The sequence below is a fragment of the Spiroplasma citri genome, from assembly GCF_001886855.1.
Classification (GTDB): Bacteria; Bacillota_I; Bacilli_A; order Mycoplasmatales; family Mycoplasmataceae; genus Spiroplasma; species Spiroplasma citri.
Map to the genome: position 1 here is coordinate 1 of NZ_CP013197.1, position 57,671 is coordinate 57,671.

Here is a 57,671-nt window from a genome sequence, read left to right on the forward strand (position 1 = left end):
TTTTCCACATCTTTTATTTATAATTAATAACGATAAAAACTATTGGAGATGAAATTAATGAACACAAAAGAATTATGAATTGAAGTTAAAGAAATATTATCTCGTGATGAATCAGTTTCCCCAGAAATTTATAACTACTATATTAGTGACACAAACTTATATACTGTATCTGATAATAACTGCTTAATTACAACAAAATCAGAAATTGCAATTGGTGTTTTTGAAGCAGGATTAAATGAAAAAATTAAAAATATCTTAAAAAAACTAACTGGAATCCAATATAATATTTCATTTGAATTAGAAAAAAATATCAATAAGCAAGCATCTGTAATTAGTAAAATTGACACATTAACAGAAAACAATAACCTTGCTTACTATGAAAATTATACTTTTGAAAATTTTGTTCGTGGTGATTCTAATCACGAAGCAATGCAAGCAGCTTTAGCAGTTGCTTTAGATCTTGGAAAAAAATGAAATCCATTATTCATATATGGAGACTCTGGACTAGGAAAAACACATCTATTACATGCAATTGAAAATAAGGTAAATGAAATTTATAAAACAAATAACCGAGTAAAATATTTAAAAGCTGATGAGTTTGGAAAAATTGCTATGGATATTTTAAACCAAGGCCATGAAATTATTGAAGCTTTTAAAACATCTTATGACATTTACGATTGTTTATTAATTGATGATATACAATTATTAGCAAAACGAAATAAAACAAATGAATTATTTTTTCATATTTTTAACTCATATATTGAAAAAAATAAACAAATTGTAATTACTTCTGATAAATATCCTGATGATCTAGGCGGTTTTGAAGCTAGAATTATTTCTCGTTTTTCATATGGTTTAAGTATTGGCTTAGATTCACCAGATTTTGAAACAGCACTTAAAATATTAGAACAAAAACTAAAACATCAAAATAACTTAGGATTATTTTCAGAAGAATCACTAGAATTTATTGCTTTAAATTTTAACAGTGATGTTAGAAAGTTAGAAGGAGCAATTAAACGATTATTATTTTTAGCTGTTATGAACAAAAAACCAAATGAAATTATTACATTAGCTGATGTTGAAAAGGCATTTAAAAATGCCCCCCTGCAAAATAATGAAAAAATTACCCCTAAAAAAATTAAACAAATTGTTGCTGACAGTTACAATATTACTATCAAAGCAATGATGAGTAAATCACGAGTTAGTAATGTTATGCAAGCACGACAATTAGCAATGTATTTTTGTAGAACATTACTAGATGAACCATTTACAAGGATTGGAACAGAGTTCGGTGGCAAAGACCACACAACTGTGATGAATAGTGTTAAAAAAGTTGAAGCACACATTAGTACAAACAAAGAATTTAAACATTTAGTAAATGCAATTCGTAGAAAAATTGAAGGAAGATAGCACATTATTTTCCACGATTGTTTTTTAATAAAAAATAATATTATTCAAAACTTTATCAAGTTTTCCACATTTTCTACAATATAATACTAATAAATAAAAAACAATATTTTAACAATGGTATATAATTATTTATATATTACAGAATATACTAAAGTAAGGAGTAAAAAAAATGATTGTAAACATTAAAAGAGATAAGATATTAGATGAATTATTGAAAGTAAGTCGGATAATTTCTCAAAAGACTTTAATTCCTTCATTATTGGGAATTTTAATTGAAGTTAAAAAAGACAAAATTACTTTTACTACTTCTGATGGTGATACATCAATTAAATCAGAAATTATGGGCAATGATTTAAACATTACTCGAATTGGAAGTGTCTTAATTAAAAATAAATTTATTGTTGAAGTTATTCGTAAAATTGAAGATGAATTTATTACATTAGAAGTAGTTGAGGGCAATTTAATTAAAATTAAAGCAAATAATTTTGATTCAGTTTTAAATACATTAAACTCAGCAGATTATCCACATTTATCATTTGAGACAGAGGGTAAAGAAATAATTTTTACAAGTACAGTATTAAAAGAAATTATTTCACAAACAAGTTTTGCAATTGGAGAAAAAGAAAAGAGAATAGTTTTTAATGGTTTAAATATTAAAACAGATCAAAATAATAAAGAATTAATAATTACTGCAACTGATTCATTTCGATTATCATGTAAAAAGATTGACTATAGTAATAATTATAATTTTGATGTTATTATTCCTGGAAAATTTATTAATGAAATTGGGCGTTTAATTTCAGAAAATGATCAAGAAATTAAAATGAAAATTACTGATAAGTCAGTTAGCGTTATTATTAATAATACAATTGTTCAAACAAAAATTATTGAAGGAAAATATCCTGATACAAGTAAAGTTATTGCAACTTCCTTTAATACTTCATTAACAATAAATAATCGTGAACTAATTAAAATTATTGAGCGAGCTAGTGTTTTATCAAATGAGACGATGACAACAATTGTTACATTAAAAATAAAAGAACAAAAAGTTTTAGTTACTTCATTTACACAAGAAATTGGTAACACGGAAGAAGAAATTAGAGACTTTAAAGTTGAAGGAACAGACCAAATAATTGCTTTTAATTCAAAATATATTTTGGATGCTTTAAAAGCCTTTAAAACAAAAGAAATTACAATTAAAATGATTGATGAAACAAAACCATTAATTATTACTGCTAATGATGATCAAACATTACAACAATTAGTTTTACCAATACGGTCATATTAAAAACTCATTACTGAGTTTTTTTATTTTATAACTTTTTTATAGGGTTAAATTAGACACTAAAAATATAAAAATATTTTTTAAAGGAAGAATATTTAAAAATATATTTGATAATTTAGCCCTAAATTAGGTAATAATGGTAAAATAAAAGAAAGCGGAAATGGAGAGAATTATTTATGGGTGATAATTATAATTCAGAATCAATTCAAATTTTAGAAGGTTTAGAAGCAATTCGAAAACGACCAGGGATGTATATTGGTGCGACAAATGCAAGAGGTTTACATCATTTAGTTTGAGAAATTGTTGATAACTCAATTGATGAAGTTTTAGCTAATTTTGCTAATAAAATTAAAATTATTCTTAATAAGGATGAATCAATTACAGTTATTGATAATGGACGTGGAATTCCAATTGAAATTCACCCAAAAACAAAAGTTTCAACATTAGAAACTGTTTTTACTATTTTACATGCAGGAGGAAAATTTGATTCAAATACATATAAAATTTCTGGAGGTTTACATGGTGTAGGAGCTAGTGTTGTTAATGCTTTAAGTAAATATTTAAAAGTTGAAGTTAGAAAAAATAATAAAAAATATGTAATGGAATTTCATAATGGTGGTCAAATTTTGACACCAATTAAAGAAGTTGGTTCAACTTCAGAAACTGGAACAACAGTAACTTTTTTACCAGATGAAAAGATTTTTAAAGAAACAACAATTTTTAGTTTTTCAACAATTCAAAATCGAATTAAACAATTAGTTTTTTTAAATAAAGGCTTAGAAATATCATTAGTTGATTTACGAGAAGAAGATGAAGAAAAAACTGTTCTTTATCAATTTAATAATGGAATTAAAGATTATGTTTTAGAACTAAATAAAACAATTGGGACACCATTAAACGATGTTTTTTATGTGGAAGGAATAGAAGATAATATTGTTGTTGAATTTGGTTTGCAATATAATGATAATTATTCAGAAAATATTTTTTCTTTTTGTAATAACATTAATACCCATGAAGGTGGAACTCACGAAGAAGGTGCTAGATTAGCCATTGTTCGTGAAATAAATAATTATTTTAAAAATATTAATAAAAATAATAAAGGTAACGAAGATAAATTTACTTGAGATGATATTAAAGAAGGAATGACAATAATAATTTCTATTCGTCATCCTGAACCACAATATGAAGGTCAAACTAAAACAAAATTAGGAAATAGTGAAGTTAAAAAAATTGTTTCCAATATTGTTGGAAAAGGATTAAGTAGTTATTTGTTAGAAAATCCAGAAGATGCAAAAAAAATTATTGAAAAAATAAGTTTATCGTTAAAAGCAAGAATTGTTGCACAGCGTGCAAAAGAAATAACACGTCGTAAGATAGTTATGGATAGTTTTTCATTACCAGGTAAATTATCAGATTGTGAAACAAAAGATGCTAAGATAGCTGAACTTTATATTGTCGAAGGAGATTCTGCTGGTGGAAGTGCTAAATCGGGCCGAAATCGAAAATTTCAAGCAATTTTACCGTTACGAGGAAAAATTTTAAATGTGGAAAAAGCAAAACAAATAAAAATATTTGAAAATAATGAAATTAATTCAATTATTACCGCATTAGGAGCAGGTATTAAAGATAATTTTAATGATAAAAAATTACGTTATCAAAAGGTAATCATTATGACTGATGCTGATGTTGATGGCGCACATATACGAATTTTACTATTAACATTTTTTTATCGTTATATGAAAGATTTAATTGAAAATGGCAATATTTATATTGCTCAACCACCATTATATAAAGTAGAAAATAGTAATCAGATTCGATATGTTTATAGTGATAATGAATTAGAACTTTATAAAGAAGAATTATTAAAACAAAATAAAAATTATACAATTCAACGTTATAAAGGTTTAGGAGAAATGAATCCAGAACAATTATGAGAAACAACAATGGATCCAGAACGGCGTTTATTACTGAAAGTTTCTGTTAATAATGCATTTGAAGCAAATTTAATTTGTAATGAATTAATGGGTGAAAATGTTGAACCACGGAAAAAATTTATTCGTGAAAATGCAAAATATGTTAAAAATTTAGATGTCTAGAAGAGAGGTATAATGATGAAATCAGAAAATGATGGATATGATTATGATGGTAAAATTCGTGATATTGATATTGCTGATGAAATGAAAAATGGTTTTTTAGATTATGCAATGTCAGTTATTGTTTCACGTGCAATTCCTGATGTTCGTGATGGATTAAAACCAGTTCATCGACGCATTATTTATGCAATGTGAGATTTAAAAATGACTTACGAAAAACAACACAAGAAATCAGCACGAATTGTTGGTGAAGTAATTGGGAAATATCATCCCCATGGTGATACTGCTGTTTATGAAGCAATGGTTCGGATGGCACAAGATTTTTCTTATCGTTATCCTTTAATTGATGGTCATGGAAATTTTGGTTCAATGGATGGTGACCCTCCAGCGGCAATGCGATACACGGAAGCAAAAATGAGTAAAATTGCTGGTGAAATAATCAAAGATATTGAAAAAGAAACAACAATTTTTATTGATAATTATGATGGTAGTGAAGAAGAACCGACTTTTTTACCAGGATATTTTCCAAATTTATTAGTTAATGGTGCTAGTGGAATTGCTGTTGGAATGGCAACTAATATTCCACCCCATAATTTGAATGAAGTAATTGATGGAGTTATTGCGGTAACAAAAAATCCTGAAATAACGACCGTTGAATTAATGAAAATTATTAAAGGACCTGATTTTCCAACTGGGGCATTAATTACGGCTGGAAACGGTTTAATTAAAGCTTATGAAACAGGTAATGGGGCAATTACAATTCGTTCAAAGATTGATATTGAAGAAAATAATAATAAAAGACGAATTATTGTGTCAGAGATCCCATATCAAATTAATAAAGCAAAATTGTTGGAACGAATTGCAGAATTAGTTCGCGATAAAATTATTAATGGAATTAGTGACCTTCGTGATGAATCAAACATGGAGGGGGTTCGTGTTGTTTTAGAATTAAAACGTGATGCTCAAGAAAATGTTATTTTAAATAAATTATATAAATTAACGCCACTCCAAACTAATTTTTCGTTAAATATTTTAGCATTGTACAAAAACCAACCAAGAGTAATGGGATTAAAACAAATTTTAAAATATTTTATTGAACATCAAATTGATATTATTATTAAACGTAGTCAATTTGAATTAAAGAAAAATCGTAATCGTTTAATCATTTTAGAAGGATTAAAAATTGCTCTTGATAATATTGATGAAGTAATTGCAATTATTAAACAATCACAAACAACGCAAATTGCATCAGATGCCTTGATTAATAAATTTAATTTAGTAGGTGAACAAGCACGGGCAATTTTAGAAATGCGCTTACAAAGATTAACCGGATTAGAAATTGAAAAAATTAACAATGAAATTAAGGATATTAAAGTGGCAATAACCGAATTAGAAGAAATTATTAATAATAGTGAAAAACAAATTGACATTATGATTACGGAATTAACAGAAATTAAGAAAAAATATGGTGATGAGCGTCGAAGTCAAATTATTAAAGAAGAGCTAACAGAAATTGATCCAGAAGAATTAATTCGCCGGGAAGACACTTTAATTATGTTAACACAAGATGGTTATGTTAAACGAGTATCTGATGATACTTTTAAATTACAAAATCGTGGTGGGAAAGGGATTATTGGTTTAGCAAATATTGAAGATAGTTTAAAAAAAATTATTAGTGCTAATAGTATTGACTCATTATTAATTTTTTCAAATTTTGGGAAAGTGTATAAATTACGAGCTTATAATATTGAAACATATTCACGGCATGCACGGGGATTACCAATTATTAATTTAATTGCAATTGATAAAACAGAAAGTATTCAAACAATTATTGCTGTAGATGAATCAATTTCAACAGAGGATAATTTATTTTTCGTAACAAAAAAAGGTCTTATTAAAAAAACAAAAATAAGTGAATTTAATCAAATTCGCCAAACAGGGAAAGTAGCAATTGAATTAAAAGATAATGATGAATTAGTAAGTGTGATTATTACAAAAGGATATGATGATGTTATTATTGGAAATAATATTGGAAAAGTAATTCGATTTAATGAAAAGGAAATTAGACCAATGACGCGACAATCAGTTGGGGTTAAAGGAATTGCTAATGATGCTACTGGAGAAACAATTGGGGTGAGTTCAGGGCGGTCTGCGAAATATGTTTTATCAGTAACTGAAAATGGTTATGCAAAAAAAACAATAATTAAAGATTATCGTTTAACAGGACGAAATACTAAGGGTGTTAAGTCAATTAACTTAACAGATAAAACAGGATATTTAAAATTTGTCCAAACTGTAGATGGTGATGAAGACATTTTAGTAGGAACAAAAAAAGGAAATATTATTCGTGTTTCTCTAGAACAAATTCCATTATTTGGACGAACAACATCAGGTGTTAAAATTATGCGATTAGAACAAGATGATAAATTAGAAGTTATTGAAATTTTAAAAAAGAAAATTAACATTGAAGGAGAAAGATAAAAATGTTAGAACAAAAAGGAATTGTTGAAAATTTTGACGAAGTAATAAAAAAATTAAACCGCCGTCATGATGATTTTTCATATTTACAAGATATTAAAAAATTATCAGTTCAACGTCGCGAATTAATTGGTAAATCAGAAAAATTAAAAGAAAAACGAAATCTTGAATCAAAAAAAGTTGGAACCTTAATAGCAGAAAAAAAAGACCAAGAAGTACAAAAAAATAAAAAATTAATTAATACAATTAAACAAGAAATAGAAATAATTGATGGACAACTAGATGAAGTTGAAGAAAAAATTAAAGCAATTTTAGAAGCTACGCCTAATATTCCAGATGATTCAGTTCCTAGTGGGGAAGATAAAAATGATAATGTTGAGATTCGTAAATGAGGTAAAATCTCAAATCATCAGAAAGTAAAAGAACATTGAGAAGTAGCAACAAAATTAGACTTAATTGATTTTGATCGGGGAACTAAAATATCAGGTTCACGTTTTGTAGTATATAAGGGAATGGGAGCCAAATTGGAACGTGCTTTAATGAACTTTATGTTAGATGAACATGCAAAACGAGGATATATTGAGATTGAACCACCAATTTTAGTACAACCACAAATTATGTATGGTACGGGAAACTTGCCAAAATTTAAAGAGGATTTATATTATATTGAAAAAGATAATTTATATTTAATTCCAACTTCAGAAGTACCAGTAACTAACTTATACCGTGAAGAAATTTTGGAAAAAGATCAGTTGCCAATTTATCATACTGCTTATACACCATGTTTTCGTCAAGAATCTGGTTCTGCTGGGCGTGATACAAAAGGAATTATTCGTTTGCACCAATTTAAGAAGGTTGAAATGGTTAAATTTACTACAGAAGAAGCTTCATTTGAGGAATTAGAAAAAATGGTATTAGATGCAGAAAATATTCTCCAATTATTGGAAATTCCATACCGTGTAATTTTATTATGCTCAGGTGATATGGGATTTTCTTCAACAAAAACATATGATGTCGAAGTATGAATGCCTGGTCAAAATAAATATCGTGAAATTTCATCTTGTTCAAATTGTCTTGATTTTCAAGCACGCCGGATGAAATTACGTTATCGTGATGATAATGAAATCAAATATGTTCATACTTTAAATGGTTCAGGTTTAGCAATTGATCGTTTAATTGCTGCCATTTTAGAAAATTATCAAAATGAAGATGGAACTATTACAATTCCAAAAAAATTACAACCTTATTTTCAAAACCAAACTGTTATTGTATAAAATGTTTCACGTGAAACATTGCGGATTTTAATAAAAAGGATATGCAAAATAAAATTCTATGCTATAATTATTTATGTCATTACAATAGTTACATTTGAAATTGGTCAGGACTGGAAGGTAGCAGCCATAAGACTAAGGACTATGTGTAATGACATTTTTTATGATAAAGGTGAATTTATGAAAGATACTACATTAATTTTCAATAAATTATATAAGTTATCACAACGAGCATATAAGAAAAAACATGTTCCAATTTCTGCATTAGTTGTTGACCGAAATGGTAAAATTATTGCCATTGGATATAATAAAACAACAAAAAATTCAGTAACAACGCACGCTGAGATTTTTGCTTTAAATCAAGCATGTCGAAAAAAAAGAACAAATAAAATTAGTGATTGTTCAATATGAGTTACTGTTGAACCATGTATGATGTGCCTAGGAGCAATAATTAATTCAGGAATTAAAGTTATTAATTATTATTTATCAAATGAAAAATATGGTTTTTTAAAGTCTAATCATACTTTTGATGTCTCAAAATTAAAAGTTCAACATATTAGGAAATATGAAGAAAATATGATTTTAAAAGATTTAATGAAGAAATTTTTTGAACAATTAAGATAGAATATTTGTAATTAAAAGAGTAAAATAAGATTATTATAATAACAATAATAGGCGGAGGCATAAAAATGGATTATATTTCTTTATATCGTAAATATCGACCAAATAATTTTGATAAAATTGTTGGGCAAATTGAAATTAGAAAAGCTTTGAAAAATGCAATTATAAATAATACATTTTCACATGCTTATTTATTTTCAGGACCACGAGGGACAGGGAAAACTTCGATTGCAAAAATATTTGCAAAAGCAATTAATTGTATTAATTTAGATAATGGAAATCCGTGTAATGAATGTGCCAGCTGTAAGGAAATAAACCGTGCCGGAGCAGTTGATGTGTTTGAAATTGATGCTGCTTCAAACAATGGTGTTGATGAAATTAGAGAAATTAGAAATAATGTCCAATTACTTCCTACAATGACAAAATATAAAGTTTATATTATTGATGAAATTCATATGTTAACTAATTCGGCTTTTAATGCGTTATTAAAAACATTAGAAGAACCACCACAACATGTTGTTTTTATTTTAGCAACAACCGAAAGTCATAAGATTCCCGCAACAATTATTTCACGTTGTCAACAATATAATTTTCGTAAAATATCAAAAGTTGAATTAGAAAATAATATTATTAATATTTTACAAAAAGAAGAAATTAAATATGATTTAACTGCAATTAAAGAAATTGCCCTTTTAGCTGATGGTAGTGCTCGCGATTCGCTAAGTATTCTAGAACAAGTAATTATGTTTTCTGATCGTAATGTTACCTTGGAAAATGTGAATATTATTTTTGCAACAGTTTCAAAAACCATTAAATTAAAATTGTTAAAAGATATTTTAGAATATAAAACAACTGAAGTTTTAATCGCTAGTAAAAAAATTTACCAAGCGGGTTCTGATTTTGAAGTTTTAACATTAAATTTGTTAGATATTTTAAAAGAAATTTTTGAGTTTAAACAAACTAATAATTTAATTTTTTTAAGTTTATTATCAGAAGAGCAAGCAAAAGGATTTGCTGAACAATTAAGTTCAAAAGAATTAATTATGTTACTTGATTTATTTACTGAAGCAGCAAGTAAAATGCGAAATAGTAAAACACAAGAAATGTATTTTGAATTAATTTTATTAAAAGCTTTAGCAATCTTTGAAAATAATATTAAAAATTTAGAAGCTTTAAAATTAAGTGATTTAATGATTTTAACGTATGAAGAGGGAAAAGAAATTAATCAGCATAAAACAGAACAAATTTCTATAAATAAAAAAATAATAGAAAATAATTCTGAAAAAAGTCAAGTTCAAATTTTAAAAGATGATCTTATTGTAGAGAAAAAATTAAAAACCAATGATGAAGTAATTCATTTAAAAGAGCCAAAATTACCTAATAACCAACCATTATTTCATAATTTTTCATTATTTGATGATGAAGAACCTAATATTACTTCTTTTAATAACATAGAATCACAGCAAGATAAAATCATAGTAGATGAAAATGATATTCAAACTAATTTTAAACAAACAAAGGAAAAAGAAAGTTTTGAAACAATTGGATCAGAACAAGTTTCTTATGGAAAAGAATTAGAAGGAATAACTGACTTGCAAAAATATCGTGATGATATGAAAAATAAAATTAATATTTATGAATTTTCTAATATTAATTATTCTAATAATCAAATTTTTAATATTTTAATTAAAGCTAGTAAAGAAGAACGAGAAAAATTTGAAAGTAAATTTATGGAATTAATTAACGAAAAAAGTAAAGTAGTTCAATTAGATAAACTAATTAGTTTCTATGATGTTAAATATGCGGCTGCATCAGAACAAGGGCTCATTATTGTAACTAATACAAAACCAGAAGCAAATTGAATTAGTTTTGAAATGTGTGATTGAGAATTTCGTAATAAGATTTTCCAAGCATTTGATTTTGATTTTATTATTATTGCCTTAAGTGAAAATGAGTGAAATAATGTTCGCAATGATTATGTTAAAATTAGACAAGCAAATAAATTACCGCAACCAACATTAATTGATGTTGAAGAGTTTTACCAAAATTTATTAGTTAAACAAATTGATAACTATGAGGAACATAAAGATGTTCTTGAAACTGGTAAACAAATTTTTGATAACATTAAGATAGTTGAATAATTGATTGGAGATTTAAAATGAATTATTAAGAATTAATTATGGAATTAAAAACTATTTTAGGTGTTGGTAAAAAAACTGCTGAAAGAATTTTTAATAAATTAATTATTAAACCATCATTATTACAAACATTAGAACATGTTTTTAATGAAATAAAAAATAATTATCATCAATGTCCAATTTGTTCAACATTAATGCAAAACAATGTTTGTTTGTTTTGCCATAATGATTTACGTGATCAAACAAAACTTTGTGTTGTTAGCAATTTCTTTGATATTATAAAAATTGAAGCAACAAAAGTTTTTAATGGAGTTTATCATGTTTTAAATGGTGAAATTAATGTAAAAAATGGTATTACACCAGATAAAATGACTTTTCCTGTGTTAGAATCCCGAATGAATGATAAAATTATAAAAGAAGTTATTATTGCTGTTGGTGCTACTTTTGAAGGAGAAGTAACAGCTCAATACTTAAAAACATTTTTGCAATCTTTTGATATAAAAATATCACGTTTAGCACAAGGGATACCCAATTGGTGGTTCTTTAGATTATTATTGATGAGGTAACGTTAAAACAAGCTTTAGAGGGGCGTAAAGATGTTTAGGAACAGGGAGTGTAATGATGCTATTTATAACATTAGAAGGAATTGATGGTTCTGGGAAAACAACGATTTCAAAATTATTAAAAGAAAAATTACGGTCAGAGGGATACCAGGTTGTTTTAACAAGAGAACCAGGGGGCAATGAAATTGCTGAACAAATTAGAAATGTTATTTTAAGTAAACATAATTTGGGAATGGACCCATGAACAGAAGCTTTATTATATATTGCTGCTCGTAGGCAACATGTCGTTGAAGATATTTTGCCTGCATTAAAACGAGGAGAAATTGTAATTTGTGATCGTTTTATGGATTCCACTTCAGCATATCAGGGATATGCTCGTGGGTTAGGAATTTGAACATTAGATGAAGTACAATCAATTGTTTTAGGTACAACAAAACCAGATTTAACTCTTTTTTTTGATATTGAACCAACAATGGCGAGTGAAAGAATGAAAGTTCGAAATGAGGTTGAAATGAACCGTCTTGATTTAGAAAAAAATTCGTTTCACAAAAAAGTATACGAAGGATATCAAGTTTTAATTAGTGAGAATGCAGAGCGCATTAAAGTTATTGATGCTAGCAAGCCAGTTAATGAAGTATTAGAGCAAGTATATTATTATGTTGATGAAATTATTCAAAAAATAAAGGACAAAGAAAATGGATAATTTATTTACAAAACATGATGTTGAGAAAATGACATTATTTAAAAATTTAATTTTAAAAAATAATTTATCAAATCAACTTTTGATTTCTTGCAATAATAAAGTTAAGTTAGAAACATTTGCAACAGAAATTATTAAATTTTTATTATGTTTAAAAAAACAAGAAGCAGATTGTGAATGCGATATTTGTCAACGCATTAATAATAAAACTTATTATGATTTAAAAATTAAAGGTGATTTTGAAACAACAATCAAAAAAGAAGCAATTCAAAAAATTATTCAAACCTTTAATTATTCTGCTTTAGAACAAACAGGAATAAAAGTATATGTTATTAATGGTATTGATTTATTAACTTTAGAAGCTGCTAATTCATTATTAAAATTTTTAGAAGAACCTAGTCAAAATACATATGCTTTTTTATTAACAACTAATAAAACAAATGTCATTGATACTATTAAATCACGTTGTTTAAATATTATTTTAGAAAATACAACTGATTTATTAGAAATTGATGATTTTAAAAATGAATTTATTTGTACTTTTTTTAGCAATTTTATAAGTAACCCAACAAATAACTTTATTCATATTCGCCAGTTAAACAATTATGATAGTGTTGAATGCCGCCATTTTTTTTTAGCAATTGCTAATGTTTTAAAAAACAAAGAATGAGAAAAATATCAAATTACAGATCAAAATTTAATTCAAAAATTAAATCATAAAAATAGTAGGTTAATTGAAATTTGTTATACTATTGCAAATTTATTACTAGAAAATTTAAATAAAGAATTAATTTTAGAAAAGGGATTAATTGATTGGTATAACGAGGTGTAAAGTGAAAGTTTTAAATGATTTATTAGATTATGAAGGAATTAAAATTAACCAACGAACTGATATGTTTAATTTTTCATTGGATACAGTGTTATTGGCTCGTTTTGCAACATTAAATACAAGAATAAAAAATATTTTAGATATTGGTACTAATAACGCAACAATTCCGTTAATTTTATCAACTTTAACTTCAGCAATAATTACTGGAATTGAATTGCAAAAAGAAGCCGTGCAATTAGCAGAAGAAAATATTTTATTAAATCATAAAACTGAGCAAATTAAAATTATCCATGATGATATTAATGAGTATGTTAAAACTAATGCTAATTTTAAATATGATTTAATTATATGTAATCCGCCTTTTTTTAAAGTTGATGGAGCAAAATTAAATGAAAAAAATAAATTATTAATTCCAGCACGTCATGAAACAAATGTTACATTAGAAGAGATTATTTTTGCTGCTAAGAAATTAGTTGCAAATCGTGGTTATTTTGCGATTATTCATCGTACAACAAGATTATTAGAAATTACTTCATTGTTAATTAAATATGGTTTTAATATTAAGCGACTACAATTTATTCATCCTTTTTTAGAAAGTGAAGCAAATAATGTTTTAATTGAAGCTCGATTTCAAAGTGGTGAAGGTCTTATTATTGAAAAACCAATTATTGTTCATAATAAGAATTATCATTATACAGAAGAGGTTTTAAAATTATTTCGAAAATAGGTGATTAAAATGGAAACTAAACTTTTAAAACAGAATACAAAATATGTTATTGGTGTGTCTGGTGGTCCGGATAGTATGTTTTTACTTGATAATATTTATAATTCAGAATTAGATATTAATAATTTTATTGTGTGCTTGGTAAATTATCAGAAGCGAAAAGATAGTGACTATGATGAAGAAATTGTTGTTGAATATTGTCAAAAACGAAATATTAAAATATGTGTAAAAAAAGTAACCGCAAGTGACTATGAACAATATCAGGTTAATTCCCATAATTTTCAAGCAGTTGCTCGTGAGTTACGATATGATTTTTTTTTACAAATTAGTGAAAAATATCATTGCCAGGGAGTTTTAATTGCCCATAATTTAACTGATCATATTGAAACATATATTTTGCAAAAGCAACGAAATGGAATTGTTGAATATTATGGTCTAAATAAAACTAGTTATTATTATTCTCAATTGTTGGACAAAAAACTAAAAATATTTCGAATTATGTTAAAAATATCAAGAGAAGAAATTATTGAATATTTATTTCATAAGCAAATTAATTATGCGATTGATTCAACTAATATTTTAGCAATTTATAATCGAAATATTATTCGTAATGAAATTCAGCATATTAATTTACAAGATATGTTATTAGAAATTGAACAAAGAAATAAAGAAAATGAACAATTAAAATTAATTGCAAAAAATTATTTGATTGAAAATTTTGGACAAATTAATGTTACTAGTTTTAATGCTCTTAATAATATTCAGTTGCAAAAAATTATTATTTTTAATTATTTTAAAACTAATAAAGTTGTTCATTTAATTAGTAATAAAAAAAGAAAGTTTTTAGATGAAATAATTAAGGAATTAAGAAGTTTAAAACCAAATATTATTCTTAAAATTAATTCAAGATATTCTTTAATTAAATCATATGATAATGTTGACATTGTTAATAACGAGCTTTTAGAATTAACAACAATTCAAATTACACCAACAACTGTGTTACCAATAAGATGAAAAGAAAATATTATTAATTGGGGAACTAAAAATAAGTACGATTTTAAAATAACAGCAGCACAATGACCAATCATAATTACTAATGATTTATCTTTGTTAAGAAATGTAATGGTTAATAAGGTACGTTTAAATCGTTGATTTATTAAAAATAAAGTACCACTTTTAGCACGAAAAAGTTATTTTGTGTTAGATAAAAATAATAATTTTATTTATGGAAACAATTTAGTTGATTTAAAAATTAATAAATTTATTAATAATACTTTAGCGGAAAAATACATTTTTTTTTTTTTTATGATAAAATAGTCTAGAATTGGGTCATTTTTTTAAATGACCGAAAAAGATTAACTTTAAAAGTCTTAATAGAGGGGAAATAGTTATGAATAAAAAAAGAATGTGATTTGCAATTATAAGTTCGTTAATTTTTATTGGTTTGATTATTTTAACAATTGTATTATGAACAAAATCAGATATTACAAAAATTAGCGAAGGAGATATGCAAAAAATTGGTAATACTCAAAAGTATAACGAAAAAAATATTGATGAAATTACTATTAAGGCTAATGTTGGTAAAAATACTGTAGTTATGGAAGGAATCATTAGATATTCTGAAGATGGTGATATCAAAACTGTTCGTTATAGTTCGGAATGAAACCGTGAAGGGTTTAGAGTTTATACTTATAAGGATGGAATAGTAACTAATACATGAGATGAAAATTTCAAAAATAAATTAAAAGGTGGTTTTGTTTCACTTGACCGTGAATTTGTTCCAATGTGACAAGCAATGTTAATACAATTAGTACCATGATTATTAATAATGGGAATTGCTGTCTTTATGATTGTTCGATTATCAAAAATGTCTGGTGGAATGTCGGGGGCTAATCCCTTTTCAATGGGGAAAAATAAAGCACGTCAAATTCAATCAACTGTTAAATTTTCTGATGTCGCAGGAATCAATGAGGAAAAAACAGAGTTAGTTGAGTTAGTTGATTATTTAAAAAATCCACAGAAATATTCAAGTATGGGTGCTCGTGCTCCAAAAGGAGTCCTAATGGAAGGACCACCAGGGACAGGAAAAACTTTATTAGCAAAAGCTGTTGCTGGAGAAGCCGGTGTACCATTCTTCTCAATTTCAGGTTCTGAATTTGAAGAAATGTTTGTTGGAGTTGGTGCTTCAAGAATTCGTGAAATGTTTATTGCTGCTAAAAAAGCGGCACCATGTATCATTTTTATTGATGAAATTGATGCTGTTGGTCGAAAAAGAACTGTTTCAATTGGAAGTGGTGCTAATGAACAAACATTGAACCAATTATTAGTTGAAATGGATGGTTTTGGAACTAATACGGGAGTTATTGTTATGGCAGCAACAAACCGAGTTGATGTATTAGACTCTGCTTTATTAAGACCAGGACGTTTTGACCGTCAAATTCAAATTTCATTACCAGATATTAATGAACGAGAAGCAATTTTAAAATTACATGCCCGAAATAAAGCAGTTTCAACAGAAGTTGATTTTAGACGAATCGCAGAAAGAACGCCAGGATTTTCTGGAGCCCAATTAGAGAATGTTTTAAATGAAGCAGCAATTTTATGTGTTCGTAAGAATTTAAAAATTATTACTGTTAATATTATTGATGAAGCGATTGATCGTGTTGTTGGTGGACCAGCAAAAGAATCACGCAAATATTCAGTAATGGATAAAGATATTGTTTCTTATCATGAAGCGGGTCATGCTTTAATTGGTTTACGTTTAGAGTCAGCGAGCAAAGTTCAAAAAGTTACTATTATTCCGCGAGGACAAGCAGGGGGTTATACAATTATGACTCCAAAAGAAGAAACAATGTTTCATAGTAAAGAAAACTTATATGCGACAATTACTGGTTATTTAGGTGGCCGTGCATCAGAAGAAATTATTTTTGGAAAAACAAAAATAACAACAGGAGCACATGATGATTTAGAAAAAGCAACTAATATTGCTCGTCATATGGTTACTGAATATGGAATGAGTTCTTTAGGATTAGTACAATTTGAATCACCAAAAGATGAATATACTGGAACAAGAAAACGCTATTCAGAGGATATTGCAGCTAAAATTGATACTGAAGTTCGCAAAATTTTAGATGATTGTTATGTAACAGCAAAAGCATTAATTGCTGAAAATCTTAGTTTATTAGATTTAATTGCTGAAAGTTTAAAAATATTAGAAACAATTACCGCAGAACAAATTGAATATATTGATAAATATCATAAATTACCTGATGAAGTGATTCGTGAAAAAGAACGTGCAGCAAAGCATAAAGAAAAAAAAGCAAAAGGTGAAATTTTAGAAGTTAAACCAAAAGAACGAAAAAAAGATCACCCAGAAGATGAAAAAAATAATGATCCAAATAAGAAGTAGACTAATTAAGTCTACTTTTTGTTTTACTTTTAACGATGATTATACTATAATTTCAAAGGAAAGAAATTTATAAAGGAGTTTAAAGGAATGGATAAAGTAACGAAAGCAATTAGTAATGTTCATAATGTTAAAATGACAGTTGTTGATGCAACTAAATCATTAAATGATATTATTAAATTACATGCGACTAATCCGCTTGCAACAATTGTGTTATCAAGAGTTGTTTTAGCTACTATTTTAATTGGTAGTGATATGAAAAATGCAACTGATAAAATGACAAGTATTATTAATGGAAATGGTCCAATTGGAACTATTATGGCAGAATATAGCGGTCATAAAGTACGGGGTTTTTGTGCTAATCCACAATTTGATGTTGACCAAATTAATCGTAAACATAATGTTATTTCACAAGTAGTTGGTACAAATGGTTATTTACGAGTGATGAAAGATTTAGGAATGAAAGAAAGTTTCTCAGGTCAAATTGAGTTAATTTCTGGTGAAATCAATTTAGATTTTACTTATTATTTAGCACAAAGTGAACAAATTAAATCAGTTATTGCATGTTCAATTAAAATGAATGAAGATAATACAATTGCAAAAGCAGTTGGTTTTTTCGCTCAATTGTTACCAGAACATAAAGAGGAAGATATTGACTATTTAGAAGAAAAAATTGAAAATTTAGAAAATATTAGTCATAAATTAATTGCTGAAGATAACTTAATTAATATTTTTAAACTCATTGATCAAAATGCTAAAGTGTTAGAAGCTGATGAAGTTAAATTTGAATGTAGTTGCTCATATGAAAAGGCTTTAGAATCAACAAAATTATTAGGCGATGAGCAGCTTAATGAAATTTTAACAAATAATGGTGAAATTGAAATTGCATGTGATTTTTGTCGCAAAAAATATCATATTAGAGCGAGTGATTTAAAAAGTTTACTTAAAGAATAAACACAAGATATCTTAAATAAGTTGATAAAATTATAATAATTTTGTTATGATATTATTATGATAAAAAATAATTGTAAAATGTGTTTTAATATTCAAAGGGGAGGCACAACACAAGATGGCTGAAATTAAAGATGTACCTAATACAGACCAAACAAAACCACATGGGAAAGAAGCTAAAGCAAAAAAACCAAATGACAAGGAAGCAAAAGAAAAAGTTGATTATACTGCCGTTAAAGAATTTAAACAAAAGTTAAAAGAACAAAAGAAACAAACTAAGTTATATTCAAAACGAATTTTAAAAGGGGAAATTATCTCGACAACAAACAGTAAAGCAGATACAAGTAAATATGTAATTGAATTAGTTAATGCTAAAAAATCGTATATTACCGGGGAAGTTGAAACACCAGTTTTAAAAGGAATTGATTTAAAGTTAGAAAAAGGAGACTTTATTGTTATTTTAGGTCCTTCTGGATCAGGAAAAACAACGTTACTAAACATTATTTCAGGTTTAGATAAAGTTTCAAGTGGGGATGTTTTTGTTATTGGTTATAACTTATCGTTATTAAAAGATGTTGATTTAACAAAATTTAGACGAGATAATGTTGGCTTTATCTTCCAACAATATAATTTATTAACTAATTTAACTGCTAAAGAAAATGCTGAAGTTGGGGAAAATTTAAGTAAAAATAAAAATAAAGATATGACAATTAAGGACATTTTTGAAACAATTGGAATGGAAGAACAAATGAATAAATATCCTCACCAAATGTCAGGGGGACAGCAACAACGGGTTTCAATTGCTAGAGCATTAGCAAAAAATCCAGACATCTTATTTGGTGATGAACCAACAGGAGCTTTAGATGAAGAAATGGGTCGAAAAGTACTTGAAATTTTAGTTGATGTTAATAAGAAATATAAAACAACGGTTATTATTGTTACGCATAACCCAAATATTGCCGATATTGCTAATACAGTTATTCATGTTCGTAATGGATTAATTGACCAAATCAAGAAAAATGCACATCCAAAGAAACCAAGTGAAATTGATTGATCTTAATCTGTAAAACACATATTAGTGTTTTACATTTTTTTATTAAGATTAAAAATATTTTTAAAAATAATAAAATAATTTTAGAATACTTTAATGAATTATTAAAATTTGTTACAATTAAATAGAAGTTAGTATTCAACTATTTACTTACAAGTAACAATTTATTAAGGAATATTTTTTGTAAGGAGGAAATTGAAATGCCAGATTGTGATTTTTCTTGCCATGCATGCCAATGCCAATGCTCATGTGCAGGTATAAACAGTGAACACAAATGTTTTGAATGTGATTGTAACTCACCGCATGGTCGAAAATAATATTTTGTTTCTCGTTCTCGAGAAACTTTTTATTTTTCAAAATATATTATATTTATTATAAAAAAGAGGAATTAAACTTAAAAATAGTTTTTTTATTGGATTTATTGTTATTTTTGATTAAGATTTATCTAATGACTGTTAATTAAAGAAAGAATTAGAAAAATGAGAATTGGAAATATTGAAATCAAAGGGCAAGTTTTTTAGCACCAATGGCGGGAATTACGAATGAAGCATTCCGAATTATTTGCCATGAATTAGGAGCAGGATTAGTTTATGCTGAAATGGTTAGTGATAAAGCAATTTTGCAAAAAATTAACGAACTTTACAAATAATTAAAGTAAATAAATTAGAACATCCAATTTCAATGCAAATTTTTGGAACAGATATTGAAACCTTTGTTGCAGCGGAAAAATATGTTGACCAACATAGTGATTGTGATATTATTGATATTAATATGGGTTATTCTGCACCAAAAATTGCAATTAAGTCACAAGCGGGGTCATATTTATTAAAACATCCCCAACGCGTTTATGAAGTTGTTAAAGCAGTTGTTGAAAATGTTACTAAACCGGTAACTGTTAAAATTCGAATTGGTTGAGATGAAGAAAATATTAATTGTGTTGAAATTGCAAAATATTGTGAGCAAGCAGGTGCACAAGCAATTGCAGTTCACGTTCGAACACGAAATCAATTTTATTCTGGAAAAGCTGATTGAAATTGAATTAGGAAAGTAAAAGAAAATGTTGCAATTCCAGTAATTGGGAATGGTGATGTTTTTACTTGCGAAGATGCAGAACGAATGTTAAAAGAGACTGGTTATGATGCAATTATGTTAGCACGAGGAGCACAAGGTAATCCATGAGTATTTAAACAAATTCAACATTTTTTAGATACTGGTGAAAAAATTGAGCAATCACCATTAGATGAATGACAGAATATTATTTTCCGTCATGCAGAATTATTATTAAATTTAAAGGGAGAACGAATTTCAGCTAGTGAAATGTGGAAAAATTTAGCATTTTATTTTAAAGGAAAACCAGAAGCTACTAGTTATAAAATTTGGGCAACGCAAATAAATACAATATTTGAGTTAAAAACGCTTGTTAATGAATATATTGCCTATTATAATAGTAATATTAGTGTTGCTAAATAGTAAAAAGGAGAATTAAAATGGAGAAACGTAATTTTACAGAGCAAGAGCAAATTAGACGTGATAAGTTAAAAAAGTTGGTTAATGATGGACATAATCCTTTTATAATTGCCAAGTTTGACCGAACACATACGAGTAAAGTACTTAATGAACAATTTAATCATTTATCAAAAGAGATATTAGCCACAAGTAGTGATAATATGACAGTTAAAATTGCGGGTCGAATTAAAACATTTCGAGAAGTAGGAAAAGCTAGTTTTGCAACAGTACAAGATCAAAATGGAATTTTTCAAATTTATGTTCGAAATGATGAAGTTGGTGATGAAAAATATCAAGAATTTATTAATTTTGATTTGGGAGATATTATTGGGGTTACTGGAATAATGATGAAAACAAACACTGGAGAGTTAACAGTGCGAGTTAAAGAATTTGTTTTATTAGCAAAAGCATTACGTGCATTGCCTGATAAATATCGTGGAATGACTGATATTGAAGAAAAATATCGTCGTCGTTATGTTGATTTAATTACATCAACAGAAACAAAAGATATTTTTATTAAGCGTAGTAAGATTATTGCTTTAATGCGAGATTTTTTTAATAGTAAAGGATATTTAGAAGTTGAGACACCTGTTTTACAGCCTATTCATGGTGGCGCAGCGGCAAAACCATTTGTAACTCATCATAATACATTAGATATGGATTTTTATTTACGAGTAGCAACAGAATTACCCCTAAAACGGTTAATTGTTGGTGGTTTTGAAGGAGTTTACGAAATGGGGCGATTATTTAGAAATGAAGGAATGGACACACGCCATAATCCAGAGTTTACAACAGTTGAAATTTATGTTGCATATCAAGATATGAATTTTATGATGCAATTAACAGAGGATACTATTTGCTACATTGCGAAAAACATTTTAAATAAAAATGAAACAGAATATGATGGAGTAATGATTTCATTTCAACAGCCATGAAAACGTTGACATATGGTTGATGCAATTAAAGAGTTAGTAGGAATTGATTTTTGAAAACCAATGACTTTTGCTGAAGCAAAGAAAATTTCAAAAGAAAAAAAAGTACCAATTGAAAAATTTCATACTTCTGTTGGACATATTATTAATTTATTTTTTGAAGAATTTGTGGAAGATAAATTAATTCAACCAACATTTATTTATGGTCATCCTGTTGAAGTTTCTCCCTTGGCAAAAACAAATGCAGAAGACCCAAGATTTACTGATCGATTTGAATTATTTATTAAAGGGCGCGAATATGCAAATGCTTATTCAGAATTAAATAATCCAGTTGAACAATATGATCGTTTTGTTAGTCAATTAGCAGAACGGGATAATGGGAATGATGAAGCACAAGAATTAGATATTGATTTTATTGAAGCATTGGAATATGGAATGCCACCAACAGGTGGATTAGGAATTGGAATTGATCGCTTAGTTATGTTATTAACAGGGCAAGATTCGATTAAAGATGTATTATTATTCCCCCACATGCGGTCAAGAGGAAAATAGGTGATTGTATGGAATTTGGTATTGAAATTGGTTATACTTCAATTTTAACATTACGTGAAACAGTAGAAGCAATTAGTCTAATTAAACGTGAATTAGTTCGTCGTTTTATTATTCAATTTAATTTATTAAAAGTTGATGCACCTTTAATTACTACAGAAGAAAAAGGACTTAACGATGATTTTCAAATGACAGAACGACCAATTGATTTTGATATTTTACCAACTAATTTAACTGGTGAAATATTTCAGTCACATAATAAATGACGACGAAATGCAATTAAACAATATGAATTGTTAGAAAACGAAGGAATTTTAACAACAGCAATGGTTTTACGTCGTGACATTAAGCAATCAAATAGCCAAGCAGTAAGTTTTAGCGAAATTGGATTTGATTTATTATTGGAAGAAAAAGACATTACATTATTAAAAATTAAAGAAACAATTGATAAAGCAACGAATATTATTAGTGATGTAGAAGATATTTTATTATTAAAATTTCCGCAATTAAATAAAAAATTTAAGAAAAAATTAAATTGAACAAGTCAAATTGAATTGCAAAAAGCAATGCGATTATTAAGTTATCAGGAACGCTTGAATCGATATACAAGAGAAAATGGTGCTACAATTTTATATGGTTTAAAAAATAGTATTACTAATAATACAATTGAAATTAGTGAATCGCAAGATGTTTTTAATTGGGAACTCTATGCGAAAATTTTTGTTTATGATTTTGTGTTAGAAAAAGCTATTTGTATTGGTTATTGTGCTGCTACTGTTAATCGTGATGTTTTAAAAAACCAATTGGCAGTAACAAAAGAAACAAGTAAATTAAGAACAGAATATGATGCAAAAGTAGCAACAAATGACTTGCCAGTTACACTTTCGTTTGGACTTTTTAAGTCACAATTAGATTTATTCTTGTTAGAAAAACAACATATTGGTGAAGTTATTGCTTCGGTTTGAAGTGATGATTTTTTAGAATATGCTAAGAAAAATGGAATTGAAATTTTATAAATGAAAAATTATACGGTAATTATTGTTGCAGCGGGAAAGTCATCACGTTTTAATCAAAAGGATAATAAGTTGTTATATCAACTTAATAATAAACAAACTATTATTGAGCAAACATTAATGTTATTTTTAAACGATCCACTTTGTACTGAAATTATTGTTGGTGTTAGCGAAGAAACTTTAACTTTTTTATTGAAAAAAAATTATCAAGCAAAGAATGTGCAATTTATTATGGGCGGAGCAGAACGAGTTGATACAATTTATCAATGTTTAATTAATCATAAAATTAGTAATGATATTATAATGATTCATGATGGTGTCCGTTGTTTTACGAGCTTAACTTTTATTAATCAATTAAATCAAGTTTTTCAGTCACAAAATTATGAAGTGTTAGTTCCAATTTTGCCAATTACAGAAACCCTTAAAAAGGTTAAAAATAATTTTGTTGAAAAAACATTACCACGAGAAGAATATTTTACAACTCAAACTCCACAAATTTTTAAGGCAGAATTATTATATCAAGTTTATGAAGCATATTTCCAGACAAAAAATAAAACAATAATTTATGATGATAGTTATTTAGTAGAGTTGTTTTCACCAAAAACAAAAATTCATACAATTTATGGTGAAAAACAAAACATTAAATTAACTTATGCTGATGATTTAAAATTATTAAAATTAATAAAATAAATCTTACAATTGAAGGAAATATAAGGTATAATGATTGGCGAGTTAATAATGCTTGAATTATAATTATTAGCTCCTTGTCTGAATAGGACCTAGACCAAAAGGAGGAAAATAAAATGCGTAAATATGAAATTATGTATATATTAAACCCCGAAGCAACTAATTTAGATGAATTAGAAAGTAAATTACACCAAATTTTAGAAGCTAATGGGGGAAAAATAGAAGAACACGGTAAATGAGGAATTAAGGACTTAGTATATCCAATTAAAAAGAAAACAAAAGGATATTATGGAGTATTAATTGTTAATACAACATCAGTAAATATTGATGAATTTGTTCGAATTAGTCATATTGAACAAGATGTATTACGAATTCTAGTAATTAATACAGAAAAAGAAAAAGGATATATTCAATCAACTGTTTATGCAAAAACAGAAGTTAAGAATGATAAACCAGACCGTGATCGTAAACCAGGGAATAGAAAACCTGATTATAAACGTCATGAACAACGTTCAGAAGGTGAAGAAACAAAACCAGAAAATGCACCAACTGAAACAAAAGAATAAGAAAAATTAGGAGCGTGCAAGAGTTATGTTAAATCGAGTTTCATTAGTAGGGAGACTAACCCGTGATTTAGAATTAAAAAATTCTGTTAATAGTAAACCATTTGTTGCTTTCACATTAGCAGTAAATAATAATTTTAATAACCAAGCTTCGTTTATTCCATGTTTTGCTTGGAATAAAACGGCAGAAAATATGGCCCGTTATTTAAAAAAAGGATCATTAATTGCATTAGATGGACGTTTGCAAACGAGAACCGATAATGTTAATGGTCAAGTTACAACAATTGTTCAAGTAATTGCTGATATAGTTTCTTTTTTAGATTCAAAAGGGACTGGTGCTAACATTGGTATTCCATCAATGCCAATTGCTAATGATTTTAATAACACAACTTTTGAACAATCAGAACCACAAGATGATAATAATATTACTTTTGATGGCGATGATGCAATTTTATGAGACTAAAAAGAAAGGAAAGTAAAAATGAATCCAAAATTTAAACGTTTTAAAAAACAATGTTATTTTACAAAAAATAAAATAACATACATTGATTATAAAGATGTTGAATTATTAAAAAAATTTATTTCTGGTAATGGTCAAATTTTACCAAAACGAGTGACAGGAACAACTGCTAAAAACCAAAGAATGTTAGCAACAGCAATTAAAAGAGCTCGTCAAATGGCTTTATTACCATTTGTTATTGATTAAAAAAATACTTACTTTTGTGAGTATTTTTTCTTTTTTCGTGTAGAATTAATATGATATATATAGGCACTAAAAAAAGTTAAGGGATGACACTATGAAACAAAGTCCAAGATTTATTAATGTTTTCAGAACAGAGGCAAAAGAAAAAATAGCAAAAAATCGACTACAAATAATTAAGTATATGCTAATTTGCTTTGCCCCTTTTTGTATGGTTTTATTTGTTGCTGGGCTTTTTGAAATCCATTAACAAAAATTGGCAATATCCCGATGGCAATTGTTGATAATGATAGACCACCTTGTATTGCCTATGTTGTTCAGAACATTAGCAGTTTGTCAAGAAAAAGCCCAAGAATGATTTGAAAATAATAAAAAATTGATAAATCTCTTTATAAACTGCAATATCGTTATGATAGTATGGTGAATTTATCTGTTACAAATAATAAGTTTTATAATGCTAATACAAAAGCATTAGAATTAGAACAAAACGGTATGACTATTAAATTAAACTATTTGCATGGTAATGAAACTATACTTTTAAACCAGTTGACAAATATTGAGCTCAATTACAAGTTAATAGTGGTTTTACAGAGAATATTTTTAAATTAATGCGTGCAATTGGTAATCATAGCCCAAGAGAAGTTATTAAAAGTTTAGAATATTTAATGGAAAATATTCATCAGTTTTGATCAACATATAAACAAAATTTTTTAGCTGGACAAGTGTTATATACTTTTACTCAAATTAAAACTGCTTTGGTTTATTCTGCCTTTCCAGAAACATTAGGCACTCCAATGTTTTAAGCTTTTGTGCAATGAGATGAATCAACGAATACATATTATTTAACTGGCCGTGATTTTAGCAATTATTTAGAAAAAATTTTATTAATTATTGGTCCTAATACTCCCATTGGAAAAATAATCTTAGACTATGTTGAGAAAAATCATTCACAATATTATGAAATTATTAAAAAAACATTAGAATGAATTGAAAGCGAAGGAAAACAATTTATTTATGGTTTTGTTCGGGAGATTTTTCCTAATTTGTATGAACATGTAACTTGACCAAGATATAGTGCAAAAGCTCAGCAAGTAATTCGTGATTGAGCAAATTTAAATTCATCAATTTTTCAAATTCCAGTTCATATTCAAGGTTATCAATATGGTGAATATGGAATTGGCTTAGGTGAATTATTTATGTTAATTGGTATTTGAGTTGGTGCTTTAACACAAAAATTTGTGTATGACCGTACTTGTAGAACAAAACGAGCCCGTTGATATCAGCACTATTTTTCAAAATTATTATTAATGTTAATTACAACAGTACTTCAAATCACAATTCTTGCGCTTTCATTAGCGGCATTAGGTTATAGTTGTTGGGGAATTAGTTTTGGTTTATTGTATGTTTGATTATTATTTTGTAGTATTATTTTTACTATCATTGAACATGCAATATGATTTGCTACTGCTGATGGGGGTGTTGGAAAATATTTAATTGTTATTTATTTAATTTTAAATTTAACAGCAGGTTGAGGGACTTTCCCAGCCTTTATGCAAGCAACGTTCTTCCATTTTATTTCATTTATTACACCGTTTAAATATGCAATTCATGGAATGGGTAATATTATTTATGGAATTGGAACAGGTGAAGGTTCTTTAGCACAATATCAAACTGAAAGCTTTACAAACTGTTTTATTAGAAAAAAATATTCCAATTCAGAGAAATATTAATCAAACTTTAAGAAAATTATCAGATCAAGAAGTTGAAGGAATAAAAAAACAGATTTTAATTGATCAACAAAATATTTTTGAAAAGCAGCAACTTAAAAAGATTGACAAAATGCAAACAAAATTTGAAGCAACAAAAGATCCAAAATATTTATATCAAATTAAAAAAATTAAAGCAAAAACCTTTACTGTTGAAATAGAAGAAACACATGGAGATAGTATTATGTAAAGATAATTAAGGAGAACAGTTATGGATACCAAAAAAAATTACCAACTTTTAAAGAAATTTTTAAAAAAGAATGGCATCAACAAACAGCTAAAGATAAAACTCGCATTATAAAATTTATTGCAATTTGTATTGTGCCATTTTTGTATGGTTTCTTTTGTGTTTGGGCTTTTTGAAATCCATTTCTTAAAACTGACCAAATTCCAATGGCAATTGTTAATCGTGATGCTAATTTATGTGTGATTTATAAACCTAAAAATGATAAGGATCAATCAATTGCTAATGCAACAGAAGTTCGTTATTTAACAACAAAAGATGAGGCGACTTGTTTAGCAACGTTAAATAAAATGAGATTGCCCGCTATACAAGTATTAGTGATAATGGGATTGTGGGACCACATTATTATTATGATAAGAAAAATAATAATGTTCAAATTAACATTAGTAGTATTACTTTAAAATTAAATTATTTGAAAAATGAAGCAACTGATTTTAATTCGATTGATAAATATTGAGTACAATTACAAATTCCAGAACATTATTCAAGTTATTTAATTAGTATTTTACGCAACATTGGTAGCGGTGTTTTAGATGCTGATCAGTTTTTGACAGATATTACTTGAATAATAAATAATCCAATTAACCTTTGGGCTACTTATAAACAAAATTTTTTAATTGGTTATTTTGCAACAACATTTACAAATTTGCGAGAAAGTTTTGTTCGCGAAGCAGTTCCGCAATTAATTTTACCGATGCTTTATACAATTTTAGCTAACCCGGATGGTTCAGTTGATCGTTCTGTTTATCAAGAATATATTCAAAAAATTAATACAAAAAATTTAATAGATGAAACAAATAAATTAGTAACAGAAGGGAAAATAACTACAGAACAAGGAAAAATTATTAATTTCTTATTAAAGGTTTATGGAATTGTAAAGGGAAAAATGCTTTCATTTATTTGTGGTGCAGAAAATGTTGTTAGCAAAGAAAAATATTTTGCGAATAGTGATGAGTTAGGGAAACATTTAAAAGATATTGGTAGCATAATTGATATTCCATATAATGTGCAAGGTCATGAATATAAACAGCATGGAATTGGTTTGGGTGAATTATTTATGTTAATTGGTATTTGAGTTGGTGCTTTAACACAAAAATTTGTGTATGACCGTAAAGGAAGAACTAAAAATACTTTGTTTTATCAACACTATTTTAGTAAATTGTTATTAATGTTATTAACATCTTGGATTCAAGTGACATTAATGATGCTTTCCTTATTAATCTTAGGGGTTCGGTCAAATTGGGCCAGTTTATGTTTGACTATGGTTATGACTCTTATTTTTAGGCTCAATTTTCAATATTATTATTTGTTCAATTTGATTAGCAGTTCCTGATGAAATGTTGACGTGTTTTATTGCTGTTGTTTATTTAATTATTAATTTATCAGCAGGTTGAGGGACTTTCCCTTCCTTTATGCAAGGAAAATTCTTTGATATTTTATCCTATATAACACCATTCCGTTATGGATTACATAATATTGGTACAATAATATATGGTTTATCATCTCCAACAATTGTAGGAATTAGTGAATATCAAACTGAAATTATTAAAAATATGGTAATTTTATTTATTTGAGTTATTATTTTTGCTATACTAGGATTAGTAGGAACCTATTATCGTTTTTTAAAAATAAAATATGGAACATTCAAGATAAAAGTAATTTATCAAGCAATGAATAAAATTGATAGTATTAAAGATTATAAAAAAAATACTAGTACATTAAATTACTTGACAAAAGAAGAACAAACTTTAATAAAAAAAGAGGTTTTTGCACAATTAGCAACAAAACAACAGAAGAAGAAAATAAAAAAACAACATAAATAATTAATTTTATTTTTAAAATATTAAATATTGTATTTTTTCTTATTGATGATAGTTTTAAATGTATTATTAAACTATCAATTTCTTCTAAGAAAGGATATTCCAAATGTATTTCAATTTATTATTTAGTTCAGACAATAATAATCCATTGCATGATTTTTTATCAATTTCAACTTGACAATCACTTGTTAGCATCCTTATTTTCTTTGGAATAATGGTTTTATTATGATTTTGAATTAAAAAAACAAAAATGCGATTTATTTTTCGCGTTTTATTAGGATTAGCAATTGGTTTAATTTTTGGAATTACTATTCAAGCAATTAATGGTTTCCCATATAATACAACTGAACCATCAGGATCAATGATTAATCCAGTGATTCCAGATCCAAATGATTCGGGAAAAACTATTCCAAATAATATTTATGTTTTATGGGTACATGAGTTTTCAATTTGAGTTAATTTATTTAGAATGACTTTCTTAAATGCAATTTTATTGATGACTGCTCCTGTTGTATTTTTAGCAATTGCAAGAGCTGTTTCAAAACCAGGAAAAGATGTATCTTCGCGAAGAGGAACTATTATTACAATTACTATTTTATTATTAAATGTTGCAGCAATGTTTATTATTTCATTATTTATTGGGATTGCATTTAATATTGGTAATGGCTTTACAATTTCAGGAAGCGGAAGTTATGATAAGGATGCATCAAATCCATTGCCAGAAATTATTTGGAATTATGTGCCTTCTAATTTTGTCCAGCCATTTCTTTTAGAAACAATTCTTCCTGTAATGGTAATTGCTGGTTTAATTGGGTTAGCTGTTAAGAAATTAACTAAGCGACATCCAGAAGATATGCAAAATATTCGTGATGGTTTTGACCGTTGATGAACAATTATTATGTCATGTTTAATGTTTATTATTAAATTAATGCCATATTCTGTAATGTCAATGATTACTTATGCTATTATTTCGCGACCAATTGGATACTTAGCACAGATTGGAATTGTTGTTGGAATTGGGTACTTATGTTTAATAATTACTTTAATTTGGCATTCATTGTTATTAACATTGTCAGGAGTAAATCCATTTAAATGATGGAAGTTTGCTATCAAGCCGGTAATTCAAGGGTTTACAACTCAATCTTCTAATGCAACATTACCCTTAACAATGAAAGTTTTAAAAGATGATATGAAAGTAAAAGAAAATCTTGTCGGGATATCCGCTCCTTTAACCACGACGATGGGTTTAACTGGTTGTGCAGGTGTACAAGCAGGGATTATTGTTTCTTTTATTTCAACAGCTGGTTTATATGACTTAACTGTTGCTAATTTCTTTATTGTTTTATTGGTAGTAGTTGTAGCTTCGTTAGGAATTGCTGGTGTGCCAGGAACAGCTAGTGTTGTTACTGCTTGTGTTTTAGAAGGAATTGGTTTAGTAACTTTATATGTGCCAGTTTATGCAATTATTGGGGCCCTAGATGGCATATTTGATATGGGACGAACAAGCGTCAATATTGTTGGTGGGCTACAAGCAACAACAATTGCGGCTCGGTTAACTAATTCATTAGAAAATGAAGACTTAATTCTTTTTAAATGATCAAGATTGCGAAGAAAACGAAATCGGGAAAAAAGAAAAAAACAAGAATAAAGGCGGAGTCTTTTATTTTTATTTTAGTAATCTAAGGTTATAATATTATTATAGAAGAACGTTAGTTGAAAAATATGAAAGTAATAGTAATAGGTGGTTCAACAGCTGGAATGACAGCAGCAAGTAAATTAAAACGGATGTTAAAAAATGATGTTGAAATTATTGCTTACCAAAAGTTTCAATGCCCATCATTAGGAGCTTGTGGAATCCCTTATTATGTTGGAAAACATTTTGACAATGCTGAAAGAATGATTGAACGAACTGTTGAAGAATTTCAAAATAATGGGACTCTTGTTAAAACTAGTTGCGAAGTAACACGCGTTGATTTTAAAACAAAAAATATTTATGGAATTAACTATAATACAAACCAAGAATTTATTGATAATTATGACAAATTAATTATTAGTGTTGGAGCAACACCACGTCGTCTAAATTTAGCAGGAGAAAATGCTACAAATGTTTTTACAGGAACAACATTGAAGCAGCAGTTGAATTATGTTCGCGTTTAAAAAAAGTAAAAAATGTTACTATTATTGGTGGAGGATTTATTGGACTAGAATTTTGTGAAAGTTTTGGCTTGGCAAGAAAAAGAATTACATTAATTGAAGCTGATAAATGAATTTCACGAAAGTTACTTGATGAAGATATGGCACAATTATTAGTCAATGATTTAGAAAAAAATGAATTAAAGTTAAAACAAATACCAAAGTAACGGAGTTTGTTGTTGAAAATAATAAGGTAACAAAAATTAAATTATCACCACAAGAACAAATTGTAGCAGATTTAGTATTAGTTGCAATTGGATTTGTGCCGGCAACTAAGTTTTTGAAAACAACAGATTTAAAAATGAATCTGGAGCAATTTTAAGGTAGTAAGAAAAAAGTTGAGGTTTTATAAAAAATATAAATAAAGTAATTAAATACAAATTAAAGTAATCGCTTATCAGAGCGATTTTTTTAATTGCATTATTCATCAGATAGTACCTTTAAAATTAAAAATTAACCTATTTTCTCCATTAATTAGTTAATTTTTATAATTTCCTTTCTATGATTTATTATATTTTTTCGGTTTAACAGCTAATAATATCATTTTTAAATAAAAGGTACTATCTGATGAATAATGCAATACTAAAATTTAATATTTTGATGCTTAAAGATGGATAACTCATCTATGACACGAAGCCTTAAAGAAAGTGTGAAAGCGATTGGATTTAAGCATATTTATTTCTTTAATTCTCGGCGGGGTTAGTCGTCCGCGAAATGTCAGAGCGTGTGTTTTTGGCTTGTTTCATAAAAAGAGTGCTGTTAAACCGAAAAAAACAATATCGGACACTAAAAAAACAAGAGGGAGGAGCTCCAAAAGGTTATTTTCTTTATATAAAGTTGTGTAGGGATGGATGAAGCGTAATTAATAACTGGGTAAATTATTTTTTGTTTATTTCCGTGGGGGGTAAACTCTATCAAAATATCCTATCCGCCCCCGCTCACCCCCGAAGTGAAGCGGGCGGCGAAATAATTAAATACTAAAATAAATTATCTACTAAATATCAAAATATTAACCAATAAAGGAATATTATGTTTTTTTACAGAAAGGAAATTATAAAATGAAAACAATACAAGATTTAATTAAAGATTTAACAGGAGTTACTGTTGAACAAGATAAAATCAGTAAATATTTAGCAAGTAAAACATTAGATTTAGAAGAGACTAATTTAAAAATTGCTAATTTAAAAATTGCTGATTTATGATGTGCTGATTTACAATCTGCTAATTTACGAAGTGCTAATTTATGATGTGCTGATTTAAGACGCTCTAATTTAGAATATGCTAATTTACGAAGTGCTAATTTAGAAAATGCTTGTTTAGTAGGTACTAATTTAAAAAATGCTTGTTTATTAGGTGCTAGAATTACAAAAGAACAATTAGACCAATTAACTGTTATTGGGGAGGATAAATAATGGGAGTTTTTACATGTTATGGTTGTTTTGATAAACATGATATTTATTCTGAATGACATATTATTACTGAAAAATCAACCAATAAAGGTGCTGTAGTATGTCATCCGTGCTTTGATTTTAAATATTCAAAAGACCCTGAATGAAAAGAAAAAGATAATAATGTCAAATATAAAGATGATGCACTTAAAACAGAAAATAATGCACTTAAAAAAGAACTTGCTGAATTAAAACAACAAATATTATATAAAGAAGATTTTGATGCTCAATATTATTGTAGTTATCACGGACATTGAGACCAATGTATAGTTGAAGATGAAGAAGAACCAACAGAAGAACAATTATCAAAGTATATTCTAATTTTAAAAGATAATTCTAAATATGACAAATTACCTAGTAAGGAGGATTAATTAAATAATGAAAAAGTTAAATAAAAAAATTATCAACAAAATAAATGAATTAATGCTTAGAAGTTATCCAGTTTCAAAAGATGATACTACAGATGAACATTGAGCATTAGGTAAAACTAATTAATGAAAGGATTATTTATAATGTCAGAATATAAAAGTAAATATATTAATAAAACTTGAAATGAAATAACAACATCTTTTGATTGAGTTAATTGTCAACCTATTGATTGTCGTATTTCACATCATAAAAAACATTATGATTTGCAATGTTTAGAATGAGCAAAAATGTACTTAAATTTATTTAAAGACAAGTGAAATCTTATTGCTTCTTATATGGAACATTACAAAATTAACGATATTTTAGATTTAGCATCAGATGGATGAAAAATATTACAATTTGAGAAAAAAATAAATCAAGTAAATTAAAATATATTATTGCAATTGATCCTGCTGGAATTGGACAAACTGGTATTATTATTTATAATTTTTTGAAAAAGAAAATAATTAATAATATTACTTTTAGTTCTAATTCTGAAGAAGAAGCAATAAATAATATGTATTTAATATTAAATGATTTTAAAAATAAAATTTGTTCTTATTTAAGCAAAGTTATTGTAATAATTGAAGATTACCAACTTCATAAAGGTTTAAAAATAAAAAACCCATTATCTACTCCTAAATTTATTGGTGGTTTAAAAGTTTTATGTAAATATTTATTTAATTTAAATTATGTTTTACAATCGCCAGTTGTTAAGAAAAATTATATTTATAAAGGAAATATTAAAATGACAGAGCATGAATTAGATGCTTGGAAACATTTACAATATTTTTTATTAAAAGGAGTTGATAAAAATGGCACAAACAAAAAGTAATTTATCTAAAAAATCAATAACTAATAAACCTAAAATAAAAAATAAAAAAGTTAATAAGTTAGAATTAACTGTTAAATTACATGAAAATCCTATTAAAACTAAAATTAAAGCACTTGTTGCTGGTGGCGTTGAAGTTGATGTTTGTTCTGCTAAATGTCAGTGAGACGGATTAAATTATTCAACATTATCAATATATAACCCATCTGTTTTAACTGAATTTTTGAAATTAAAAAAAGAAGATGAAATAAAAATTAAAGGCTCAGTATTTAATCAGTTAAATATAAAAACTAAACGCTATTTTTTTTCTTTTCGAGTAGATAGTTTTGAAATTATACAAAAAGCGATTAGAAAAAGAACAAATACAAATATTAAAAAATAGGAGGAAAAACAATGGCATTAAAAAATGTAAAATATGTTCTTATCAATGAAGAAAATGAACCAATTAAAAATGAAGATGGTAGTTTAGATATTAAAACTGCTGAAATTATTTTAGAAAATACTGCTGAAGTTGAAGAATTTAATGCAAGTAATTTAGAAAATAGTAATCAACAAATCAATGAATTACAAACAAAAAATACTGAATTAACTTCTCAAATTGAACAACAAACTCTTCAATTAAAACAAATTGAAGTAATTGACTTTATTAATTCTTTAACTGATAATGAAGAATTTAAAAATGTTTTATTAAAATCTTATGATATTAATAATGATATTGAAATCATCAAAACACAATTGCAAAGTGTTTATGATGAATTAATTAAGGTACAAACAGTTAATGCTGGTGGAGTACCAAAAACAGAAGAAAAACAAAACAATATTTTAGATACAGACAATGTATTTAATAAATAGAAAGAAGGAATAAAATTATGGCACAAAATCCACAAAGAATTTTTGGTGATATTGTAAACCAAGCAACAGTTAATGATAAAGAAACATTTGAACAATGATATTTGCAAACTTATCAACAAAAATTAAGCTGGGAAGCATTATTTGCTTGACTAGATGCAAAAAAATTTGGTTATCAATATAAAATAAAGAAAAATATTAAATATAATGAAGGTTTAGGAAAAGATGGACAAGTATTTAATACAGATGATAATTTACTAAAATATTCAGCAGTAGAATTTGAGGATGCAACTGTTGTATTAGATACAATTTTAACTTTTGCTCGTAAATTAGACCCCATAGAAAGTGATTTTAACCCTAATTTATGGGCGGCTGATATTGAACAAGCAATGGATACCGAAGTTGCGTATAAACGCAATAAAATTTTAGAAATTATTAATAAAGGAGAAGTTACAACTATTCAAGGAAATAAAGCAGATGATACAAATGCTTTACAAATCCACGATGAAATTATGGATAAAATATATGAAAATGGCTTTACTCCATCAGAAACAGTTGTCTTGGGTTCAGCAGATTTTATCCGTGGAATTCGTAATAAATTACAGCTACAACTTGGAGCAAATGACCAAATTAACAGTGTAATTGAAACAAGCGGAGCAATGAAAACTGTTGAAGGAACAACATATTATATGGTTCCTAAAAAATTACCAATTATTAACGAAGATGGTTCAGAAGGAACAATTGGTCTATTACCATATGGTGTTAATGCGATTGCTTTTAAATTTAGCAAAAAATATGACCCGCTTATTTTACGTAAAAAAGACCATACCCCATTAAGAGTTGGTCCTGCTGGTTTAGGTACTGGTATGGGTAATACTTTAATAATGGAAAGAGTTTTATATTTAGGCGGAGCAGTAGTTGAACCCAAAGGAATTATTAAACACGCATATTTAATACCTTTATCAACAGTTATTACAACAACTAATTTAGGTCAAATTACAATGGCGGGTGATACCCCAACAACAGCAGAATTAGAAACTGCTATTAAAGTAAAAAATACTAACTATCAAACTGGAGATGCAACATTCTCTAATATTACATCTACTGGCGCATTAGCAACTGGAAATCCAAATAAATATAGTGGAACAGTTACTTTAATTTATTCAAAGTAAGTAGCGCCATAGATATCCACGATAAAATTGAAAATGTTGATAGTTTAACAGATGATGAAATAATTAAAGGAATTATTGTACCTCAAAAAGTAGCAAGTGAAGATTTAAGACCACTTTTAAATGATAAAGTTTTAAAAGCAGTTAAAACGGTTGATGCAAGTTTAACAACAGATGATTATGATTGATGACCGTTATATTATCAAGGTTCACCATCAACTTATGATATTACTACAACAGATATTCAAGTTGATATTTATATTGCTGGTAAAAATAAAGCAACTGGTGTTTCCCAAGTTCAGTTTTATAAAGTGCAAAAAGTAAATAAAATGAGTGTTAAAAAAATTAGTTTTAGTTGAGTTGGACCTTTAAAAAAACCTTGATATAGTGATATTCCTAATTTAACTAAAAAAGCAGATGTAATTGCAGAAATGAATACTGGTATTTTAACAGCAATTCAAAAACTTAATGCTGGTTTAAGAACATCAGATTATACTGTTGATATTTTAGATTATGAACATGAAATCTTTAATGACCGTGATGAAGGTGATTTTAGTAAAGATGTAGATATTTTATATAGTTTAATTGGTACAAATTGATTAACTGAAGAAACAGTAGGTGCTAATTTAACTGTTCCTGCTGCTACTAAAAAAACCCAAAATAAAAAATAAAAATGCCAATTGGAACAAGTAAAACTGCTCTTATTTATGCTGTTAAAACGCCAACGAGATTATCAATTCAACAACAAGAAAAAAACTTTGGTTTACAATTATTAGAATTTTTAGGAATACAAGTTTTAGCACTTGGTTTATCAGTTTTAACTGGTGGGATTGCTTCTGCTGTTGGATTGGGTGCTGGATTATCTAATTTTGCGGCTGCCCTTATATCTTTTGGAGTAGAAACAGCAACCGATTTTGCAGTCAATCAAATATATGATAAATTAACCTCAGAAGTTACAGCAAAAAGTACCGCTTTAAATTTATTGCCAGCAATTGGGGGTATTGGTAAATTAACTCGTGCTGCTAGAATAACAAAAGTTTTAAAATTAGCAAAAGAAACTAAATTACTTGAAAAATTAGGAATAGTAACTGCTAAAAATTTAGAAGATGTTGTTAAACAAGTAGCGGGTAAAAAGATTTTATTTAATAAATTAATATTTGATTTTACTAAACAAGCAAATAATGAGACTTTATTATATACAATTGGAAAATTAGCACGAAATGATTTTTCTAAGGGTTTTAAAATTTCTAATTTAGGGAAAATTAACAATCTATTAAAAATTGAAAAAAACTTACAAAAAATAAGTCCAAAGTTGGTACAAAAAGCACCTAGATTAACAAAAAAATATCAAGGATATGTTAATAATTGATTATCAGAATATGGTTTAAATTTTGAAAAAGTAACAAAAATAAGTACTGATGAATGATATAAAATTATGACTGATTTACATAAAAAAGGAATTGCTAAAAAATTATTATTAAATGTTAATTTAATGCGAGCAAATAAAATATATAAAAATAAATTAGTTAATTTTATCCATAAAACTCCAATCAAATTAAATAAAATATTAGAAAAATTAGAAAAAATAAACCCAAATTTTTATATTCAAAAAGCAACTAAAAAAATATTAGCACCAATTGAAAAAAGAATAATCAATATTAAACAAAAAGTAATTCAAAAAATTAATGAACAAACTAGAAAAGTATTATCTAAATTTGAAACGAAGGCTATTCAAAAAGGACAATTATTACCTTTTGCTTATGGTTCTGATGTTTTTTTAGCAGTTAAAATTGTTCCAATAAGTGTTGCGGGTGAAGTTGCTTTGACAATATATTATAAAAATCCTAAATATTCCCCAATTGTTGTTACTACAACTATAATTAAAGCTGAGCAGTTTATTTTAGTAAAAGAACCTTTTAAATTTTATATGAATAGTGAATGGTTTATTGGTTGGGGATTTAAAAAAACAAGTTTATTTAATTTAGTATCTTTTGCCCCAGCTGTTTATCGCCAAGTAGTAAGAGATAGTTTTAAAACATATCGGACAATTGCTAAATTTTTAAAGTTAAGAGAGCAAATAAAAAATAATTGGAACAAAAGTGAAATGTTAAAAAATGTTGAAGATAGTGTGGCAACTATTTTATTAGGTAGTGGATTAGTTTTTAAAACATATAAACAATTTAGAAAAAACAAAAATTTAAGTAAAACAATTAAATCAAAAACATTATTAAATAGTAGAAAATTTATATCAAAAAAAATATATTCTAAAAAAAGAAAATGATAAGGAGATGGTTAAATGTTAAATGAGTTATGAGATGGTGTTACTTTAGAAAACTATAATAATTTTAATCCAATGACAGGTAAAATTACCCAAGTTCCAGTTCGTTATAATAAATTTTTTAAAAATGATGTAGAATTGTGATTTAAAACTTTTGCATTAAGAGCACAAAATATGATTAATTCATATTTAAATTATCCTTTTACAAAATTAAAGTTTGAAACATTTAAAGACCCATTATTAAAGAAAATATGTATTAATATGGTATTTATTACTATTGAACATTGAACATTTAATCGGATCCCAGTTGAGTTTTTTACTTCTGCAACAATGAATATTGGTGATATTAATTATTCTTCACAAAACGACCCAATGGCAACATGGCAAGGTCTATTGCCTACTTATGCAAAATCATTGGCTAATCTAACAACTTTAAAAAAATGTTTCGCACTTTTGAAGAAAAAGGAATTGATTTAACAATGATAGATTTAGAAGCATATTATACACAATTAGAAGTTGATGCGTTAATAGAAGAAAAAACTAAAATTGATAATAAAGCAATTATTAAAAATAAAAATAATGAGTTATCAGTGCCCTTTGATAATGATACGATTTATTATGAAAATAATGTATGAAAAGCAAAACAAGGCGGTGATATACCATCTGATGTTATTAAAGATAGTGATTTAAATAAAGATTATATTGATAAAGAAGATGGAAAATATATTGTTAAAAAAGCACAAAGTGGTAGTTCAATAACAGTTAATGCCCCATTACATCAAAAAGATGATAGTAGTTTAGAATTATTATTATCAAATGACTTTGATATTGAAAATAATAAATTATCTTTAAATAAAAGTTTAAAAGATACTATTGACCAACTGTTAAAATGAGTGTTTGAAATAAATAAAAAAATTAAATGAGAACCAGTACCAATATCATCATTTGAACCTGATGCTAATAATTATATTGATATTCCTGAATTTTCAGAAAAATATTGTTATGATGTTAGAATATCACCAACTAATTTTAAAGAAGCTGAGGGGTTTCTATGACTTCGACCACCTTATTTTACTAAACAAGCAAATAAGACTTTAATAAAACAACAATCAAATTGTTTTGCTGGTGATGTGGGAAAAAATCCCTTATGACCTTTCTTTATATAGTGCTATTGGTCGGGTTTATTTAACTGATGTTTCTACTGGTGCTAATACAAAAATTAATAGTGTTCGTATTTTCCGAAAAGAAGTATAGAAAGAAAGTGAGGTGTTATAAATGGATTTAAAAGAATATAAATCAGAAATTTTGTTATTAATTCGCAAAGTATTTATTTGAGGATTGGGTGCTATTTTAATAATAAGTGCAATTGTATTATTTTTTTGTAAGGTATTTAAAGTAATTGAGATTGATTGACCAGAATATTTTTATATTGGATTATCGTTGCTTATTACTGGGTCTTTTATTTATTTAATTGATAAAGTTTTTGATTTTTTCAAAAAAGAAAAAAAAGATAGTATTGAAGATGCTATTAAAAAAGAAGATACAAAATAAGAGGTGTTATAAATGGGATTATTACCAGCAAAGAAAAAAATAAAAAAAGAATATGATATTGATAGTTATTATCTTAATTTGGCATCAACTATTAGCAATCGTAAAAATGTTAATGTTCAAAAACATAATGAGATTTTAGAAAAAAGAATATGTGAGGATAATGCTAATTTTTTAAATCCCCGTGAATTAGAGATTAGTATTAGTAATCCAGTTACTAATCAAAAATTAGATACTAAATTAATTAACAACTTTTTAAAAATGCAAGACTTTACTAATAAGAATTGATATAACGAATATAAAATTAATAAATATGGTAAGGGTGCATATTTTATTTTTGTTAATAATTCAAAACTTAATTTTATTACTATTGATTTTTACAATGACCAGTAAGTATGACGAATTAGGCAATTTAGTTTCTTGTACTTTTGATTATGACCCATATATTAAAAATAATCAAAGTATTTTTATTACTGAAAAATTAGAAATTGATGCTATAACTAAACAAGTAAAAGTTATTAGAACATTAAAAACACGATTATATAGTACTATTACCGATTTATATATTGATGATACTAAATGGAATAACTATACTTCTTTACAGCGCGAGGAAATATTACCACTTAATTTTATCCCGATTGAAATTATCCCTAATAACCCTAATTTTGAACCCTCTGCTCGTTACGGTAAACAATTTGCTAGTATTTTAGATATTATTGCTGAAAAGATTATGTTAGACCCATTATTAAATAGTGGTAAATTTACTATTAATACTAATGGAGTTACTGGGGTTGTTGACCAAGAAATTAGTAAAATGTTGGCATCATTTATTGAAAATGACTTGTTATTAGTTGAGGGAGACCCTGATAGTAATTTTCAACCAGTAGACTATATCGCTGGTAATTTTAAAGGTGAACAATTAACAAAAATATATGATTGATTATTAACTAATTATTATAAAATTAATCGTCATCATGTTCCCGCTATTGCTAAAGGAGCACAACAAACCCAAGCCGAAGTTGCGGGAGTAAATATTCAAACAAACGCATCTTATGAACAAATGATATATATTAGAGAAATTAAATTAACTGAATTTATTATTAAGTTAATTAAATATGATAATGCTATTTTAAACAGTAGAACATTCAATATTAAAAATATTGATGAGTTAATTGTTGATGTTCGCTTACCAGTAAATGCTACTTTAAATAGACAATTAAAAAATGATGAAATTATTATCAACGCTCCTAATGAAGAGCAAGGAGGGCAAGAATAATGTTAAAACCATCAGAAAAGATGTTATCACAATTAAACGATGAACCAATTGACTATTCAATTGATAATATCCCTTTAGATTTTGCCAGTCAATCACAGTATAGCGACCCCGACTTAGAACAGTTGTTTACTGAAGACCGTGCTAGAACCTTATATATTTATAAAATTAATAATCTTGTTAAGACAAAGGAAAAACCAACCTTAAAATACTCTCAAAATAGCGTTAAAATTGGTTTTATTGATAAAGATGAATATATTAAAATTACTGGTTATGAAATTAGTGACTTTAATTTTAAATTACAAATTCAGCAAAATACGACAATCCAAGATAACAGTACAAATTATATAATGATTGATGAAAAAGATGTTTTAATTAATGATATTTCAAAACAAGACAAGGAATTTTTAGAAACATTAGACTTAAAAATAATTTCTATTGATGAACCAATTAGTGAAGACAATAAAAATGAATGTTATATCATTGAAGAATATAAACACCCCTATTCATTAGACGGGATTGATATTATTAAATCTATGCATTTAATTAAAATAACTGACTTTAAATGAAAAAACCAAAATAGCATTCATTTAGTATTACAAAAATCATTGCTCGAAGACACGGTATTTACTGGAATTGAAATTAAATATCCTAAATCTATGTTATTTGGTAATATTAAATGCTGAGGTAATATCAATGGTGTTTATTCTTATCCCTCATCAAATATTGAAAATGCTAGTTTAGTACCATTATTATCAATGCCGATTGAAACAGAACCTAATTTAAGAGTATTTCAATATTGATTTACCGAAAGCTTTTTACCATGAAGTATTGCTAAAAACTATATTAAAGGTAAAGATATATTAGGTTTATTAGATATTAAAGAATTAAATACTGTTTTATTAAATTATTTAACATATCGTTATAATTATGATAGAAAATTTCAAGGTGCAAAATACGATGAAAAGGGTAACCCTACAAATAAAGCGGCCGAATTACGCCAACAATTCGAAGGACAAAAACCCGAAGATGTAATTGATGGTTTATTTGAAAACTGAAAATTAGATAATTATAAATCTTTAAATGATAATGCTGTCAAAAGATTTAAACAAATTATTTACATGTTATCAAACTATACATATAGTAAATACGCAATTAATAAAGGTTATAATGATGATGTTAAATTATTTGCCCCTTATTATTTTGAATTAATTTCAACTCCTAATAAAATAGAAGATGGTTATTGAGAATTTAAAGATTGTAAAGTACTATTAAATTCATCATATTTTAATTTTTCTGGTGGACCTACCCCACCTAAAAATTACTGAAAAGAAGTTTATGCAAGTGAAAAACCATTTAATCAAGTTGATAATAAATATTATTTTGTTGTGTGGAGTAGTGATGATAAAAATGATTGAAGAATTATTAAATTCCAAAATAATGATTTACAACACAACAAAATTTTAGATAAACATAATGAATGTGTACTTGTATTAGAATTTTTATCATCACATAATACAGATTTATTTATTCAAGAAAATAAATATCCAAATCGCCGTTGATATTGAAAAAATGATACGAAGAATACTTATTTTAAATCAGTTTATCGTTGAAATAATGACAGTGAACCAAATACACCAATTATTGACCCAAAAACTGGACAAATTACTGATTGAAATTTAAAAAATCAAAATAATATCAATAACAATGATGAAATTAAAGTAACTGTTAAAAGACAAGATATTTCAGAAAACTCCATTTATCAACTAGAAGCAAACTATTTTAATTGATTATCAATAACAAATGAATTAGAAACAAATAATATTCCTTCCCTTATTCCTGCTGAAATTAAATTATCAGATGGAGAATATGGCAAATACTTAACTAATTTAATTGTTTCTAATGACAAAATAGAAGATTATTTAAACTATTTTTCGCAATGATATAGATTACTTTATTCAAAAGCAGATTGAATAAGTATGACTAAAACATTAGTTGTAGATAATATTAAAATAACTTTTTATAATTATCAAAAACTATTTAATTTAAATCAAATTGAATTATCTGCTATATGGGGTTATGGAAATTATGATATTACAATTTATACAGAAAAAGAACAAATTAATATTAATAATTTACAATTATTTAATAAAAATAATGAAAAATTATCATTAATTACATTAGAAATATAAAAAGTCATTTTCAATAAATGACTTTTTATTATGTATTAACTTTTACATTGCCATTATTATCAATATCTAAATTAGGTAATTTTTGTTCTTCATCATTTCAACGATAAACTGATTTAAAATAAGTATTCTTCGTATCATTTTTTCAATATCAACGGCGATTTGGATATTTATTTTCTTGAATAAATAAATCTGTATTATGTGATGATAAAAATTCTAATACAAGTACACATTCATTATGTTTATCTAAAATTTTGTTGTGTTGTAAATCATTATTTTGGAATTTAATAATTCTTCAATCATTTTTATCATCACTACTCCACACAACAAAATAATATTTATTATCAACTTGATTAAATGGTTTTTCTTGTGGTGCTATTCATTCTAAATTGTCTTTAATTTCTTGATTAGTAGTATTTATTTTGTTTTCTATTTTTAATTGTTCTAATTCATCTTCGTTATATTGTGTGTTACAAGCAACTAAACTTGTTGTACTTGTTCCAATTAGAGTGATTGTACCTAATAAACTTAATATTTTTTTCATTATTATAATTCCTTTCGTTAAAATTTTCTTACAATCACAATTATATATATATCTGAAAGGGGTCAATCTGGCCTCGCGGAGACTTTCTAGAATTTTGTGAAAAATAACTTAAAGTTTAAAAAAACTTTTGCCGCGCTTTTCAAAGTACTTGGGAAAAATTCTAAGCGGTAAGCGAAGAATTTTATAAAGGTTCCCAAATTTGTTTGAAAGAACCTTTAACTTGTAAGTGATTTTATCACAACAATTTAAGAAAGTCAACCGCTCGGCCAAAAATTATATTTACTTGACAAATTAAAAAAAATAATTATATATTTTAAATAGAGATGATTAGTAAATCATCATCTCAGTACCTAGATCGGTATTTTAAATATCAGGTCATCCCTCTTTTTTAAAAAAAGAGGAACGCATTAAATGAAAGAAATTTTATATGATTAAAAAAAATAAAAAAAATAACTATGTATAGTGTTATTAAATATTATAAAATAAAAGATATATTAAAAAAGAAAGTGAAGTTAAATTAAAAAAATTTATTTTAAATAAATAAATTTTTTTAATTTAACTTCACTTTTGCATTACCTTATTTTATTTTTACAAATTATTTATTATATTCCCATTTTAAAGCGATATGGATAAGAACCATAAAACAAAGCATCATATGGGTCGTGGTACATTTTACTATCGGGTATATTTGTTTTGGTATCGCTAAATCTTAATTCACTAATACATTTATCTAAAAATGGGAAATTATCTAATATGCCATATATCTTGCCTTGAACAAACATTTTTCGTATTCATGTTACACGGTTAATTATTCCCGCTTCTTTATTAAGTGATGTTTGATGTTTTTTGGCTTTAAACATTTTAATCTTATAACCTAAATAAGGGTAAATATCTTCTTGTAATTTTTGCATAAAGTCGTGGGCATTAATATCATAATGAAATGTGGCATATTCAAAACCATCAAATTTATCAAATGTATTAATTATTCATTGTCCGTAATGCTCTACTAATTCATTTAAATTCATTGCATTTTTTGGTGTAATAACATTTTCTTCAATTAAATATTTATCATACTCGTTATTTTCATTAATTTTATATCCACTAAATAAAAATACGGTATGGTCTTGGCTTCCATTAGCATAATCAACACCAATTGAATAACTATCAAATTGATACTGTTTTGTATTAGAATTATAAAAATCTTTTAAATTATATTCTTTAATATATTTACGATAATTTCGTAAAACATAAATACTGGGGTCATTGTCGTTATATTCAAATCCGTAATATTCAAGTTCAAATAAGTCTGGTCGTTCTTCTTTGTTGGTTAAAACAAGTTTTTTAGTGATATTAGGTATTTTACTTCAAACAGCCCCCATTGTTAATCGTAAATTAAAAACACCTAAACCGTTAAATGCTTGTTTATTTTCTGAGTATATTTGGTTATGTTCTTTTAAAATATTTTTAATTCTTTCATTTAAAGGTAAATATGGGGTTACAAATTTTTCATAAAATACGTGGTATTTATCAAAAGGATTAAAAGTAAATTGATTAGAATATGTTTTATGAAAATATGTTGTTATTGTTGTATATTGTTTTGTTATATTATCTCATTCTTTAAATGTCCAAGATAATTCTTTTATAGGGATAGGATTGTCTAAATTATATTGTTCATTATTATTTTCATCGGTGTATTTTTCATAAGATACTTTTAAACTTTTAGAACGAAACATTGAAACTCTTAAATTATTATATCTTTTATCTAATTCTTTATCAGTTAAGATTTCTTTTTCTTCGGCATGTATCATTTCATCAGTTCACGCTGTTATAATACCACTATCTTTACCAACTTTACCCATAATTTTATTACCATTTGCATAACCAGCAAAAGCAATACGAACACCACTAGGAAAAACAATTTCTCCACCTTCTTTAACATTTTTAGGTCAAACAATGCCATTTTCATTGTCGGGTCCTAAATCAATACCATATTTATCATATAAGTAGTTACATACGTTAATTGTATCTCCAAAAGTAGTATCTTCGTGGGTATTAGCATATCTTCGTAAAATATTAGATGAAGCATCAGTAAAATTACAAGCATAAAATAATTTTTCTGCTATATGATTTCATGTTTTATTAGTACCACGACCCGCAGAAACAAACTTAAAAAAACTTGGTGAAGTAAAATAACGGGCATAACTATCCCCAACAAAGTCTTTAAATACTTCTCAGTCAAAACCAAAATTATAGTCACTAAAATTTAAATCATATTTTGTATTTAAATGTTCATAACTAGTAATTCGTTTTTTGTTATTAATTTCAGTAAAGTTTTGCATTTTTAGATATCCTCGCTTTCAAATTATGATAAAATAATAAAACTTATCAAATATCAAATTAAGTATTATTAATATTATATTAAAAATATTTTTTAAAGATAGGGAAATAATAAGATGGAGTTAGAAAAAAATTTGTTAGGAAATTATAAAAAAAATAAAACAATCGAGACACAAAATGAAGTTAAAAATTTATTAATTAATAGAGATAATGAGATATTTAAATTATATCAACAAGGACAAATATTACAAGGATATAAGGTAGTATCAAAATTACCAAAAACATTCAAAACAGAATATGGAAATATTCCTATAAAAAGACGAAGATATGTTAAATATAATGAAAAAAATAAAAAATATATAAATTGTCATCCTTTAGATGAAGAATTAGGATTAAAAAAATATGAAAGAATTGAAAAAAATTTAAAAGATAAATTTATTTCTTTTATGGGTGATGGAAAACGATATAAAGATATTATGCACACAACAGAAAATGCTAATATCAGTGAAAAAATAATATCTAATATTTTTAAAAAAGCTGATTTAGAAAAAGTTGACTATATTAGCAACAAAAATAACAATAAAATTAAAATTCCCAATAATGTTTTATATATTCAAATTGATGGTGCTTTTGTTCCTATGCGAGAAAATAAAAAAAGAATTGAAAAGAAAATATTTTTTTCAACTATGCATATTGGTATTGATGAAGAAAAATCAACTAAAACAAGAAAAGTAATTAAAAAGAAAAAAGGTGTTTTTCAAATAATGGATAAAAATGTTACTAAAAATAAAAAATCTAGTTTTAATAATTTTATTGACAAAATTTTTAAACTAATGGATACTTATGATATTAATGAAAATACTATAATATTAGTATTAAGTGATGGCGAAAAACAAATTAAAAAAATTTACAAAGCTATAAAAACAAACTATAAAAATAACACTGTATCATATAGTTTGGATAAATTTCATTTAGTAAAAAGATTTAAAGACTTATTTTCATATAGAAATAGAAACAAAATTAATAGATTAAAATATAAATTAGCAAGTATATATTTTTTTACTGGAAATTATGAAACATTATTAGATTTTTTAATTTGTCATTTACCCTATGTTATTGACAGCAAAAAGAAATTTTTATTAGAAACTATTGAATTAATTAAAAATAATAAAGATGGTATTGAAAATCAAGCATTAGAATATAATATTGGTTGTCATGTTGAAGGTGATGTTTCACATTATATTAAGGCTGTTAAGGGGCGAGGTGCAAAAATATATTGTAAAGAAACATTTAATAATATGTTAATTGCTTCAATGTTAAGACTTAATAGCAGAATTAATGAAGTTAAAATTAATAAAAATAAAGAAAAAGTTGAATTTAATATTTTTAAAATAAATCAATCTCAAAATCAATTTTTATCTTTATAAATAAAAAACTTTTTAAAATTGGTAATAACTTTAAAAAGTACTTTTTAGTGTGTCAAAATTCATAATTTTATAAAATTATTTTATTTAATTAAAAATATAATTTTTAAAAAAGTTGAATTTTTTATAAATTTTGTTATCATTTATTCATAAGCGAGACATAATTTGTTTCTAATTACTTAATTTTATTAAAAACCTCAAAATAATATATACTACCGAGCAATTGGAACAAGTATTATGCAGGTTTTTGAAAGTGAAATTGCTCGAACAGGATATACAAAAGAACAGGCAATTTTAAATGGTTTTAATGCCAAAGAGATTGTTGTAAATGGGACAGATCACACACACTATGTTGCTGATGCTAAGCCAGTAACAATTAAAATAATTTATGACCAAAAAAATAGGATTATTGCTGGAGCACAAATTTTTGGTTATAATAAGGCTAGTTTAAGAATCAATGCTTTAATTCCAATTATTTGGACAAAAACTAAAATTGGTGAAATTGAATATTTAGATTTACCATATTCACCTCCTTTTGCAAAAAGTGTTGATGTATTAAACGTTCCTTTAGCAAAAATTAATGAATAATAAAAATTAAAGGAGATAATAATATTAAATGACAGTAAAAAATGCAATTAATTGACGGAAAACTGTTAAAAAATATAATAGTGAAAAAGTAATTAATTATGAAGATTTAACAGTAATACTTGAAGCAGGGCGCTTAGCACCTTGTTCATTAGGAATTGAAGTGACTAATGTTGTTAGTATTACAAATCAAGAATTAAAAAACAAATTTGCTGATGAAGCAATGCTCGGATGAAATCAAGAAAAAGTGAAAAATGCTAGTTGTATAATGCTTATTACGGGTATTAATCCACCTTATTTAGTTTCAACTGAATTTTTAACAAAACGACTAAAACGGGTTATTAATCAAACAGATGAGTTAGAAAAGACAATTAAAAAATATCGAACTTTTTTACAACAAAAAGAACATCTTTTTGCATTTGTTTCAGAACAAGCCCATATTGTAACTAGTTTTATTACAATTCAAGCTGCTGATTTAAAAATAGGAACTACTATCATGGGTGGCTTTAATGCAAAAAAATGTGATGAATTATTAGCAAAACATTGTTCGTTTGATCAAGAAAAGCATCATACAGTTTTAGTTTTAGCCTTAGGATACTATGATGAAGATGATGATAAAGCAACAATGCCACGTGTTAGAATTGATTTTAATGAATTTGCAAAGATTATTAAATAATCTTTGTTTTTATTTAAATATGTGTTATCATTATTTACGTGTAAATAATATGCAGTCATATTTTTAAAAGTGAGGTGAGTTATATGGCAAGAGAAGGAATCCATCCAAAATATTTTGATACTAAAATTATGTGTACAACTTGTGGAACAGAATATATGAGTGGTTCTACTAAAGGAGAAGAATTAAAAGTTGATACTTGTTCTTCATGCCATCCCTTCTATACAGGTAGTCAACAGTTTGCTAATGCAGCTGGACGTGTTGAACGATTTAAATCTAAATTTAATAAAAAAGAAGAGTTAGTAAAACAAGCAAAAAAAGCATCAAAAGTACAAAAAGAACTTAACAAAAAAACAGTTAAACCAAAATCTGATGACAAAAAAGCAGAATAATTGGTAAACCTTTATCTTTTCAAGATAAAGGTTTTTTTGATATTTTGTAATGTAATTTTATTAAATTAGAATAAATGTAAGTTTAACTTAACAATAACTATTTTTTATTATTTTTATTTGGGTATAATAAAATTAATTGGGAGCGTGATATTTTAATGGGATTGAAAATTAATAATTTAAAGTATAAACGATATAAAAAAGTTATTTTTAATGATTTAAATTTTAGTGTTAATAGTCAAGAAGTTTTGGGGGCTCATTTTGAAAATAAGTTTTCACAACTATATTTTTTAAAATTGTTATTGGGAAAGAAAAAACCACGTAGTGGAAAGATTTATTTAAACAATAGGAATATTACAACTTTACTACCAAAAGAACGAAAAATTGGTTATGTGTCACCAGGACCATTAAGATTAGCTTTTTTACCAACAAAATTACGTCTTGCTTATCATATTTTAAAAACTCCAAAGTTTTTACATGATAGTTCATTAAAATATAACAAAAATAAATATTTTTATAAAAATTTAGTTTTTATTGGTAATGATTTGAATAAACAAGATTTAATATTAAAAACAGATAAAATTATTAATGAATATTTTACTAATTCAATTCATATTAAAGAAGAATGAATAGAGACTTATTTAACTAAAATTAGTGAATTCCATAAAAAAGAAATTAGTAAAATTTTAGATGATGATAAAGATTCAATTTTAATTCAAAGTTTACATACTTATACATACAAAAGAGAAGAAATTCGTGTATATGAAGGTTATCTTGCATTTTTACAAGCTTTATGAGATAAAATCTATTATATTTCTGACTTAGATTATTTGTGTGATTGCTATGATATTTCTAAAAAAAGAAAACGTAAAGATAAAAGTTTTGGTTTTATTGGGGCAAAATTAGTTTGTGAAAAGTATTTAAAAATATTGCAGACTGAAATTACATATGAACGGTATCTCTTAATTAAAGCACGAAAAGCATTAAAAAAATATCATCTTAATGTTATAAATATGGTTTTAAAGGATGGCAAACATAAGAGTGTTATTAAAGGAATTTTAAATAAAAGTAATTCTACAAATATAATTACTTGAACAAAATTATCAGAAGATCAATGATTTAACTATAATCAAAAACAAGAACAATTAATTGCAAATTTATTACCAGATGAAGCAACAATTATCAAAGGAAAAGTTTTAGAATATTTTCATAAATATCATTTAAAATTATTAAATAATACATTACAAACTAAAGAAAAAGATAATTCACTTGCCATTGAAGAAGCAAATGAAAAAGTTGTGACAGTTTATAATCAAGCTTTTGAAGAAGTTAAAAAATTAATGAGTAGTTTAAATATTAAAATGAATTGATTTAAACTTACTAAAAACTTAAGTAGTTTTGATCATACTAAAATCAGATTAATTAATGCCATTTTAAGTAAGAAAGAATTAATTATTTTACGTAATACTTTTGACAATTTAACTCATAATGAAGCAAATGAATTAAATGAAATTTTACTTAGTTTAAAAAACTATAATCCGCAGTTAACTTTTTTAGTTTTAACAAAGAATATTGAAAATATTAAAAATTATGTTACAAAATTATTATTTTTTGATAAGGATAATAATTACAAATTAATGTCAAAAAATCATGCTGAATTTTTACCTAACACAATTAATTTATATCAAATAATGTATAATAATTCAGAAAAAATTTTTAGTATGAAATATTCTGCAGCAGAAAAAGTTTTAGAAAATGAGCAAATTAAAATTAAATTACCTAAAGGAACTAAATTAATTGATCAAAAAGAATATTTTTTAGCAATTAATCCAAATTTAATTTCATTTCAGAAGACAAAAGAATTTAACAAAGACTTACATTTAGCATATAAAGGACATGTTAAGTCGATTAAAAAAGTTGTTAAATCAATTGTTTGTTTTTTTGAAGTTAATAATGATGTTATTTTTAAAATTTTAGTATCAGAAAAAGAACTAAATTTAAAAAAAACAACGACAATATATTTTGAAAAGAATGCATTATTAGTTTATGATAAAGTTAACAGTAACTTAGTTGCTAACATATAAGTGAGGAAAACAAATGCAAGATTTAAAAGGGCTTATTTTACAAAAAATTAAAGATTATAAAACAATTATTTGTTTACGCCATATTTCACCAGATGGTGATGCATATGGTTCAGCATTTGGATTAGCACAATTTATTAAAGATAATTTTCCGAATAAGAGAGTATTAGTTGATGGTGCAACAAATGATTTTTTAGCTTTCTTAGCAACACCTAATCTTGTACAAGTAGAAGATTATCAAGATGCATTAGTAATCGTAACTGATACAGCGAACATTGAACGAATTGATAGTAAATATTGGCAGCAAGCGAAAGAAATTATTAAAATTGATCATCATCCTAATGTTACTCCATTTGGTGATATACAATGAATTGATGAAACTAAAATTGCGGTTTCAGAAATGATTGCTGAATTGGTTTTAACATCAAAATTAACGGTAACGCCAGAAGCAGCTAGATTAATTTTTGCTGGAATTGTAACAGATTCAAATCGTTTTATGTATAGTAAAACTTGCCAAAATACTTTTATGTTAGCAGGGCAATTAGTTGCTACAGGTTTTGATTTGCAATCAATTTATCAAAATTTATATGAAGAATCATGAGTCAATGTGCGCTTTAAAAATTATTTGTTATCGCAAGTAGTTATTTATAATAAAGAAATTAGTTATGTTAAGATAACTGATGAAATGTTAAAAGAGCATAAAATGAGTTATGAAACTGTTAAACCATGAGTCAATATTATGAGTAATATTAAAGAATTTAAAATTTGAATGTGAGCAATTGAAAATAAAGCAGAGGGTTATATAAATCTTAGCATTCGTAGTAATACTTATATTGTTAATAAGGTAGCAGAAAAGTATTGTGGTGGTGGTCATCAGTTAGCAAGCGGGGCGAAAATTTATCAGTGAGAAGATTTAGAACAAGTTTTAAAAGACTTAAGTTTTGTAATTAAAAATAACATTAAATATATGGGAGGTTAAGAATGTATTTTTTAAATAGTAAAGCTGAAATAGGATGAATAGAAGTTATCACTGGTTGTATGTTTGCTGGAAAAACTGAGGAGTTTATTCGTCGTTTAGTTCGCCTAAGTTATGCTAAATTTGAAATTCAAGTTTTTAAACCAACAATTGATAATCGTTATAGTGAAAACCAAGTTGTTAGTCATAGTAAAAAAGCAGTTGAAGCAATATCAGTTAAGGATTCTGATGAGTTATTAGCAAACCTTAAAACAACAACAAATGTTGCTGGGATTGATGAAGTACAATTTTTTGATAATAATATTGTTAAAATTGCTGATTCTTTGGCAGATAAAGGAATTATTGTTATTGTTAATGGTTTAGATAAAGATTTTCGAGGTGAAGCTTTTACTAATATTGAGCAATTAATGACACGAGCAGAAGAGGTTAAAAAATTACATGCAATTTGTGTTAAATGTGGAAATTTAGCAAATAGAACACAACGTTTAATTAATGGGAAACCAGCTAATTATTATGATCCAATTGTTTTAATTGGTGAAAAGGATAAATATGAAGCTCGTTGTCGTCATTGTCATGAAGTAACATATTAATTTAGGGGAAAAAATGTTAACAAAAAATGGATTAAATGCTGAAGCTTATTTTGTTATAAATAGTAAGCCAAAAAATGTAAAAAAAATTAAAGGTCATTTTGTTGAAAACTTGCCCATTAATTCTAAAATTATTATTTTAGAAGATTTATTAATTAAAGAAAATGACAATGTGATTGTTAATGGTAATGTTTTTAAAATTAGTCAAAAAATTATTAATAAACATCCCATTAAGAAAACATTTGAAAGTTGTGAATATCGATTAACTTTAGTTGACCAATTAAAAAATTTGCCAAAATTTCAAAAATTAATTTTAAATCAATAAAAAATCATTAATTATTATGATTTTTTTATTATAATGAATTAAATTAATCATTATTATTTAAAATATATTATAATTGTTAAGTGTCTAAAAAAGAGGTGAAGCAAATGAATCAAAAAACAATTGAACGATTAGAAACGATGTTAAAGCGGTGAAATTTAATTAATGAAGAATTAACGAAACCAGAAATAGTTAATGATGTTAAAAAATTAACTAGTTTAGCAAAAGAACAAGCACAATTAGAGGAAACCGTTGCTTTATACTTAAATTATAAAAATGTTTTAAATAATATTAATGAAGCAAAATTAATTTTAGAGACAGAAAAAGATTATGAATTAATTGAATTAGCAAAAGAAGAATTAAAAACTTCGGAAATAAGAAAAGAACAACTTGCAGCAGAATTAAAGGTAATATTATTACCAAAAGATCCTAATGATGATAAAAATGTTATTTTTGAAATTCGTGGAGCAGCGGGTGGTGATGAAGGAAATATTTTTGCTGGTGATTTATATCGAATGTATATAAAATATGCAGAGCAACAACATTGAAAAGTAGAATTAATTGAAGCAAATGAATCAGAAGCAGGAGGTTTTTCTACAATTTCGTTTATGGTTAAAGGAGATCGTGTTTATTCAAAAATGAAATTTGAATCAGGGGCACATCGTGTTCAACGAATTCCAAAAACAGAAAGTAAAGGTCGAGTACATACATCAACTGCAACCGTTGCTGTTTTACCAGAAATTGAAGAAGTTGATTTTGAAATTAAAACTGCTGATTTAAAAATTGATACTTACCGTGCTTCAGGAGCAGGGGGGCAACATGTTAATACAACTGATTCAGCTGTTCGAATTACGCATTTACCAACGGGGTTTGTTGTAACTTCCCAAGATGGTCGTAGTCAACATGATAATAAAGCATTAGCAATGCAACATTTACGAAGTAAGTTATATGAAGAACAACAACGTAAAATTAATGAAGAACGTTGAACATTAAGAAAAGATGCAGTAGGAACAGGTGACCGGAGCGAAAAGATTCGAACATATAATTATCCTCAGAATCGGGCTACCGATCATCGTATTAATTTAACACTACAAAAATTAGACCAAATTATGGAAGGTAATTTAGACGAAATTGTAGTAGCATTAATTAATGAAGAACAGAGATTGAAAATGGAAGGAAACTAATGACAGTTAATGAATTAATTCAAAAGTCAGAAGATTATTTGAAAGACTCAAATAATGCTAATTATCTTGCCGATATTAAAATTTTAATAGCATTTTTTATGAAAACTTCGTTAGCAAAATTATATGCAATTCAAAATGATAAAATTAACTTTAAGATTGATGATTATTGACAACAGTTGATTGCGTATCGTAATGGAAAACCAATTCAGCATATTACTAATTTACAAAATTTTTATGGATATGATTTTTATGTTGATTATAATGTTTTAATTCCCCGTTATGAAACAGAAGAATTAGTTGATAATATTAATATTATAATTGATGAAATGTTTCTTAATAATTGTAATAAACGTAATTGTAATAAACGATTAACTTTAATTGACATTGGAACAGGGAGTGGAGCAATTGCAATTAGTTTAGGCTTAGAAAATCCAAATCTAACAATTTATGCTAGTGATATTTCAATTGAAGCATTAAAAGTAGCAAAAAGAAATATTAAGCAGTTAAATTGCAAAAATGTTAAATTATTGGAAGGTGATATGCTAGAACCATTTATTAAAAATAAGATTAAAGCTGATCTTCTAGTTTGTAATCCACCTTATATTCCAAATAATCAAAAGATTAGTCATCATGTTAAAAATTATGAACCGCATGTTGCTTTATTTGGTGATGCTGATGGCCTGTATTTTTATCGAGAAATTTTTCAAAATTGACAGAAAGTTGTTAAAAAAAATGGTATTTTATGTTTTGAACATGGTTATGACCAAAAAAAAGATTTAGAAAAATTAGTAAAGGAATATTTTCCGAATCAGAAATATTATTTTCAAAAAGATATAAATAAAAAATGACGAATGTTATTTATTAATATTTTGTAGTAAAATAAAAGAAGCTTAAGTGTGAGGTGCAGATATGGAAGATAAACTTAAAAATATTAAAAGAACTCGCATTATTAGTATTGCTTTTTTACTAGTTTTATTTATCATGGTCCCATATTTTACTTTTATGTATGTATCACATAGTGATCAACTTTTAAAAAAATACTTTCATTTTATTGCAACAGTACCTAAGGATGTTTTAGCAACATTTACAACACCTGATTTACCAAATAAGTTTTTAATCTTTGGTTTGCCATATATTGCGTTAGGAACATTAGCGGGCGCCATTATTAGTAGTGTTTTTTACATGTATCACCAAAAACGAACAATTAATTTTAATAATAGAATGTTGCTAATTGGAACAGTTTTTATTATATCTTTTTTATTTAGTGCTTGTTTATTATTTTCACTTGCAGAATATTATTATGATTTATTTACAGAGTGATGTCGTTCTTTAAGAGGTGGTTATACTGGACCTGAGTTTGTTAAAAATATTCAAGTTATGATTAATCCAGATATTCCAAATCGAGAAGCAATTATTAACGCATTAATTAACTTAGCTACGGGACCCGGAACAAACAATAAGTATCCATTAACTTGAATTGGTCTTAATGCTATTTGATGAATTACAGGATTACAGATGATTTTTATTATTTTTATTATGTTAAAAGTTGGTTTTAAATTAGAATGATTATTAAATGATAATATTAATCTAACTAAAAAAGAAGAATTATTTGTTTTAAAAGATACATTTAATCAAAGCCGTCTTAAAAAGTTTATTAGTTTATATTTAATTCCAAATGAATTTAATATTTCACTATGAGTCGTTTTTTTTTCAAGTATAGTTTTTATTCCACAATTTGTTTATACAATTATTATTGGCAGTAGTTTTACTGATGCAAACCGATTTTTTTTATTTTCTTATTTTTATACACATTTAACAATTAACGCTATTATTCCAGATACAAGTAGTATTTTGGATAAGCCAAATATTGATTATTTTAATATGACAATGAATATGCCAGGGTCAGGAATTTTTATTAGTGTTGTGCCAATTATTTCTTCTGCTTTAATTATTTCAATGCTATTTGCTTTTACTTTTGTGATGTTGAAAAAACCAAATTTAACTAAAAAGGGTTTTATTAGTTTTTATGTTAGTTTTTTAATTGTAACTGGAAATTCAATAGTAATGTTTCTGGTTTCTCAATATGAATTAACAAAAGCAGTTGATTATTGAAACAGTCAAAGCGAGAATTTTAAAGAAACGGTAATGAAACCACTTTTTAAAACAACACATTTGGATTACTTTTGATTACAAGGAAATGAATTATTAGCAAGTAATATTTTATTATCTGCTTTCATTACTGTTTTATCAATTATTGCTTTTTCACATATTTCAAAAATTAAAAGTAATCATATTAGCAATGAACAAATTAAATCAAATTTAAAATGTTAATAAGAAAGGAGGCTAATTATATATGAAAGTATATACTGTAAAAGATCGCAAAGAAATTATTGCTAGTTATTTAGCAGAAAAAGTGATTATTGTTCCAACAGATACTATTTATGGAATGACATGCATTATTAGTTCACCAGTAGCAAAAGCAAGAATTTTTAAAGTTAAAGGTCGATCAGAAAAAATGTATTTATCAGTTATTGTTAGTTCAGTTCGAATGGCAAAGAATTTTATTGACTTTCCGCGTGAAGATTTAAAACTTTTTAAAAAGAATGAAACTATTACTATAATAGGTAACATAAAAGATGATATTAATAAGCTTTATAACATTACAGAAGATAATACAATTGGAATTAGAATTACAAAGTCAAAATGATTAAAAAAAATTATTAATAAGGTTGGACCAATTTATGGGACAAGTGTAAATATTAGCGGTCAGAATTATGCTAAAGAATTTAATGATCTTCAAAAATTTAATGTTGATATTATTGTTGACTCTGGTTATTTAGATAATCGCCCTTCAAAGATTTATAATTCTTTAACGAAAGAATTTATTAGATAAGGAGATAAAAAATGGCAAAAAAATAAATAAAAAAAATGATCATGATATCAAATTGTTAATCTTGTTGTTTTATGTATTTTATTCTTGTTAACATGTATTTTTACTGTTTTATTTGTTATCAATCATGAAAAGTATACGGTTGCTTTTTTAATTACAATTTTATTTTTAGGTGTTTGAGTTATTGGCTAC

The 57,671-nt window shown here is 26.1% G+C and carries 56 protein-coding genes, 1 other RNA gene and 3 pseudogenes; 58 read left to right on the forward strand and 2 right to left on the reverse strand.

Annotated elements, in window-relative coordinates:
• Nucleotides 1-57 precede the first annotated feature (57 nt).
• The 46 genes and pseudogenes from dnaA to SCITRI_RS00215 all read left to right on the forward strand — a co-directional run bounded on the left by dnaA (nucleotide 58) and on the right by SCITRI_RS00215 (nucleotide 43,490).
• Entirely contained in the window at nucleotides 58-1,410 is a 1,353-nt protein-coding gene (dnaA, locus tag SCITRI_RS00005; RefSeq protein ID WP_071890230.1) for a chromosomal replication initiator protein DnaA, read from the forward strand.
• Between the two features lie 169 nt (nucleotides 1,411-1,579).
• Nucleotides 1,580-2,698, forward strand: a complete 1,119-nt coding sequence (dnaN, locus tag SCITRI_RS00010) for a DNA polymerase III subunit beta (RefSeq protein WP_071890234.1) — start codon at nucleotides 1,580-1,582, stop codon at nucleotides 2,696-2,698.
• 173 nt (nucleotides 2,699-2,871) lie between these two features.
• Complete coding sequence (gene gyrB / locus SCITRI_RS00015) at nucleotides 2,872-4,791, forward strand: DNA topoisomerase (ATP-hydrolyzing) subunit B (protein WP_071890238.1); 1,920 nt, start codon at nucleotides 2,872-2,874, stop codon at nucleotides 4,789-4,791.
• A gap of 15 nt (nucleotides 4,792-4,806) precedes the next feature.
• Nucleotides 4,807-7,269 (forward strand): DNA gyrase subunit A, encoded by a 2,463-nt coding sequence (gene gyrA / locus SCITRI_RS00020; RefSeq protein ID WP_071890241.1) that lies wholly within the window; start codon nucleotides 4,807-4,809, stop codon nucleotides 7,267-7,269.
• 2 nt (nucleotides 7,270-7,271) lie between these two features.
• Nucleotides 7,272-8,540: a serine--tRNA ligase gene (gene serS / locus SCITRI_RS00025; protein ID WP_071890244.1), complete on the forward strand. Its 1,269-nt coding sequence runs from the start codon at nucleotides 7,272-7,274 to the stop codon at nucleotides 8,538-8,540.
• Nucleotides 8,541-8,610: 70 nt separating this feature from the next.
• An RNA gene (ffs, locus tag SCITRI_RS00030) (signal recognition particle sRNA small type) lies at nucleotides 8,611-8,701 on the forward strand.
• Between the two features lie 16 nt (nucleotides 8,702-8,717).
• Nucleotides 8,718-9,161: a deaminase gene (locus tag SCITRI_RS00035; protein WP_071890247.1), complete on the forward strand. Its 444-nt coding sequence runs from the start codon at nucleotides 8,718-8,720 to the stop codon at nucleotides 9,159-9,161.
• Nucleotides 9,162-9,226: 65 nt separating this feature from the next.
• Nucleotides 9,227-11,299, forward strand: coding sequence for a DNA polymerase III subunit gamma/tau (dnaX, locus tag SCITRI_RS00040; RefSeq protein WP_071890251.1), 2,073 nt, complete (start codon nucleotides 9,227-9,229; stop codon nucleotides 11,297-11,299).
• A gap of 38 nt (nucleotides 11,300-11,337) precedes the next feature.
• Nucleotides 11,338-11,862, forward strand: a complete 525-nt coding sequence (locus SCITRI_RS00045) for a toprim domain-containing protein (RefSeq protein WP_237237976.1) — start codon at nucleotides 11,338-11,340, stop codon at nucleotides 11,860-11,862.
• 55 nt (nucleotides 11,863-11,917) lie between these two features.
• Nucleotides 11,918-12,562 carry a dTMP kinase gene (gene tmk / locus SCITRI_RS00050; RefSeq protein WP_071890255.1) on the forward strand — a complete coding sequence of 215 codons (645 nt, stop codon included), beginning with the start codon at nucleotides 11,918-11,920 and terminating at the stop codon, nucleotides 12,560-12,562.
• A 1-nt stretch (nucleotide 12,563) separates the two neighbouring features.
• Nucleotides 12,564-13,391, forward strand: a pseudogene (locus SCITRI_RS00055) (DNA polymerase III subunit delta'); the annotation flags it as partial.
• A 1-nt stretch (nucleotide 13,392) separates the two neighbouring features.
• Complete coding sequence (locus SCITRI_RS00060; RefSeq protein ID WP_071890264.1) at nucleotides 13,393-14,115, forward strand: tRNA1(Val) (adenine(37)-N6)-methyltransferase; 723 nt, start codon at nucleotides 13,393-13,395, stop codon at nucleotides 14,113-14,115.
• A gap of 9 nt (nucleotides 14,116-14,124) precedes the next feature.
• Nucleotides 14,125-15,429: a tRNA lysidine(34) synthetase TilS gene (gene tilS, locus SCITRI_RS00065; RefSeq protein ID WP_071938038.1), complete on the forward strand. Its 1,305-nt coding sequence runs from the start codon at nucleotides 14,125-14,127 to the stop codon at nucleotides 15,427-15,429.
• A 73-nt stretch (nucleotides 15,430-15,502) separates the two neighbouring features.
• Entirely contained in the window at nucleotides 15,503-17,521 is a 2,019-nt protein-coding gene (gene ftsH, locus SCITRI_RS00070) for an ATP-dependent zinc metalloprotease FtsH (protein WP_071890266.1), read from the forward strand.
• Nucleotides 17,522-17,608: 87 nt separating this feature from the next.
• Nucleotides 17,609-18,472: an Hsp33 family molecular chaperone HslO gene (locus SCITRI_RS00075; RefSeq protein WP_071890271.1), complete on the forward strand. Its 864-nt coding sequence runs from the start codon at nucleotides 17,609-17,611 to the stop codon at nucleotides 18,470-18,472.
• A 115-nt stretch (nucleotides 18,473-18,587) separates the two neighbouring features.
• Nucleotides 18,588-19,529, forward strand: coding sequence for an ABC transporter ATP-binding protein (locus SCITRI_RS00080; protein WP_071890274.1), 942 nt, complete (start codon nucleotides 18,588-18,590; stop codon nucleotides 19,527-19,529).
• A 470-nt stretch (nucleotides 19,530-19,999) separates the two neighbouring features.
• Nucleotides 20,000-20,990 (forward strand): annotated as a pseudogene (dusB, locus tag SCITRI_RS00085) (tRNA dihydrouridine synthase DusB).
• Nucleotides 20,991-21,007: 17 nt separating this feature from the next.
• Nucleotides 21,008-22,510, forward strand: coding sequence for a lysine--tRNA ligase (gene lysS, locus SCITRI_RS00090; RefSeq protein WP_071890279.1), 1,503 nt, complete (start codon nucleotides 21,008-21,010; stop codon nucleotides 22,508-22,510).
• Between the two features lie 8 nt (nucleotides 22,511-22,518).
• On the forward strand, nucleotides 22,519-23,523 hold the full coding sequence (locus tag SCITRI_RS00095; protein WP_071890284.1) for a class-II aminoacyl-tRNA synthetase family protein: 1,005 nt from the start codon (nucleotides 22,519-22,521) through the stop codon (nucleotides 23,521-23,523).
• Nucleotides 23,524-24,210 carry an IspD/TarI family cytidylyltransferase gene (locus tag SCITRI_RS00100; RefSeq protein ID WP_004028039.1) on the forward strand — a complete coding sequence of 229 codons (687 nt, stop codon included), beginning with the start codon at nucleotides 23,524-23,526 and terminating at the stop codon, nucleotides 24,208-24,210.
• Nucleotides 24,211-24,323: 113 nt separating this feature from the next.
• Complete coding sequence (gene rpsF / locus SCITRI_RS00105) at nucleotides 24,324-24,773, forward strand: 30S ribosomal protein S6 (RefSeq protein ID WP_071890290.1); 450 nt, start codon at nucleotides 24,324-24,326, stop codon at nucleotides 24,771-24,773.
• A gap of 25 nt (nucleotides 24,774-24,798) precedes the next feature.
• Nucleotides 24,799-25,233 (forward strand): single-stranded DNA-binding protein, encoded by a 435-nt coding sequence (locus SCITRI_RS00110; protein ID WP_071890293.1) that lies wholly within the window; start codon nucleotides 24,799-24,801, stop codon nucleotides 25,231-25,233.
• Between the two features lie 18 nt (nucleotides 25,234-25,251).
• Entirely contained in the window at nucleotides 25,252-25,476 is a 225-nt protein-coding gene (rpsR, locus tag SCITRI_RS00115) for a 30S ribosomal protein S18 (RefSeq protein WP_004028042.1), read from the forward strand.
• A gap of 91 nt (nucleotides 25,477-25,567) precedes the next feature.
• Nucleotides 25,568-25,720, forward strand: a complete 153-nt coding sequence (locus tag SCITRI_RS10870) for a hypothetical protein (protein ID WP_237237978.1) — start codon at nucleotides 25,568-25,570, stop codon at nucleotides 25,718-25,720.
• Between the two features lie 358 nt (nucleotides 25,721-26,078).
• Nucleotides 26,079-26,273 carry a hypothetical protein gene (locus SCITRI_RS10875; protein ID WP_237237979.1) on the forward strand — a complete coding sequence of 65 codons (195 nt, stop codon included), beginning with the start codon at nucleotides 26,079-26,081 and terminating at the stop codon, nucleotides 26,271-26,273.
• Nucleotides 26,274-26,279: 6 nt separating this feature from the next.
• Nucleotides 26,280-27,200 (forward strand): ABC-2 transporter permease, encoded by a 921-nt coding sequence (locus SCITRI_RS10880; protein WP_237237980.1) that lies wholly within the window; start codon nucleotides 26,280-26,282, stop codon nucleotides 27,198-27,200.
• Nucleotides 27,201-27,557: 357 nt separating this feature from the next.
• Nucleotides 27,558-27,881 carry a hypothetical protein gene (locus SCITRI_RS10885; RefSeq protein ID WP_237237981.1) on the forward strand — a complete coding sequence of 108 codons (324 nt, stop codon included), beginning with the start codon at nucleotides 27,558-27,560 and terminating at the stop codon, nucleotides 27,879-27,881.
• Entirely contained in the window at nucleotides 27,812-28,858 is a 1,047-nt protein-coding gene (locus SCITRI_RS10890; protein ID WP_237237982.1) for a hypothetical protein, read from the forward strand. The genes SCITRI_RS10885 and SCITRI_RS10890 overlap by 70 nt, the downstream gene beginning before the upstream one ends.
• Before the next feature lie 34 nt (nucleotides 28,859-28,892).
• Nucleotides 28,893-29,303 (forward strand): hypothetical protein, encoded by a 411-nt coding sequence (locus SCITRI_RS10895; protein ID WP_237237983.1) that lies wholly within the window; start codon nucleotides 28,893-28,895, stop codon nucleotides 29,301-29,303.
• A 103-nt stretch (nucleotides 29,304-29,406) separates the two neighbouring features.
• Entirely contained in the window at nucleotides 29,407-30,948 is a 1,542-nt protein-coding gene (locus tag SCITRI_RS00130) for a dicarboxylate/amino acid:cation symporter (protein ID WP_071890296.1), read from the forward strand.
• A 110-nt stretch (nucleotides 30,949-31,058) separates the two neighbouring features.
• A pseudogene (locus SCITRI_RS00135) lies at nucleotides 31,059-31,815 on the forward strand (FAD-dependent oxidoreductase).
• A 736-nt stretch (nucleotides 31,816-32,551) separates the two neighbouring features.
• Nucleotides 32,552-32,905, forward strand: a complete 354-nt coding sequence (locus tag SCITRI_RS00145) for a pentapeptide repeat-containing protein (RefSeq protein ID WP_071890303.1) — start codon at nucleotides 32,552-32,554, stop codon at nucleotides 32,903-32,905.
• Nucleotides 32,905-33,312, forward strand: coding sequence for a hypothetical protein (locus SCITRI_RS00150; RefSeq protein WP_071890306.1), 408 nt, complete (start codon nucleotides 32,905-32,907; stop codon nucleotides 33,310-33,312). Before SCITRI_RS00145 ends, SCITRI_RS00150 begins: the two co-directional genes overlap by 1 nt.
• 141 nt (nucleotides 33,313-33,453) lie before the next feature.
• The gene (locus tag SCITRI_RS00155) at nucleotides 33,454-33,738 is read left to right on the forward strand and encodes a hypothetical protein (protein WP_071890309.1); all 285 of its coding nucleotides are present in this window, start codon (nucleotides 33,454-33,456) and stop codon (nucleotides 33,736-33,738) included.
• Complete coding sequence (locus tag SCITRI_RS00160) at nucleotides 33,693-34,184, forward strand: hypothetical protein (protein WP_071890316.1); 492 nt, start codon at nucleotides 33,693-33,695, stop codon at nucleotides 34,182-34,184. The genes SCITRI_RS00155 and SCITRI_RS00160 overlap by 46 nt, the downstream gene beginning before the upstream one ends.
• Nucleotides 34,165-34,563 (forward strand): hypothetical protein, encoded by a 399-nt coding sequence (locus SCITRI_RS00165; protein WP_071890319.1) that lies wholly within the window; start codon nucleotides 34,165-34,167, stop codon nucleotides 34,561-34,563. The genes SCITRI_RS00160 and SCITRI_RS00165 overlap by 20 nt, the downstream gene beginning before the upstream one ends.
• Before the next feature lie 11 nt (nucleotides 34,564-34,574).
• On the forward strand, nucleotides 34,575-35,033 hold the full coding sequence (locus SCITRI_RS00170) for a hypothetical protein (protein ID WP_071890322.1): 459 nt from the start codon (nucleotides 34,575-34,577) through the stop codon (nucleotides 35,031-35,033).
• Nucleotides 35,034-35,050: 17 nt separating this feature from the next.
• Nucleotides 35,051-36,202 (forward strand): hypothetical protein, encoded by a 1,152-nt coding sequence (locus SCITRI_RS00175; RefSeq protein ID WP_071890325.1) that lies wholly within the window; start codon nucleotides 35,051-35,053, stop codon nucleotides 36,200-36,202.
• Nucleotides 36,203-36,528: 326 nt separating this feature from the next.
• Nucleotides 36,529-36,870 carry a hypothetical protein gene (locus tag SCITRI_RS00180; RefSeq protein ID WP_071890330.1) on the forward strand — a complete coding sequence of 114 codons (342 nt, stop codon included), beginning with the start codon at nucleotides 36,529-36,531 and terminating at the stop codon, nucleotides 36,868-36,870.
• A 2-nt stretch (nucleotides 36,871-36,872) separates the two neighbouring features.
• The gene (locus SCITRI_RS00185) at nucleotides 36,873-38,483 is read left to right on the forward strand and encodes a hypothetical protein (protein ID WP_071890333.1); all 1,611 of its coding nucleotides are present in this window, start codon (nucleotides 36,873-36,875) and stop codon (nucleotides 38,481-38,483) included.
• A 12-nt stretch (nucleotides 38,484-38,495) separates the two neighbouring features.
• Entirely contained in the window at nucleotides 38,496-38,954 is a 459-nt protein-coding gene (locus SCITRI_RS00190; protein WP_071890338.1) for a hypothetical protein, read from the forward strand.
• 2 nt (nucleotides 38,955-38,956) lie between these two features.
• The gene (locus tag SCITRI_RS00195) at nucleotides 38,957-39,643 is read left to right on the forward strand and encodes a hypothetical protein (protein WP_164023945.1); all 687 of its coding nucleotides are present in this window, start codon (nucleotides 38,957-38,959) and stop codon (nucleotides 39,641-39,643) included.
• Nucleotides 39,644-39,752: 109 nt separating this feature from the next.
• Nucleotides 39,753-40,028 (forward strand): hypothetical protein, encoded by a 276-nt coding sequence (locus tag SCITRI_RS00200; protein WP_071890344.1) that lies wholly within the window; start codon nucleotides 39,753-39,755, stop codon nucleotides 40,026-40,028.
• Between the two features lie 12 nt (nucleotides 40,029-40,040).
• Nucleotides 40,041-40,418: a hypothetical protein gene (locus SCITRI_RS00205; protein ID WP_071890347.1), complete on the forward strand. Its 378-nt coding sequence runs from the start codon at nucleotides 40,041-40,043 to the stop codon at nucleotides 40,416-40,418.
• The gene (locus SCITRI_RS00210) at nucleotides 40,408-41,301 is read left to right on the forward strand and encodes a hypothetical protein (protein WP_157092832.1); all 894 of its coding nucleotides are present in this window, start codon (nucleotides 40,408-40,410) and stop codon (nucleotides 41,299-41,301) included. The genes SCITRI_RS00205 and SCITRI_RS00210 overlap by 11 nt, the downstream gene beginning before the upstream one ends.
• Nucleotides 41,301-43,490 (forward strand): hypothetical protein, encoded by a 2,190-nt coding sequence (locus SCITRI_RS00215; RefSeq protein ID WP_071890355.1) that lies wholly within the window; start codon nucleotides 41,301-41,303, stop codon nucleotides 43,488-43,490. The genes SCITRI_RS00210 and SCITRI_RS00215 overlap by 1 nt, the downstream gene beginning before the upstream one ends.
• Before the next feature lie 28 nt (nucleotides 43,491-43,518).
• On the opposite strand, the gene SCITRI_RS00220 is transcribed toward SCITRI_RS00215, so the two are convergent.
• Nucleotides 43,519-44,031, reverse strand: a complete 513-nt coding sequence (locus SCITRI_RS00220) for a lipoprotein (protein WP_071890360.1) — start codon at nucleotides 44,029-44,031, stop codon at nucleotides 43,519-43,521.
• Between the two features lie 602 nt (nucleotides 44,032-44,633).
• Nucleotides 44,634-46,370 carry a hypothetical protein gene (locus SCITRI_RS00225; protein ID WP_071890363.1) on the reverse strand — a complete coding sequence of 579 codons (1,737 nt, stop codon included), beginning with the start codon at nucleotides 46,368-46,370 and terminating at the stop codon, nucleotides 44,634-44,636.
• Nucleotides 46,371-46,484: 114 nt separating this feature from the next.
• On the opposite strand from SCITRI_RS00225, the gene SCITRI_RS00230 reads away from it, so the two are divergent.
• From SCITRI_RS00230 to SCITRI_RS00285, 12 genes are all read left to right on the forward strand, one after another.
• Nucleotides 46,485-47,795, forward strand: a complete 1,311-nt coding sequence (locus SCITRI_RS00230; RefSeq protein WP_071890368.1) for an Mbov_0401 family ICE element transposase-like protein — start codon at nucleotides 46,485-46,487, stop codon at nucleotides 47,793-47,795.
• Between the two features lie 234 nt (nucleotides 47,796-48,029).
• The gene (locus SCITRI_RS00235; protein ID WP_071890370.1) at nucleotides 48,030-48,380 is read left to right on the forward strand and encodes an NAD(P)/FAD-dependent oxidoreductase; all 351 of its coding nucleotides are present in this window, start codon (nucleotides 48,030-48,032) and stop codon (nucleotides 48,378-48,380) included.
• Between the two features lie 28 nt (nucleotides 48,381-48,408).
• Nucleotides 48,409-49,053 carry a nitroreductase family protein gene (locus SCITRI_RS00240; protein ID WP_071890374.1) on the forward strand — a complete coding sequence of 215 codons (645 nt, stop codon included), beginning with the start codon at nucleotides 48,409-48,411 and terminating at the stop codon, nucleotides 49,051-49,053.
• An 83-nt stretch (nucleotides 49,054-49,136) separates the two neighbouring features.
• Entirely contained in the window at nucleotides 49,137-49,442 is a 306-nt protein-coding gene (gene rpmE, locus SCITRI_RS10900; protein WP_071890380.1) for a 50S ribosomal protein L31, read from the forward strand.
• A 155-nt stretch (nucleotides 49,443-49,597) separates the two neighbouring features.
• Nucleotides 49,598-51,523: a hypothetical protein gene (locus SCITRI_RS00250; RefSeq protein WP_071890383.1), complete on the forward strand. Its 1,926-nt coding sequence runs from the start codon at nucleotides 49,598-49,600 to the stop codon at nucleotides 51,521-51,523.
• A 13-nt stretch (nucleotides 51,524-51,536) separates the two neighbouring features.
• Nucleotides 51,537-52,499, forward strand: a complete 963-nt coding sequence (locus tag SCITRI_RS00255) for a DHH family phosphoesterase (protein WP_071890388.1) — start codon at nucleotides 51,537-51,539, stop codon at nucleotides 52,497-52,499.
• Between the two features lie 2 nt (nucleotides 52,500-52,501).
• Complete coding sequence (locus SCITRI_RS00260) at nucleotides 52,502-53,086, forward strand: thymidine kinase (RefSeq protein WP_071890392.1); 585 nt, start codon at nucleotides 52,502-52,504, stop codon at nucleotides 53,084-53,086.
• A gap of 13 nt (nucleotides 53,087-53,099) precedes the next feature.
• The gene (locus tag SCITRI_RS00265; protein WP_071890396.1) at nucleotides 53,100-53,408 is read left to right on the forward strand and encodes a hypothetical protein; all 309 of its coding nucleotides are present in this window, start codon (nucleotides 53,100-53,102) and stop codon (nucleotides 53,406-53,408) included.
• A gap of 104 nt (nucleotides 53,409-53,512) precedes the next feature.
• Nucleotides 53,513-54,589, forward strand: coding sequence for a peptide chain release factor 1 (prfA, locus tag SCITRI_RS00270; protein ID WP_071890399.1), 1,077 nt, complete (start codon nucleotides 53,513-53,515; stop codon nucleotides 54,587-54,589).
• Complete coding sequence (prmC, locus tag SCITRI_RS00275) at nucleotides 54,589-55,464, forward strand: peptide chain release factor N(5)-glutamine methyltransferase (protein ID WP_071890402.1); 876 nt, start codon at nucleotides 54,589-54,591, stop codon at nucleotides 55,462-55,464. The genes prfA and prmC overlap by 1 nt, the downstream gene beginning before the upstream one ends.
• 34 nt (nucleotides 55,465-55,498) lie before the next feature.
• Nucleotides 55,499-56,920: a polypeptide chain release factor methylase gene (locus SCITRI_RS00280; RefSeq protein ID WP_071890404.1), complete on the forward strand. Its 1,422-nt coding sequence runs from the start codon at nucleotides 55,499-55,501 to the stop codon at nucleotides 56,918-56,920.
• Nucleotides 56,921-56,942: 22 nt separating this feature from the next.
• Entirely contained in the window at nucleotides 56,943-57,482 is a 540-nt protein-coding gene (locus SCITRI_RS00285; protein ID WP_071890407.1) for an L-threonylcarbamoyladenylate synthase, read from the forward strand.
• Nucleotides 57,483-57,671 lie beyond the last annotated feature (189 nt).